The sequence below is a fragment of the Morganella psychrotolerans genome (assembly GCF_001676055.1).
GTDB classification, from domain to species: Bacteria; Pseudomonadota; Gammaproteobacteria; order Enterobacterales; family Enterobacteriaceae; genus Morganella; species Morganella psychrotolerans_B.
Genome location: NZ_LZEX01000001.1, coordinates 403,699 through 458,756 on the forward strand (window position 1 = coordinate 403,699; position 55,058 = coordinate 458,756).

General features: G+C 48.0%; 72 protein-coding genes and 1 pseudogene (2 of these 73 only partly in view). 20 read left to right on the forward strand and 53 right to left on the reverse strand.

The window, feature by feature from the left end:
- The 27 genes from AYY17_RS01805 to cspE form a co-directional block, all read right to left on the reverse strand.
- Positions 1–906 carry the beginning of a TipJ family phage tail tip protein gene (locus tag AYY17_RS01805; RefSeq protein WP_067421296.1) on the reverse strand. 2,265 nt of this gene lie to the left of the window's left edge, so only the first 906 of its 3,171 coding nucleotides appear in the window; the start codon lies at positions 904–906; the stop codon falls past the left edge of the window.
- 33 nt (positions 907–939) lie between these two features.
- The gene (locus tag AYY17_RS01810) at positions 940–1,530 is read right to left on the reverse strand and encodes a tail assembly protein (RefSeq protein ID WP_067420791.1); all 591 of its coding nucleotides are present in this window, start codon (positions 1,528–1,530) and stop codon (positions 940–942) included.
- 56 nt (positions 1,531–1,586) lie between these two features.
- Positions 1,587–2,009, reverse strand: a complete 423-nt coding sequence (locus tag AYY17_RS01815) for a hypothetical protein (protein ID WP_067420793.1) — start codon at positions 2,007–2,009, stop codon at positions 1,587–1,589.
- A 45-nt stretch (positions 2,010–2,054) separates the two neighbouring features.
- Complete coding sequence (locus AYY17_RS01820) at positions 2,055–2,738, reverse strand: C40 family peptidase (protein WP_067420795.1); 684 nt, start codon at positions 2,736–2,738, stop codon at positions 2,055–2,057.
- 116 nt (positions 2,739–2,854) lie between these two features.
- Positions 2,855–3,073: a hypothetical protein gene (locus AYY17_RS01825; RefSeq protein ID WP_067420797.1), complete on the reverse strand. Its 219-nt coding sequence runs from the start codon at positions 3,071–3,073 to the stop codon at positions 2,855–2,857.
- Positions 3,074–3,120: 47 nt separating this feature from the next.
- Complete coding sequence (locus tag AYY17_RS01830) at positions 3,121–3,879, reverse strand: phage minor tail protein L (RefSeq protein WP_067420798.1); 759 nt, start codon at positions 3,877–3,879, stop codon at positions 3,121–3,123.
- Positions 3,876–4,211 (reverse strand): phage tail protein, encoded by a 336-nt coding sequence (locus AYY17_RS01835; protein ID WP_067420800.1) that lies wholly within the window; start codon positions 4,209–4,211, stop codon positions 3,876–3,878. Before AYY17_RS01835 ends, AYY17_RS01830 begins: the two co-directional genes overlap by 4 nt.
- On the reverse strand, positions 4,208–7,489 hold the full coding sequence (locus AYY17_RS01840; protein WP_067420802.1) for a phage tail tape measure protein: 3,282 nt from the start codon (positions 7,487–7,489) through the stop codon (positions 4,208–4,210). Before AYY17_RS01840 ends, AYY17_RS01835 begins: the two co-directional genes overlap by 4 nt.
- Before the next feature lies 1 nt (position 7,490).
- The gene (locus AYY17_RS22035; protein ID WP_235845247.1) at positions 7,491–8,090 is read right to left on the reverse strand and encodes a hypothetical protein; all 600 of its coding nucleotides are present in this window, start codon (positions 8,088–8,090) and stop codon (positions 7,491–7,493) included.
- Positions 8,091–8,573, reverse strand: a complete 483-nt coding sequence (locus AYY17_RS01850; protein WP_067420804.1) for a phage tail protein — start codon at positions 8,571–8,573, stop codon at positions 8,091–8,093.
- Between the two features lie 12 nt (positions 8,574–8,585).
- A complete protein-coding gene (locus AYY17_RS01855; RefSeq protein WP_202906370.1) occupies positions 8,586–8,984 on the reverse strand; it encodes an HK97-gp10 family putative phage morphogenesis protein in 399 nt (132 codons plus the stop codon).
- Positions 8,984–9,373 (reverse strand): hypothetical protein, encoded by a 390-nt coding sequence (locus AYY17_RS01860; RefSeq protein WP_067420806.1) that lies wholly within the window; start codon positions 9,371–9,373, stop codon positions 8,984–8,986. Before AYY17_RS01860 ends, AYY17_RS01855 begins: the two co-directional genes overlap by 1 nt.
- Positions 9,360–9,686, reverse strand: coding sequence for a phage head closure protein (locus AYY17_RS20945; RefSeq protein ID WP_082981221.1), 327 nt, complete (start codon positions 9,684–9,686; stop codon positions 9,360–9,362). Before AYY17_RS20945 ends, AYY17_RS01860 begins: the two co-directional genes overlap by 14 nt.
- Before the next feature lie 7 nt (positions 9,687–9,693).
- On the reverse strand, positions 9,694–9,996 hold the full coding sequence (locus tag AYY17_RS01870) for a head-tail connector protein (RefSeq protein WP_067420810.1): 303 nt from the start codon (positions 9,994–9,996) through the stop codon (positions 9,694–9,696).
- 81 nt (positions 9,997–10,077) lie between these two features.
- Positions 10,078–11,298, reverse strand: a complete 1,221-nt coding sequence (locus AYY17_RS01875) for a phage major capsid protein (RefSeq protein ID WP_067420812.1) — start codon at positions 11,296–11,298, stop codon at positions 10,078–10,080.
- Between the two features lie 9 nt (positions 11,299–11,307).
- Positions 11,308–11,916, reverse strand: coding sequence for an HK97 family phage prohead protease (locus AYY17_RS01880; RefSeq protein ID WP_067420814.1), 609 nt, complete (start codon positions 11,914–11,916; stop codon positions 11,308–11,310).
- The gene (locus AYY17_RS01885) at positions 11,909–13,129 is read right to left on the reverse strand and encodes a phage portal protein (RefSeq protein WP_067420816.1); all 1,221 of its coding nucleotides are present in this window, start codon (positions 13,127–13,129) and stop codon (positions 11,909–11,911) included. The genes AYY17_RS01880 and AYY17_RS01885 overlap by 8 nt, the downstream gene beginning before the upstream one ends.
- Entirely contained in the window at positions 13,119–13,280 is a 162-nt protein-coding gene (locus AYY17_RS21795) for a hypothetical protein (protein WP_202906366.1), read from the reverse strand. Before AYY17_RS21795 ends, AYY17_RS01885 begins: the two co-directional genes overlap by 11 nt.
- On the reverse strand, positions 13,277–15,007 hold the full coding sequence (locus AYY17_RS01890) for a terminase large subunit (protein WP_067420818.1): 1,731 nt from the start codon (positions 15,005–15,007) through the stop codon (positions 13,277–13,279). Before AYY17_RS01890 ends, AYY17_RS21795 begins: the two co-directional genes overlap by 4 nt.
- The gene (locus tag AYY17_RS01895; RefSeq protein WP_067420821.1) at positions 15,004–15,498 is read right to left on the reverse strand and encodes a phage terminase small subunit P27 family; all 495 of its coding nucleotides are present in this window, start codon (positions 15,496–15,498) and stop codon (positions 15,004–15,006) included. Before AYY17_RS01895 ends, AYY17_RS01890 begins: the two co-directional genes overlap by 4 nt.
- A 121-nt stretch (positions 15,499–15,619) precedes the next feature.
- The gene (locus tag AYY17_RS01900; protein ID WP_067420823.1) at positions 15,620–15,847 is read right to left on the reverse strand and encodes a hypothetical protein; all 228 of its coding nucleotides are present in this window, start codon (positions 15,845–15,847) and stop codon (positions 15,620–15,622) included.
- Complete coding sequence (locus AYY17_RS20950) at positions 15,844–16,191, reverse strand: HNH endonuclease (protein WP_082981222.1); 348 nt, start codon at positions 16,189–16,191, stop codon at positions 15,844–15,846. Before AYY17_RS20950 ends, AYY17_RS01900 begins: the two co-directional genes overlap by 4 nt.
- A gap of 313 nt (positions 16,192–16,504) precedes the next feature.
- On the reverse strand, positions 16,505–17,047 hold the full coding sequence (locus AYY17_RS01905; protein ID WP_067420825.1) for a hypothetical protein: 543 nt from the start codon (positions 17,045–17,047) through the stop codon (positions 16,505–16,507).
- Positions 17,044–17,460, reverse strand: coding sequence for a structural protein (locus AYY17_RS01910; RefSeq protein WP_067420827.1), 417 nt, complete (start codon positions 17,458–17,460; stop codon positions 17,044–17,046). The genes AYY17_RS01905 and AYY17_RS01910 overlap by 4 nt, the downstream gene beginning before the upstream one ends.
- On the reverse strand, positions 17,453–17,764 hold the full coding sequence (locus tag AYY17_RS01915; protein ID WP_328585511.1) for a phage holin family protein: 312 nt from the start codon (positions 17,762–17,764) through the stop codon (positions 17,453–17,455). Before AYY17_RS01915 ends, AYY17_RS01910 begins: the two co-directional genes overlap by 8 nt.
- 1,169 nt (positions 17,765–18,933) lie before the next feature.
- Complete coding sequence (gene ymcF / locus AYY17_RS22040) at positions 18,934–19,098, reverse strand: cold shock small protein YmcF (RefSeq protein WP_412778997.1); 165 nt, start codon at positions 19,096–19,098, stop codon at positions 18,934–18,936.
- Positions 19,082–19,294 (reverse strand): transcription antiterminator/RNA stability regulator CspE, encoded by a 213-nt coding sequence (cspE, locus tag AYY17_RS01920; protein ID WP_067398213.1) that lies wholly within the window; start codon positions 19,292–19,294, stop codon positions 19,082–19,084. The genes ymcF and cspE overlap by 17 nt, the downstream gene beginning before the upstream one ends.
- A 474-nt stretch (positions 19,295–19,768) precedes the next feature.
- Here cspE and AYY17_RS01925 point away from each other — a divergent pair, with 474 nt between their 5' ends.
- A complete protein-coding gene (locus tag AYY17_RS01925; protein ID WP_067420829.1) occupies positions 19,769–20,350 on the forward strand; it encodes a cytochrome b/b6 domain-containing protein in 582 nt (193 codons plus the stop codon).
- A gap of 61 nt (positions 20,351–20,411) precedes the next feature.
- On the opposite strand, the gene AYY17_RS01930 is transcribed toward AYY17_RS01925, so the two are convergent.
- The 7 genes from AYY17_RS01930 to AYY17_RS20955 all read right to left on the reverse strand — a co-directional run bounded on the left by AYY17_RS01930 (position 20,412) and on the right by AYY17_RS20955 (position 25,726).
- A complete protein-coding gene (locus AYY17_RS01930; protein WP_067420831.1) occupies positions 20,412–21,191 on the reverse strand; it encodes an antitermination protein Q in 780 nt (259 codons plus the stop codon).
- Positions 21,192–22,178, reverse strand: a complete 987-nt coding sequence (locus tag AYY17_RS01935; RefSeq protein WP_067420833.1) for a DUF7146 domain-containing protein — start codon at positions 22,176–22,178, stop codon at positions 21,192–21,194. It lies immediately after the preceding gene.
- Positions 22,175–23,752: a DEAD/DEAH box helicase gene (locus AYY17_RS01940; RefSeq protein WP_067420835.1), complete on the reverse strand. Its 1,578-nt coding sequence runs from the start codon at positions 23,750–23,752 to the stop codon at positions 22,175–22,177. Before AYY17_RS01940 ends, AYY17_RS01935 begins: the two co-directional genes overlap by 4 nt.
- Positions 23,746–24,369, reverse strand: coding sequence for an NUMOD4 domain-containing protein (locus AYY17_RS01945; RefSeq protein WP_162271085.1), 624 nt, complete (start codon positions 24,367–24,369; stop codon positions 23,746–23,748). Before AYY17_RS01945 ends, AYY17_RS01940 begins: the two co-directional genes overlap by 7 nt.
- Positions 24,362–24,910, reverse strand: coding sequence for a replication/maintenance protein RepL (locus AYY17_RS01950; RefSeq protein ID WP_067420836.1), 549 nt, complete (start codon positions 24,908–24,910; stop codon positions 24,362–24,364). The genes AYY17_RS01945 and AYY17_RS01950 overlap by 8 nt, the downstream gene beginning before the upstream one ends.
- Before the next feature lie 263 nt (positions 24,911–25,173).
- Positions 25,174–25,503 carry a hypothetical protein gene (locus AYY17_RS21690; protein ID WP_067420838.1) on the reverse strand — a complete coding sequence of 110 codons (330 nt, stop codon included), beginning with the start codon at positions 25,501–25,503 and terminating at the stop codon, positions 25,174–25,176.
- On the reverse strand, positions 25,472–25,726 hold the full coding sequence (locus AYY17_RS20955) for a transcriptional regulator (RefSeq protein WP_082981225.1): 255 nt from the start codon (positions 25,724–25,726) through the stop codon (positions 25,472–25,474). The genes AYY17_RS21690 and AYY17_RS20955 overlap by 32 nt, the downstream gene beginning before the upstream one ends.
- A gap of 110 nt (positions 25,727–25,836) precedes the next feature.
- On the opposite strand from AYY17_RS20955, the gene AYY17_RS01960 reads away from it, so the two are divergent.
- Positions 25,837–26,544, forward strand: a complete 708-nt coding sequence (locus AYY17_RS01960) for an XRE family transcriptional regulator (protein WP_067420840.1) — start codon at positions 25,837–25,839, stop codon at positions 26,542–26,544.
- 245 nt (positions 26,545–26,789) lie between these two features.
- Here AYY17_RS01960 and AYY17_RS21425 read toward each other — a convergent pair whose 3' ends face one another.
- The gene (locus AYY17_RS21425; RefSeq protein ID WP_156656608.1) at positions 26,790–26,927 is read right to left on the reverse strand and encodes a hypothetical protein; all 138 of its coding nucleotides are present in this window, start codon (positions 26,925–26,927) and stop codon (positions 26,790–26,792) included.
- A 55-nt stretch (positions 26,928–26,982) separates the two neighbouring features.
- Here AYY17_RS21425 and AYY17_RS01970 point away from each other — a divergent pair, with 55 nt between their 5' ends.
- The 12 genes from AYY17_RS01970 (at position 26,983) to AYY17_RS02030 (ending at position 31,920) form a co-directional block, all read left to right on the forward strand.
- On the forward strand, positions 26,983–27,192 hold the full coding sequence (locus AYY17_RS01970) for a host cell division inhibitor Icd-like protein (RefSeq protein WP_235845248.1): 210 nt from the start codon (positions 26,983–26,985) through the stop codon (positions 27,190–27,192).
- A gap of 1 nt (position 27,193) precedes the next feature.
- The gene (locus AYY17_RS01975) at positions 27,194–27,490 is read left to right on the forward strand and encodes a hypothetical protein (protein WP_067420846.1); all 297 of its coding nucleotides are present in this window, start codon (positions 27,194–27,196) and stop codon (positions 27,488–27,490) included.
- On the forward strand, positions 27,483–27,695 hold the full coding sequence (locus tag AYY17_RS01980; RefSeq protein WP_067420848.1) for a hypothetical protein: 213 nt from the start codon (positions 27,483–27,485) through the stop codon (positions 27,693–27,695). The genes AYY17_RS01975 and AYY17_RS01980 overlap by 8 nt, the downstream gene beginning before the upstream one ends.
- Before the next feature lie 276 nt (positions 27,696–27,971).
- Entirely contained in the window at positions 27,972–28,370 is a 399-nt protein-coding gene (locus tag AYY17_RS01990; RefSeq protein ID WP_067420852.1) for a hypothetical protein, read from the forward strand.
- 73 nt (positions 28,371–28,443) lie between these two features.
- Positions 28,444–28,836 carry a hypothetical protein gene (locus AYY17_RS01995; RefSeq protein ID WP_202906367.1) on the forward strand — a complete coding sequence of 131 codons (393 nt, stop codon included), beginning with the start codon at positions 28,444–28,446 and terminating at the stop codon, positions 28,834–28,836.
- Positions 28,826–29,311: a hypothetical protein gene (locus AYY17_RS02000; protein WP_067420854.1), complete on the forward strand. Its 486-nt coding sequence runs from the start codon at positions 28,826–28,828 to the stop codon at positions 29,309–29,311. The genes AYY17_RS01995 and AYY17_RS02000 overlap by 11 nt, the downstream gene beginning before the upstream one ends.
- A 9-nt stretch (positions 29,312–29,320) precedes the next feature.
- Entirely contained in the window at positions 29,321–30,118 is a 798-nt protein-coding gene (locus AYY17_RS02005; protein ID WP_067420856.1) for an ORF6N domain-containing protein, read from the forward strand.
- A 10-nt stretch (positions 30,119–30,128) separates the two neighbouring features.
- Positions 30,129–30,542, forward strand: coding sequence for a Lar family restriction alleviation protein (locus tag AYY17_RS22045; RefSeq protein WP_067420862.1), 414 nt, complete (start codon positions 30,129–30,131; stop codon positions 30,540–30,542).
- Complete coding sequence (locus AYY17_RS02015) at positions 30,539–31,147, forward strand: hypothetical protein (protein ID WP_067420864.1); 609 nt, start codon at positions 30,539–30,541, stop codon at positions 31,145–31,147. Before AYY17_RS22045 ends, AYY17_RS02015 begins: the two co-directional genes overlap by 4 nt.
- Entirely contained in the window at positions 31,144–31,365 is a 222-nt protein-coding gene (locus tag AYY17_RS02020) for a hypothetical protein (RefSeq protein ID WP_067420866.1), read from the forward strand. Before AYY17_RS02015 ends, AYY17_RS02020 begins: the two co-directional genes overlap by 4 nt.
- Positions 31,362–31,616, forward strand: a complete 255-nt coding sequence (locus AYY17_RS02025) for a hypothetical protein (protein ID WP_067398252.1) — start codon at positions 31,362–31,364, stop codon at positions 31,614–31,616. Before AYY17_RS02020 ends, AYY17_RS02025 begins: the two co-directional genes overlap by 4 nt.
- Complete coding sequence (locus AYY17_RS02030; protein WP_067420868.1) at positions 31,603–31,920, forward strand: hypothetical protein; 318 nt, start codon at positions 31,603–31,605, stop codon at positions 31,918–31,920. The genes AYY17_RS02025 and AYY17_RS02030 overlap by 14 nt, the downstream gene beginning before the upstream one ends.
- A 156-nt stretch (positions 31,921–32,076) precedes the next feature.
- Here AYY17_RS02030 and AYY17_RS02040 read toward each other — a convergent pair whose 3' ends face one another.
- Positions 32,077–33,345 (reverse strand): tyrosine-type recombinase/integrase, encoded by a 1,269-nt coding sequence (locus tag AYY17_RS02040; protein ID WP_412778998.1) that lies wholly within the window; start codon positions 33,343–33,345, stop codon positions 32,077–32,079.
- A gap of 154 nt (positions 33,346–33,499) precedes the next feature.
- A complete protein-coding gene (locus tag AYY17_RS22755) occupies positions 33,500–33,682 on the reverse strand; it encodes a hypothetical protein (RefSeq protein WP_067398255.1) in 183 nt (60 codons plus the stop codon).
- A gap of 74 nt (positions 33,683–33,756) precedes the next feature.
- Here AYY17_RS22755 and AYY17_RS02050 point away from each other — a divergent pair, with 74 nt between their 5' ends.
- Genes AYY17_RS02050 through AYY17_RS02065 form a run of 4 tightly spaced genes read left to right on the forward strand, consistent with a single transcriptional unit; the run spans position 33,757 to position 37,442 of the window.
- A complete protein-coding gene (locus AYY17_RS02050) occupies positions 33,757–34,836 on the forward strand; it encodes a hemin-degrading factor (RefSeq protein ID WP_067420872.1) in 1,080 nt (359 codons plus the stop codon).
- Entirely contained in the window at positions 34,833–35,660 is an 828-nt protein-coding gene (locus AYY17_RS02055; RefSeq protein WP_067420874.1) for a heme/hemin ABC transporter substrate-binding protein, read from the forward strand. The genes AYY17_RS02050 and AYY17_RS02055 overlap by 4 nt, the downstream gene beginning before the upstream one ends.
- Complete coding sequence (locus tag AYY17_RS02060; protein WP_067420876.1) at positions 35,657–36,649, forward strand: FecCD family ABC transporter permease; 993 nt, start codon at positions 35,657–35,659, stop codon at positions 36,647–36,649. Before AYY17_RS02055 ends, AYY17_RS02060 begins: the two co-directional genes overlap by 4 nt.
- A gap of 1 nt (position 36,650) precedes the next feature.
- A complete protein-coding gene (locus tag AYY17_RS02065; RefSeq protein ID WP_067420878.1) occupies positions 36,651–37,442 on the forward strand; it encodes a heme ABC transporter ATP-binding protein in 792 nt (263 codons plus the stop codon).
- A gap of 3 nt (positions 37,443–37,445) precedes the next feature.
- Here the strand turns inward: AYY17_RS02065 and AYY17_RS02070 are convergent, their stop codons facing one another.
- On the reverse strand, positions 37,446–38,012 hold the full coding sequence (locus AYY17_RS02070) for a hypothetical protein (RefSeq protein WP_067421301.1): 567 nt from the start codon (positions 38,010–38,012) through the stop codon (positions 37,446–37,448).
- 307 nt (positions 38,013–38,319) lie between these two features.
- Here AYY17_RS02070 and AYY17_RS02075 point away from each other — a divergent pair, with 307 nt between their 5' ends.
- Positions 38,320–38,688, forward strand: a complete 369-nt coding sequence (locus tag AYY17_RS02075; protein ID WP_067420880.1) for a helix-turn-helix domain-containing protein — start codon at positions 38,320–38,322, stop codon at positions 38,686–38,688.
- Positions 38,689–38,737: 49 nt separating this feature from the next.
- Here AYY17_RS02075 and AYY17_RS02080 read toward each other — a convergent pair.
- The 4 genes and pseudogenes from AYY17_RS02080 to AYY17_RS02095 all read right to left on the reverse strand — a co-directional run bounded on the left by AYY17_RS02080 (position 38,738) and on the right by AYY17_RS02095 (position 43,554).
- Positions 38,738–39,755 (reverse strand): annotated as a pseudogene (locus AYY17_RS02080) (lipoate--protein ligase A).
- A gap of 87 nt (positions 39,756–39,842) precedes the next feature.
- On the reverse strand, positions 39,843–40,328 hold the full coding sequence (locus AYY17_RS02085; protein ID WP_067420882.1) for a C40 family peptidase: 486 nt from the start codon (positions 40,326–40,328) through the stop codon (positions 39,843–39,845).
- Between the two features lie 103 nt (positions 40,329–40,431).
- Positions 40,432–42,129: a lipid IV(A) 4-amino-4-deoxy-L-arabinosyltransferase gene (gene arnT / locus AYY17_RS02090; RefSeq protein WP_082981226.1), complete on the reverse strand. Its 1,698-nt coding sequence runs from the start codon at positions 42,127–42,129 to the stop codon at positions 40,432–40,434.
- A 216-nt stretch (positions 42,130–42,345) separates the two neighbouring features.
- Positions 42,346–43,554 carry an RNA-guided endonuclease InsQ/TnpB family protein gene (locus AYY17_RS02095; protein WP_067420884.1) on the reverse strand — a complete coding sequence of 403 codons (1,209 nt, stop codon included), beginning with the start codon at positions 43,552–43,554 and terminating at the stop codon, positions 42,346–42,348.
- A gap of 23 nt (positions 43,555–43,577) precedes the next feature.
- Here AYY17_RS02095 and tnpA point away from each other — a divergent pair, with 23 nt between their 5' ends.
- A complete protein-coding gene (gene tnpA / locus AYY17_RS02100; RefSeq protein ID WP_067420886.1) occupies positions 43,578–43,994 on the forward strand; it encodes an IS200/IS605 family transposase in 417 nt (138 codons plus the stop codon).
- Between the two features lie 121 nt (positions 43,995–44,115).
- Here tnpA and arnF read toward each other — a convergent pair whose 3' ends face one another.
- From arnF to pheT, 11 genes are all read right to left on the reverse strand, one after another.
- Positions 44,116–44,520 (reverse strand): 4-amino-4-deoxy-L-arabinose-phosphoundecaprenol flippase subunit ArnF, encoded by a 405-nt coding sequence (gene arnF / locus AYY17_RS02105; RefSeq protein WP_067420888.1) that lies wholly within the window; start codon positions 44,518–44,520, stop codon positions 44,116–44,118.
- A complete protein-coding gene (arnE, locus tag AYY17_RS02110) occupies positions 44,520–44,867 on the reverse strand; it encodes a 4-amino-4-deoxy-L-arabinose-phosphoundecaprenol flippase subunit ArnE (RefSeq protein WP_067420890.1) in 348 nt (115 codons plus the stop codon). The genes arnF and arnE overlap by 1 nt, the downstream gene beginning before the upstream one ends.
- Positions 44,868–44,876: 9 nt before the next feature.
- Complete coding sequence (gene arnT / locus AYY17_RS02115) at positions 44,877–46,538, reverse strand: lipid IV(A) 4-amino-4-deoxy-L-arabinosyltransferase (protein WP_067420892.1); 1,662 nt, start codon at positions 46,536–46,538, stop codon at positions 44,877–44,879.
- A 6-nt stretch (positions 46,539–46,544) separates the two neighbouring features.
- Entirely contained in the window at positions 46,545–47,438 is an 894-nt protein-coding gene (arnD, locus tag AYY17_RS02120; protein ID WP_067420894.1) for a 4-deoxy-4-formamido-L-arabinose-phosphoundecaprenol deformylase, read from the reverse strand.
- On the reverse strand, positions 47,438–49,423 hold the full coding sequence (gene arnA, locus AYY17_RS02125; protein ID WP_067420896.1) for a bifunctional UDP-4-amino-4-deoxy-L-arabinose formyltransferase/UDP-glucuronic acid oxidase ArnA: 1,986 nt from the start codon (positions 49,421–49,423) through the stop codon (positions 47,438–47,440). The genes arnD and arnA overlap by 1 nt, the downstream gene beginning before the upstream one ends.
- The gene (gene arnC, locus AYY17_RS21800; RefSeq protein WP_067398277.1) at positions 49,423–50,412 is read right to left on the reverse strand and encodes an undecaprenyl-phosphate 4-deoxy-4-formamido-L-arabinose transferase; all 990 of its coding nucleotides are present in this window, start codon (positions 50,410–50,412) and stop codon (positions 49,423–49,425) included. The genes arnA and arnC overlap by 1 nt, the downstream gene beginning before the upstream one ends.
- Positions 50,413–51,558, reverse strand: a complete 1,146-nt coding sequence (arnB, locus tag AYY17_RS21805) for a UDP-4-amino-4-deoxy-L-arabinose aminotransferase (RefSeq protein ID WP_067420897.1) — start codon at positions 51,556–51,558, stop codon at positions 50,413–50,415.
- A 149-nt stretch (positions 51,559–51,707) separates the two neighbouring features.
- Positions 51,708–52,475, reverse strand: a complete 768-nt coding sequence (locus tag AYY17_RS02140) for a vitamin B12 ABC transporter ATP-binding protein BtuD (RefSeq protein ID WP_067420899.1) — start codon at positions 52,473–52,475, stop codon at positions 51,708–51,710.
- Positions 52,475–53,485 carry a vitamin B12 ABC transporter permease BtuC gene (gene btuC, locus AYY17_RS02145; protein WP_067420901.1) on the reverse strand — a complete coding sequence of 337 codons (1,011 nt, stop codon included), beginning with the start codon at positions 53,483–53,485 and terminating at the stop codon, positions 52,475–52,477. Before btuC ends, AYY17_RS02140 begins: the two co-directional genes overlap by 1 nt.
- A gap of 111 nt (positions 53,486–53,596) precedes the next feature.
- Complete coding sequence (gene ihfA / locus AYY17_RS02150; protein ID WP_067363146.1) at positions 53,597–53,893, reverse strand: integration host factor subunit alpha; 297 nt, start codon at positions 53,891–53,893, stop codon at positions 53,597–53,599.
- Positions 53,894–53,897: 4 nt separating this feature from the next.
- A protein-coding gene (gene pheT / locus AYY17_RS02155; RefSeq protein ID WP_067420903.1) for a phenylalanine--tRNA ligase subunit beta crosses the window boundary here: on the reverse strand, positions 53,898–55,058 show its 3' portion. Its footprint extends 1,227 nt past the window's final position; the window shows 1,161 of its 2,388 coding nt (coding positions 1,228–2,388); the start codon falls outside the window, past its right edge — the gene reads right to left on this strand; the stop codon is at positions 53,898–53,900.

Here is a 55,058-nt window from a genome sequence, read left to right on the forward strand (position 1 = left end):
ATTCTGCATTTTGATGCGGTCGCCAAGACCAAAGCGATCAGAAACGACGATGTCGTAAAATATCCAGGCGGGGTTATTGGTCCACGCCCATTTAAACGAGCCGTCCCACGTTCCGGCGTAGGTACGGTGCTCCGGATCGTAATTCGATGGCACCCGGATAACGCGCATCTTCGGTTCACAGGTGATCTGCGGAATGCTGCCGTTAAACTGTTTTGAGTCAAACTCGATGTAGAGCAATGCGGTATGAGGATAAGTCAGTTTGGCGTCAATCACTTCGGTGTAGCTTTGCAGCACTATCGCGTCACCGATTTTGGCACTGTTCGCATCCGGGGTGATTTTACGGACACGCAGCGTCCATGATGTGGCGGACTGAGGCAATTCAATACGGTGGGTGCGCTCATAGCCTGAGGTAGTTTTACCTTTGGCGCTGCCGTCCACCGCCGTTTTCCAGCTCCCGCCGTCTGTTTGCAGATCAATAGCGTATTTTACTTCGTTGCCGGTCATGTCGCCGTTATCTTCCTGACGGAACAGTGACGGCCATTTCAGACGGACGCGGATAGCGGATAACTGCGGATTGGTGAATGCGCGGATCCACGGGGTGTTACTCTGAATAACGGTACCGACATTAATTTCATTCTCAGCAGACGGCATGCCGGGGATGTAGGTTTGCGCCTGAGTGCCGGGGCGGTATTCCCATACCACGCCGCTGAAGTTCTCCGAGCCGTCATCGTTCAGCAGCGGCGTACCATCAAGAAAGATATTTTTCCCGGTCAGATCACCGGCAAATTCTCCCTCACCGAGCGCCAGAAGTAACTTTGCTTTTGCTGTGGATTGTAAGTCGTCCGGCTGTTCTACAGGCGTGCGCGGGCTGCTGTCGCCACCTTTGCGACCGGTGATTGAGTTCATCATGAGATTTCCTGATAAAAGCTGAGAGAGGGTTTACTGCTGATCTTCGACGTAGATACCGGCTGAAATAATAGCACCACCGATGCGGCGTTTGCCGTAGCCGATGGGTACAGGGTAGCCCTGTGAAACGGTGTTAGTCGGGGATCCGAATGCGTATGAGGGTTTGTTTTCGCCCTGGTCTTTCATGGCGAGTCCGCCGGGCTGCGGGGATAGCATTTGGATTACGCCACCGAGTGCCATTGCTGCACCCATTTGCATCATTGGGACACCTATTGCCCCTCCTCCGAAATAGGTAACAACGGCTCCGACCGCCACAAGAACCGCACCGAATATAGTTTGAAGTACACCAGCCTTTTTACTGCCAATAATGACAGGTACGATACGAACAACCTCATCGGTTACCGGTAGCCCAAGATCATCAACGCCAATATTTTTCTTTCCGCGAAATACCGCGTAAGTCAGCCCCCGCGCCTTACTTGTATTTAAAAATTGCTCAAATCCCGGGATTGTGCAACATAGTGCGCGGATAGATTCTGATGTTGTACTGATCAGTCTTTGATGTACTTTGCCAAACGTTTTACCAAGCACAGCACCGAGCTCTATTTTTGTCATGACTTCAGTCATACTTACTCCATTAAAAAACCCGCCGGAGCGGGTTTGGTTTTTATATTAAAATTAATTTAACGGGAAAGTGTGGTCGGCTTGATATCCATGTTTCCATTTTGATCCGTGAATATCCGATAATATTTATTATCACCTGAATTTATATTAAATTCACGCTCCTGACGCGCCGCTCCCGATGAACAAAGTCCGCGTCCTTCCAGTGAAGCGCCGAGAATATGCTCACCTTCTTTTACATTAAAAGTGGTTTTTTCTGACGGATCTAATTTTGCCGCACGCTCACCATCAATGAATACCGTGGCAAAACACCCGCCACCGACCATGCCTGAATCACGAATGACAGTTACAGAGCCTGTATTTTCACTTTTTGCATCAGAGGTAAAAACTCTGTCTTTAGGGGCGACCCTGGCTAAGTCAGGATTCACCGCTGAGGTGGCACACCCAGCCAGAGTAAACACAGTAATAAGTAGTAATTTTTTCATTCCGGGAACCCATTAAAAAATAAAGATAAGGGTAACCACGGCAAGTCAGTTTGTCATGAATATTTTATGTCTCAGTATCATAACTGTGCGGTCGCGCCAGTACCCGCCATAGGGAACACGCTGACTGAGGTGTCCGTATAAATGATGCAGGAGCATATTATCCGCGAGGAGGATGCCTGCATGATTAGCGACTGTTGCCTGTACCTGCATCACGATAACATCGCCGGGCTGTGGATCTTCAACCTGAATAAAGCCCGCTGTCTGCCAGTTATCGGCATAGCGGTTTTCGCCCTGCTCCCACCAGCAGTAATCTGCACGGTAATCCGGTAACTGAATGCTATGCTCCTGCCGGTAATAATCCATCACCAGCCCGTAGCAGTCAGTAAAACCGAGAACGAACGGTCGCCCCACCAGCGGAAGGTCTCCGCGTGGCTGAATGGTCCGGATATCACCTTCCGGCCAACTGACGATATACCACGGAACCCCGAGCGCATCACACTGTGATTTATCCAGTTCAGAGGGCTGAGTGGTGGCATCCGGATGACTGTGAACAATACCAGTCACCGTTCCCCAGTCTTCGGCGGCGGCGTAGTCTTCCGGCGATAAGATAAAGTGATTTTCCGGCTCACCGGCGATATTGCGGCACGGGAAATATTTTATAACGCGAGATTTTTGGACGATCACCCCGCAGCATTCACGGGGGTATTCCTGTTCGGCGTGGCTTAATATTTTTTTTTATTAAAACATCACGCATTATTATTTATCCTTATTTTTTATCTAACTCACCATCAATGATTGACAACTTATTTTCTAAATATTTTTTAAATTCTGAAAGATTTTTAAGATCACACTCCGCGTTTTTTCACATATCCTTCTGTGAATTTCTTTCCTTTCACTCTAAGTTCATCGACAGTTAAAACTGGTTCATTTTTGGCTTTTTTGCTGAGTTCTGTAACTTCATCCAGGCTATATACACGGCAGTCTTCATACCAGTATCTATTTTCATCTGCTACTGCGCTTGATAGAAATAAAAATGGTAATAATAACGTTATATATTGCTTCATGATCTCACCTCAATAATAGATTTAAGGTGAACATTATCAGAATGAATTTACTTGCGCAGTAACGATGTTCCCGGAAAGCCACCGAACGGGATCGGGTTGTTTTTACCAAAGCGCAGGAAGCAGCCGGTGTTCAGCATACCGCTGCACTGATCCTTTGCGGGGTCATCAACCGGGTTTCCATGTTTATCAAACCAGCCGTTCTGCCCGGCGTAATCACAACCGTCACCGGATTTATATTTTCCGCGAATGCACCAGGTACACATGGAATGTAACTGGCGGGTCGGGATCAGAACACCCTGTAAATTCATCGGGCTGGCTAATTCAAACTCAACGATTTCACCGGTTTCCGAGGGTTTACTGTCAATATAGAAAACAGATACCCGCTCCTGTGTCGGATCCGCTGTTGGGTTACCTTTCGGGAAATTGGCGGCATCGAGATAATGCACCAGCGTGTTGTGTATCGTAACTTTCGCTTTCAGCATATCGTCATAGGCAAGACACAGCGCCGTGATCGACCCGTCCAGATTGGCAACGGATAATTTCGGCTGCGCGCCGGAGCCGGTTGTTGATGCTTCCAGCCCTTCAATATGCACCGGCCACGCCCGGTATTCTTCATCCTGCCACCATACAGATTTAGCCGGCAGCTTTTCAGCATCACCACCAGCCGCCACAATTTCAGCTTCGGTGTGCGGTAAGTTATAGGCATGAAAGCGCAGAATATCCGGCGCACCGAACGCTGAGCCGTCAACCTCAAACAACCGGACAGCACTGCCCGGCTCCAGCTTTTGATAATCTGATGTGATCATGGTTTGAATGCCTGGGTAAAGGTGAGGGAAAGAGAGTAATTATTGCCGCCCAGCGGGGTCAGCTTCGGGTCTTCGCAGCGGTATAAACCGAGTTGCTCCAGTGGTGGTCGCCACTGAAACGCGCGGATCCCGCCGTGATTGTCGATAAAGTCACGGATAGGCAGGATGTAATCTTCCGTACCGGTAAAGTTCAGCGACCATTTCTGGCTTCGGGCATTGATGCCGTCACCGCTGACCTGCTCATACCCGTCACCGAATTTCGCTTTACGGGTTTTGAATAAAATATCGCCCTGCGGATTAAGGCGCGGGCTCCAGGTGAATGTTTCGATCATCGGCTTCCCTTAGCTATATTCCAGACACCACCACCGGGACGGGTTTCTTTTGCCATCAGTATGCGGAAACGCCCGTCAACAAACTCACCGACCTCTCTGCCAAATTGCTCATAGCCTGCGGATCCCTGCGTTTTCTGGTTACCGTCACCATCTATAGTGATATAAACCACCGGCGCCGATGACTGAGAACCACCGCCATATGCGCGAATGCCGAGATTACCGTCAGGTCCGCGTTTCAGTGGCATGATAGCCTCGTCACCAGCCTCGCCCATTAACCCAACATTCGGCGCACCACCTTTGGCGAACGCAAATACTGTCGGACTGCTGACGACCTGATTACTGTACTGACTCAGACCAGGTGAGTTATATGTGCCACCTTTGGCGTTTGCGGTGACAGGAACACTGCTGCCTGCTGATGCCGAAGCACCACCAAAACCACCAAATAACCCGGTAATCGCATTGGTAATCTGCCCCTGAATCATAATTTTAATCAGATCCTGAATAATCGACTCAGCGAGTGACGCCGACAGATCCCGCAACCCTTCCGAGAAAGTCTTCGTTCCCGTCAGCATGCCGGCCAGTGAACCGGCCGTTTTCTGCTCTACTGTATCAATCAGGTTGATTTGCATTTTCTGCCAGTCGCCCTGCGCGGCATACAGCTCTTTACCCGCCTGAATTTGCGCCTCTTTTGATTTTTCAGACGCCTGCTTAACAAGGGCCTCATAACGCTCTTTACTGATCACCCCATCGTTGTAATATGCCTGATAGAGTGCTTTCTGTTCTTCCAATTGGTTACGCAACTGCACGACAGGATCGACGTCGCCAGCCAGTGAGATATTGGGTAACGCAATGTCTTTTGCCTGCTGAGAAAGCCGGTCACGCTGGCTTGTTTGTGTCAGTTGCAGGCGGGCGCGCTGGTATTCTTCTTCCGTCAATAATCTGGCATCAAGAAGCGATTTCATTTCTTTGCTGGCTTCATGCTCCTGACGCAGCATTGCCGCTGTCGGTGAGTGTTTTTCTGCCAGAACCACACGCTGAAGCTGATAGTTCTCTGCACTGATAAGAGACAGGCGGTTCATTTCAGACTGAGACATACCGCCTGATTTATGCAGTTCTTTCAATTTTTCCAGTGTTTCAGATTCACTGAGTGAGATTTTTTCAAGGCTGGTCGCGTGTTCGGATTCAATTTGATGCCGGAGTTGCTTATATTGATTAAGCTCTTTTTTACCGTTCCCTTTTGTTTTAGGGAGTTCATTGGTACCGGTTGAGGCAACCGGCTCTTCTTTCGGGGCTTCTTCGCTGGGTTTTACTTCAAATTTTCCGATTGAGACCGTTTTTTGTCCGTTACGGATGTTCTCTTTCCGCTGTTCAATTGAAGCATTTGCATCTTCTAATTGACCGAGCAAAGTATTTTTTTCCCTAGTCATCTCCTTTGAGTCCCAGAACAAACTTCCGAATGTACCTTGTTCACGGGATTTGGCTATATTTATAGCTGTATCAGAGTAACGCCCCAACTGGCTTTCTATTTGTTTTTTTTCAGCTTGCAGCTTGCTTAGATCATCTTCCCAATCATCAAGCTTTAACTGAACTTTAACCTGAGATAATCGCTGTAATTCAGCGACCGTCTCTATGGTTTCATTTTTCAGATTACGCAAGCCTTTCCGCGCCTGGACGCTGCTGTTGTATAATCCGTATAGTGCAGATCCCGCCAGCAACGCAGCGCCAACTGGTCCACCCAATAAATTTAAAGCCCCTCTTGCGCCCGCACTTGCTGCGGACAGGGCTCTGGTTGAAATGGCTAATCTGTTATTCGCTGCATTGAGATTGGCTTTTGCAGCCGTCTCCGCAATATTAGCCTCACGAATTCTGCGGCTGATCGCTGCATATTCACTCTGATAGCTGACATTCATGCCATGCTGCCGATTTATAACAGACTGCTGCGCCAGTCGTCGTGATTCCTGCTGCGCCTGTAACCGGCTGGCTTTTGCTGCCTCAATTGTTGCCTGTGCCGAGTCGCGTGTTTGCCTTGCTGTTTCTCTGGCGGCTTGCCCAGTCTGGTACCACGCTTTTACCTGCCCCTGCAACCCCATCGTCATTCTGGAAGCCATCACCGGCAAAACTGCATAGGTCACGATATTAGCCAGGGTGGAAAAATTATCGGTCAGTCCGTTTACTGCGGCAGTGACACCCTGAATACCTGACCTCATGGGTCCGTCTGCGCTGTGACCGACAGCAAGCGCCACACCCTCAAATGCGGTACCGAGTAATTCCAGATCACCATTGAGATTATTCGCCCGGATACTGGCCTGATCATATGCGGTGTCAGTCCCGGTCAGTGCAACTGTAAGCTCTTTCAGTTTATCGGTATTTTCACGCAGATTTACCGCTGCGCTGACATTGGCGCGACCGAATAATTTAACGGATGCCGTGGTTGAGTAGTTCTTTTTATCCAGGTTATCCAGCGCGGCAGCAAGACCGACAACGGACGGACGCAGGGATTTATCCGCTGATCGCTCCAGTGTCAGAATAACGTTACGCATCATTCGTCCGGCCTCGGCACCTTTAATGCCTTTATCCGCCAGAACCTGAACGGCCGCATTCAGCTCTTCAAAGCTGATGCCCGCCTGCGCTGCGACAGTACCGCTCGTTTTAATCGCCTGAGCGGTTTCATTGATTTCAGATGCACCGTATTTGGCACCCGCTGCCAGCACATTAATATAGCGCTCCGCAGAGATAGCCGATGCACCATACTGATTCAGACTGAGTGACAGTGATTTTGCCGCCTCAGCAAGATCGATACCGGATGCCTGTGCCAATGTAATTGATTTTGCGGTTACTTCTTCGAGCGCCCCGGCTGTTTTAAGCAATGCCGGTTTTGCTGATGCCAGTAATTTCATTGCATCGGCAACTTTCGTCGCACCGAATTCTGTTGTCCGCCCCATTTTCATGGCGGCTTCGTCATACCGCTTCATTTGCTCTGCGGATGCGCCGGTAATGGCACTGAGGTCAGCCAGCGCCTGACCATACTGGCGTGATACCGATAAAATACTGCCGATAGATAACCCGCCCCCGGCAAGTAATGCCAGCTTACCGGCAACATTGGTGACACTTTTACTGATGCCGTTAAAGCTGTCTTCAACACCTTTTGCGTCCCGCTTTGCCTTATCAGAAAAGCGTTTTGTTTCACGTCCGGCATGATTCATCGCATTGGTGATATTTGACCGGAAAGTGGCGTCATTAAGTAACAGGCCAACGCGCAGATCTGCAAGATTCGCCATTTTATCCCCCGATAATTTTCATTATATCTGCACATTGCTGATCGACCAGCGCCGGTAATTCCGGTGCATTGCCGTGCGGTATATCCGGTTTTTCCGGCTTGCCGGCCGAATCAGCCTGACCTGATTTGATGGAAAAATAAGCCTGCCAGCCAAGCAGTGTTGATGCCGGCAGGCTGAGTACGCGGTAGGGATCAATTTCCCCGAGTTCTTCCGCGAGTTGATAGGCAAAGAAAAGTAACGGGCTGTCAGTTAGTTTTTTTTTTGCTTCTTCGAGGGTGCCGATTGAGTGACGTTTGACGATATTAATCGCGTCGATCAGGATGGCGTTATCATGGACATCAACCATTTCATCCGCTGTCGGCAGCAGGGACTTGGTGACGGGTTTGCCTGCATCGTCCACAATGCAATTGAGCAGCATATCAACGTTCAGCAGTGATGCTTCGCGCACTTTCCCTTCGATATTCAGATCGGAAACATTCTGTTCCAGCGCCATCAGTTCACTGGCTGTCATGCGGCGGATGTTCACTTTTACGCCGCAGAGAATATCAACTTCGCGGATCTCCGGCTTTGCTGTCAATAGTGATGCTTTCAGAGCGTTCATTTATTTTGTTCCCCCTTTTGCCTGGTCGCCGGTAACACCCGCGACACCCCATTCCAGATTGTTTTGTTTGCCTTTCACCGTGATCTGAATGGCTTCGTTCGCCGGTGCGCTGACATCATTCAGTTCCCACCCGGACAGCGATAACAGCATGTTTGCCGTGCGCTTATTCGGCAGTTCAAAATAAAACTGCACCGTTTCACGCTTTTCTGCCGCATTAAGGAAAGCTGCAAAATCTTCGTTTTCCGGGTCATCAATAAAGCCGAGGGATTTCTCCGGTCCTTCCGGTAAGTCAGAAATAAACTGTTTTGACATGTCGATAAGCGTGGTCACATCAACAAAGCTACCTGACTGCCCCGTGGCACCCAGAGCCTTACAGTTAATCAACGGTTTCATTACTGCAACGGCATCACCCGCCTTACCGTATTTAACAATCGTGCCCGCCGGTAATTTTGCATATTCCGGTGAGGTCTTTTTATCAGCCATATCTTGCTCCTGTTAATACATAGAAAGTGCGTGGCGGATCTGCTGTGATAATTTGTTCAGAACCGCGCGTTTGTTGTAGTCGAGTGCCGGACGGATAAAGGGTTTTGCCACCTGTTTAATGGTGCCGAATTCCTGTGCACGGGCTTTCATGTAGTGGGTTTTCTTCGGACCGACAGTGACCATAACGCCGCCGTTGGTGCCTTTGATTTCCGTGCTTCTCAGGGTGATATTTTCACGCATATGCTGACCTTTCCCTTTCGGGTCGAATCCGGCATGTCGCTCCATATCGTCTTTTACCACTTCCATTGCTTCGCGCCCGGCTTCACGCAGAATTTTTGTTTTCAGTCCAACATCAATCTGTTGCAACCGGCGCCCGAGCTCCTCCAGACCGGAGATTTCAATCCGGGTTATCACTGCGCATCCTCCGGGTAGGTAATGATAAAATCCCGCATAACAGACCAGCGGACGCTGTTTTTTGTCAGTTCTTCCCGGTTCTGCTGCATTCCGCCGCGCTGCACCGTCTGTACCGGATAATTACCGATATAACCGTGCACGACCGACTCCCACGCCTCACAGATAGCCCTGTCCAGCTGCAGGACTTTTTCATAGTTATTCAGGATATGAATGCCTATCTGAAAACGCGCCTCCACCAGACGGGTGGTTACCATGCCGGAGCCATAGCGCGGGTCGCTGATTCGCTGAAAGGTAACACCTTCCTGCACCTCTTTTGGCAGCAACAGGGGGTAAGCGGGGAGATGGGTAATACCGGAAAGAGACTCAAGAATGTCACTTTCGATCATGTCGTGTATCTGCCTCCGTGGTAATAATGAGTTCTACCGGGTCGTTGCGGTCACAGGCGCGGACAGTAAAGTACCGGCGCTGATATCCAATTACCCAGTCAATCTGAATATCCGGTCGTGGCCGCGCGGTAAATTGCATGGTTTCAATGACCTGCTCCTGGTCACCGGTGCGAATTTTACGGTTGGACATCGCCTCGGCTTTCGCCCATACCGTGGTGATTTTAATCAGTTCAGTATGGGGATCGCCGAGGTTCCCAGATTGGAGTTCAGGTTTGAAGAGGGTGATGCGTTTGTTGAGTTCGCCGGTTTTCATTGGTCACCTACAGATTGATATGCCGGTACGGGTCAAGAATGGCTTTAAAGCCGTTCGGCATCGCTGCCGGGTCGCGATTTTCATAAAAATGAGTGACCGCCAGCATCAGCGCCACTTCAATATCATCTGAAATCAGCAAGCCATCAGGATCTGTATCCGGAATATCACTGTCATACAGCGTCCGGTTGGTATAGTTTTCTGCCCGGACTCTTGCAGCACCGAGATATGTCTGAAGCAAGGTATCCTCAAGATCATTGTCTTCATCGATACGGCACTGCGCTCTCAGTTTTTCAAGTGTCGGTAACGGCATATTCCCACCATTACCTGTGGCCACACCGGACCACAGGCACAAAAAAACCGCAATTAAGCGGCGGGTTCGGTTAAGCCCAGGTTATTCCCCGGCGCCTTTAGCTACCAGCGCCTTAATTGCAGAGGTATCTTCCAGGCAGCAATCAAAGCGGTGGAACGCGAGGAATGCAGTCTGGTCAAATTCGGCGTAACGCTCCACCAGCCGTTTCAGCGTCATATAGGTAACGCGGCGGATAATAAAGCGGTCAAAGTCACCACAGAAGATGAATTTTTTACCTACTTCCGCACTGTCGATAGCCTGGTCAATGGCGTACTGCATACCGAGAATAGTAGCCGGTGCGACACCGGTAATTTCCGGCAACCATAACGGACGCTTATTACCATCCACCATTTCAGTGAGTGACTTCAGGGTGCTGTCATTAAATGCCAGGCGGAATTTAGGGCTGTTACGGTATGCCGGGTCGATGGCATGTTTCAAGGCATTAATATCCGTCCAGGAGATCGCTGCTGCTGACTCAACCGTGCCGGTAACAGATGCATCGAGCCCTTTCGGCTGAACGGGTGCACCCGCACCGGTACCTTTCACCAGATATTTAGCCTCACCGCGACCAATACGCTGAGCGATACGGGCAGCGAGATAGGATTCGATATCAATTCCGCTGTCCTGCAACAATTCATTCGATACACGGATGATTTTGGATGACAGTTTTTTTGCACCCAGAATAGCGGTACCGAATTCAACATCCTGTTCACTGGCAGCGGTGTTTTCACCCAGTAACTCCCCCTCTTCCGCCGTACCATCAGCGGTTGACCAGGTGATATCCTGCCCGTTTGAGGTTGGCAGGATCTGAGAAATACCGGCGATGCCGCCATACGCTTTCATCTGGTCAACGACCTTATTCAGCATCTGGGTTGGTACGGTGTAACCCCCTTTTTCATCCGGTGAGGTGCCCTGCGCGCGCAGCTCTTTAACCGCCTGACGCTCTTCCGCCGTCAGTTCACCAAAGCCGCAGCGGAGAAAGCGATCGAATGCTGCTGCACGGCGTTCGATGGCTTCTGCCTCAGGGTTGCCCGGTAACTGTGCACGTTGCTCTAGCTCTTTATCATCAACAAATTTCTGATCCAGAGAGCGCATTTCTTCTTCGCGCTCAATCTGTTCATTAAGACGATCAAATTCGGTTTTGGCTTCATTCCATTTACCGCGCTGCTCTTCGGTCATAACGCCGTCGCCAACTTTTTCGTGGATAGCACGCATTTCAGTAGCGATGGTATTACGTTTTTGTTTTAATTCATGAAATTTCATATTGTTACCTTATGCACTTATTAAAGTAAGAAGACGCTCGCGCGCCAGTTTTTCATTGACAGCTTTGGTTAAACCGCCGCTTTCGCGTGCTTCTTTCCACGCTTCCATTGACCGTACTGTGGAATTTGCAGCCTGATACGCCGGATAAGTCACCGGGCTGACGTCATAAAGACGGGAGATTTTGTGGATTTCACGGACAACCATACCGTCGTCGTCCTGGTACCAGTCATCACCATTCGGCGCGACACTGAAAGCAAATGAACTCTGATTAACATCACCGCGCAACATGGGGGCGATAACCAGATCACGGATAGTTTGCGTGTCCGGTGCCGTGATGTCATAAACCAGACCCTGCTCATTCACACTCAGGGACAGGGTTCCTGATGATGATCGCCCGAGAATATAGTTACGGTCGTGATTAAACAAACCACGCACATCGTCATTCAGCACATCATCAAACGCCCCGGGCTTAATAATTTCACGGAAGCCCCACATCGGTTCAGACAGGGAATTGAACACCGAGGCAAGCCCGATAATGTGGGTTGGTTTGTTTTCCTCTCCCGGAGCTGCGCGAACTTCGCCGACATAGCTCCGGGTTTCTCTTTCATTACTACTCATCGTTGTCACCACCTTTTGACTTATCACTTACAGACTGTGCCGCATTAACGCTTACCAGCATTTCATCCAGACCATTCACAGGGTTCATATCCTCGAATGCCCTGGCTTCGTTTCTGCTCATCCAGCCGTCAGTGATGGCGAAATGGTAGAATTCACCCCTTTCTTTCGGTGTACCGCGCAGTAATCCGGCAAGATTAAACCGGACATAAAAACCGGCGAGACGCTCCTGTTTTGTGAATAACCGGCGATTAAGCTCCTGCTCCCAGTTCACTACCCACGGCATGATCGTATGACGGACAAACTGAATTGCCTGCTCTGAGATATTAGAGAATGTGGCTTTTTCCAGGTCATTGATCATGTGGGCCGGTACATTAAAAATACCGGCAATCATTGAGCGGTTTAGTTTCAGCATATCAATCAGCTGAGCATCCACCGGGGAAACAGTGAGCGCTTTATAATCAAGATCAGCAGGGAGCAGCATGGTTTTATTTTCCTGACTGCGGAGTGCTGCCGATGCCTTTTGCCACATGTCTTTCAGTCTGGCCCAGCCCTCTTTTTGCAGTTCGCCCTTCACCGACACAATCCCTGCCGGTCTGGCGTTCCCGCCAAAAAATGACGTGGTATATTTCTGACCGGACATCCCCATACCGATGGTTTCAGCATGCTGGACTATCGGACTGATGCCCATCCGCTGATTATTACCGAGAGCGCGGATGTGGATCATATCGTCAGGACTTATCGCAAAATTGCCTAATTCGTTATAAACACCGTATGTATACCGCCCGCCGGTGTTCAGCAGCGTGGTTTCCCACGGCATACAGGCTTCCAGATTTATCACTTCCCCTTTACGGTTACGGACAACATGCGTGTACCCGTTACCCCATCCGAGAATGTGACGCTCTTTGGTTTCACGCCATTTGTAACTGGTTTGCCAGTCATTTGGCTCGTCGTGAACAAGATAAAACGCGGGGTGATCACGCGCAGTTTCAACCTTATTGCCGGTTTTCCGCATGACATGAAGCGGCATCTGTGCGATTGAGGATGAAAGAACGTAAATACAGGCGTATACCGCCGCCAGTTTCATTGATGTTTCAGGACTGACATAGATATCAGCTTTAAATAATCCGTCCATATCAACAGAGTCAGCCGTAATCGGTACCGCCGGATTTTCGATATTTGTTGTTTCGTCGCGGAACAATGCATCAAGAAGCACGTTTCCCCCTCATGGCTGCCGCCAGTGCGTAGATAACCATCACGGAACCGCCGATAATCAGGGCGTTGTGCAAACCGTATTTCAGGTAACAGCCCGCCATGACCGCGCTGAATCCCATCAGGGCAGTGATATCAAGAAGTATATTTTTCATAGGAATAGGATTTCTTCGTCTGAGTCCAGTGAGGAAAGGAAGTCGCCTTCGTCATTCAGCATTGCCCGGCCGATTGCCATTATCAGCGCCACCGCACCATCAATTTTATTTTCGTTCTGCTCTTTTATCGGACGGACAACATCATCGTTACCCGGCAGATATTTCCCGACCACGTTACCAATACACCAGCTCATAATCGGGTTGCCGTCATGGTGAAAGCGTCCGGAAGCAATAGCGGCTTCAAGCTCTTTCATCGGGTCAGACATATTTGTGTAGTTTTGAACGATGGTGATCGGGTTCATTCCCTCGTCAGCCAGTTCGTGTGAAATATTTGTGGCTCCGTGGGGGTCAATCGCGGTTGCATCAATGGGGTTATTCAGGTTATCAGCTTTTGCATCTTCCAGAATGACGCGGTAATCAATCTCTGCGCCATCGGTCAGTTTCAGGTGACCGGTTTCAACCCATTTCATGAATCGTTCGGCGGTACGTTTGTTTTCGACGTCTACGCTGAATACGGAGTCATAAGGGACATAAAAATCAGGGGAAATGCAGTAATAGTGTCGTTTCCCGTCAATAACCCGGTTAAACAGTTTAACCCGTGAGTTCATGTCCAGTTTTCGTGCCAGGTCAAGTGACTGAGTGCAGGATTGTCCCTCAAATGCGCTCAAAGTAAGCGATTTATCCTCGCATTCTCGCCATGACACCATGTTAAAGAATGCAGATTTAGCTGAAACCCAGATATTCAGGTGCTTGGTTTTGAATATCCCCGTCATTCTGGGGTTGTTTTTTGCTCTGTTCTGCTGGCTGATCAGGAAATCACTGTAGACAGAAACCCCCATATTCGGGTTTGCTTTGCGCAATGTCGCCGGATCTGTCCAGTCGTCACCTTCATCGACGGTATAAATAATGCCGAATAACTCCGGATTCGGTACCGTACCGTTGAGCATTTCAATCACTTCGCGCCGCTTGTCATAACACGGACCTTCAATATTATATCCGGCGGTCGTGATAGCCCACATCAGTGGCTGGCGGCGAGCCCCCATCCCGGTAATCATGGTTGTATACAGCGAATCCGTATCGTGTTCGTGATACTCATCAACAATAGCGCAGTGTGGCGATTGTCCGTCACCGGGATCACCGATCAGGGGTTCAAACCGCGCACCGTCGTCAGGGCGGTTCATATTTTTTGCGTTAACTTCAATGCCAAATGCATCAATCAGCAACGGAGTGCGCTTGCACATCAGTTTTGCCGGGCGGAAAACCTCCCACGCCTGTTTTTCTGTGGTTGCACCGGAATACACTTCAGCGCCAAACTCGTTATCACAGGTAAAACAGTAAAGAGCGACTCCGGCAGAGATGGCTGATTTACCATTTTTGCGGGGGATCTCGGTGTATACCTCACGAAACCGGCGTAATTTACTGCCTTTATGCACCCATCCAAACGCAGAGCAGACAATAAATAATTGCCACGGCTCCAGGGTGATCGGCATTCGTTTAAACGCCCACTCTCCTTTGGTGTGCGGCAGCAACTGAATGAACCGTGCTGCCTTTTCGGCTGAATCTTTATCAAACCGGTACCGGAATTTACGCCCCTTCTCTTCGCCAAGATCGTCAATATGACGCTGGCAGGCATCTTTTACATACTGGCAGGCCACAATCTTTCCGCGAACAACTTCACGGGCATACTGATTGGCCGCATTGACGTTCGGGTAAGCTTTGCGACTCATGATGTAATTATCCTCAGAAACGGGTTTTCCTGTTTTTTCTGACCCGCCATACCAATCAGCCGCTGACGGCTTCCGGGATCAAGTCCCAACATGGCACCAGTGCGATCCATTTCGCTTTCCTGCTCTTTTTTCGCAGTAAGGTCAGGGTTTTTTATCGGGCCACCTGTAGCACCAATCAGCCTGGTTCCGTCCTTAATAATGGCGATCACTAAGTTACGCCAAAGTTGATAAGCAACACACCAGCGCTCAAGAACAGCCAGGTCGGTGAGGCAGATAATTCCCTGCCCGCATAATTCTTTAACGGTCATCTCCCACATCACTATCGCGAGAGACATATCGTTTTCCACAAACCAGTCCGGCGGAGCCACACCTTTCAGCGGAGTAAAAACAGGCTCATCTTTATTCAGCGCCCGTTTGCCGGGATTGCCGGCCAGCTCTTTTCTGGCTGTTGGCTTCGGGCGGCGACCAGATTTGCCCGGAGTGCCAGCCATAAAAATCCCTCCATAACGGAAACGTAAGTAGTGCTTATATATCAGCCTGTTTTAATTTCATTTTTCGCGGGTATAAAAATATGACTAAGGCGGCGGTACTCTATAGCGAGAGTGGCAGGGATTAGACCCGCCCCTCCCCTGTGTGATTCAAGTGGATATCAGGCGCATCATCAACCACAGACGGATGCCAGACAAAATTGACAGCGATAGAGGATGATGGTGGGCCAGATGTCTCTATCTTCACATTGGTCTGATGGGATAACATCTCACCATCGACACTGAGGCAATACCCAACAAATCGCCCGCCCTTAAACAGTCTGGATAACTTAACCTGTTTCTCTTTCATCATGTTCTCTCCGTTGCTGTCTTGCGGTAGTGACAAGGCCAGCACAGGCTTTGCAGGTTGCTCTCTGCATCGGTTCCCCCATGCGCTTTCGGGGTGATGTGGTCCACTGTCTTGGCTTCAGTTGCACGACCGTTACGCAGGCACTCCTGACACAGATGTTTATCTCTGCTCAGTATCACCGCACGCAGCCTGTCCCACTTGGTACCATACCCGCGCTCATGGCGGCTCTTACCCTGCTGGTGATTCTCCCACCCTGTATTGATGTGATCATCACAGTAACCACTGCGATCAATTGTTGTCTTTGCGCAGCCACGTTTGCGGCAGGCGCGGGGTATGCGTGGTGGCATGGTTGGCTCCAATAAAAAACCCGCACTTGGCGGGTTGGTTTTGAATGCTGGCTTGCTACTCTGGTTTATGTTGTCTTATGAATGGGTACGTACCACTAAACACCTGTTCTTCATTGCATAAGATGCATTTATGCTCAAACCCTAAAGCTGATGCCTTATGCGTGTAAGCCATGCTACCCTTAAAGCACTTATCGCACATGTACTCAACCACAAAAGTATCTTCTCTAATATCCGTTACACGCTCAACCATGACAGCCTCGTTTAACTTATTTTCATTGTGGTGCTGATTGATATTATCGCATAAAAAGATCGCTTATCGTGGTTGCAGTTTTCCGTTTCGCTCCGCATCAGCTTTCCTGATATCCATCAACTGCCCGTTTGCTATATCCAGTACTTTCAATAACGGCTCAATCCACTCAACTGCCTGGCAATATGTCAGTCGGCGGGTGGTAGAGGGACCAACACCGGTTGTGTCAGTGATGCCGGGAGCGGAACGCATTGCTGATTCACGGATGGCGTAGGTGTGACTGAGCAGCCCGTCAGCAACAGACTGAGGAACATACAGATTACAGTTAGACTCTTTGCGGATGATGGTTCGGTATTCAATCTGTTTCTCCTGTGATTTAGCTTCTGCCTGAATGTTTCGGCTGGCGTTCGCGGCAGCGGCGCGATCAAAGATATCAAAGCTGGTGTAGGCGTTATCAATCACCTTTTGCTGGTCAGTGATCACGCTGTCTTTGTGCTGTCCTTCCGATTGCTCGGCTGACAGCAGGCTGAACATCCATAACCCGAAGAACACTACAGCCCACAGCCAGCCATTAAATAGCGTGGCAGTTATTTTTGCCGCGGTACTCACAGCAGTCCCCACGCCTTTTCAAACACATCCGGAGAATACGGCTGATAACCTAACTCAACGCCGACAATCGCAGTCGCCAGCGCAATGCCGGTCTTTTTGTCTTTGGTGTTCAGTCGGTCATTGATACCGATACCGATATCAGCAGCAGCACGTTTAATGTAATTGCCCGTAGGGTTCTCGTTTGGCGGTGCATATTTATTGATAATGGCTGCAACGGAATTCAGACCATATTTCGTCTGATATGTCTGAAGCAATTTATAGATTGCCCGGATGCCATACTCAGGAGACTGGAACCGACAGAAACGCGATTCCTCAACCGGGTTATGCGGCAGTTGCCCTTGCCACGGGTTACGTGGGCTGTAGTCGATATTGCCGGGATTGTTGTTGCGTTCGCCGCGCGCTGGTTTACTCATTATCAATTTTCCTTTTTATCCGTTTCTCAAGCGCCTTAATGAACTCAGCACCCGACCATCCCGCCAGACCTGCAATGCCGCCGGACAACTCCGGAACCCACGCGTAATAACTCGCAGCAAGGAAGACCAGCGCACCGGCAAAAACAGAGACAACCATCTGAAGAAAGAAAATTCCCCAACTGATAACTTCACCATTCAGGGCTTTATAGGCACAACTGGCAGCGGTGCCGAGTAAAGTCATGATGACTATCAGCAGACTACTGAACCAGCCGTAGTTGTTAGGGTCATTCGGCATCTTTTTCATGGCTCACCCCCTGACGGAGGAATTTAGTTAATAGGGTGCCGCTCACAGTATCTCTGCAATGATTACGTTTGTTTGTTCAGGATTCTGTGGCGGCATATATGGAAAAAGGCCGCACATGGCGACCTCTGGTGATACGTATTATCCTTAATTCACACAATAAATATCTGATTGATAAGTCGATAAAAGACACATTCGCATATTTAATCGTTTTTCAAACTTATCACGGATAAATACGCGTTTTCAGGTTATAATCGAGAGGTAACAAAAACCTGAATTTATATGTCGTTTATTCTTTATGCCGGTTATTCCCAACCGGCTTTTTTTTGTGTCTGAAGTGAGTGGCTGATTTAGTTCAGCCGGACTGCTCTGCGCTAACAAAGCGATTGCTACTGGTATTCAGTTGTTCGGAATAACCGACCATCTGAACTATCCGGAAATTCCGGAGAATTGAACCTGTAAGCCATCGTTACAGGTTACAGAGAATGAAAAAGACCACGCACGGCGACCTTTGGACTAAGTAGTACCGAGATTTGCAATAATAGATTGAATCGATGCCATCAATAGGCAAAAACATGTTACCTGAGAAAAATATTCGCGTAACATATCAGCCTTGCCCATAAGACACACAGCAACCTCATGGGTGATTAAAATAATACTTATCATCTCTTTGCCAGCGCTAATTACGCTGGCTTTTTTGTCAATGCCTGATATTTAAGGCAACTAAAACCCCAAAAAACTCATCAAGCATAAATCCCTCGTTATCGGAATTCCTACATCGGAACAATATTAATATGTTACATACAAAATAGCCCCACCGAAGTGAGGCTATTATTCTGAAACCAATACTACAAGAAAATCACTTAAACCAAGTCACCATTGCAAATGCCGCTGAAAGTAGCAGCGCAACAATAAAAAGGTTTTTAGTAAACATAAGAGTATGACGAAAAATAGCCGTTCTGTTTATAGGTATTTCCTTAGGAATATATTCCCCTTGGATACCACATTTATTTATTATATAAAAACTCGCGGTTGCAAGATTTACTGTTAATAGCAATGAGGTAAGATGGTCCAGGCTTTATAGTATTCTGCCGAAAAATTAGCTTAACTAATTTACCAGATAACAAAAAACCCCGGCATTGCGAGGTTTAAAATAATTGGCTGCTTAATATCTAATTTGCTTCAACTTTCATCGCAGTTTTGCAAAAAATACACTTCGCTCCACGCGGGTTACTCAATGAGATATCAAATTGCGATGTTCGGTATTGTGAGCCGCTGCAACAAGGACACTTAAAACAGAAGTTAATCATCATAGTGTATTTAGAGCGCCACCACATTACCAGCGGCAGGACCCTTCATCCCATCTTCAATGGTAAATGATACTTCCTGACCTTCGATTAAAGACTTGAAGTTATCGCTCTGAATTGCAGAGAAATGAACAAACACATCTTTGCTGCCATCTTTAGGGGTGATAAAACCAAAACCTTTATCATCGTTAAACCATTTTACTGAACCAGTCATTGTATTAGACATAGAATTTCCTTTAATTTTTTTGATTGCCATAAGGCATATGAGGTTTGTTTTTATTTTTACTTATGGGAATTAATTAGAAGAAATTCGCAATGAAGGGGTATCAGTGATAGCACTAAACGGTGAACAACTTTAAACTGACTAGCATAAATAGGCCTGTACTTCCAAACCAGTGACACCATTAAGCCACAGAATGATTTAGATAGCAATCTTTATTATTTAATATATTTTATCTGTTGTGTGTAATCACACATGTGGACCTATCCGTCTTAGTAGTAATTATTGCCAATATTCTGGCGATAAAAAACCCCGCAAATGCGAGGTTTAGAATTTTTGTAGTGCGGATATGTATAGAAATCCCACTATTGATAGATAATAAGGCACTTTCGGACAAAATGCAAGTGTGTACAACATTACCTCATTTATCTGACAGGAATGGTATATTACATATGTTTATTATTCGATTTTGGGACATGTATGAATCTGATAAGAAAAATATGGCATTTTTTCGGCCTGTATCAATCACGTAAAGTACGACTGTTACATTGTGCAGTCCTGATTTTTGTTCTGGCGCAAATCATTATCAGTAACTGGATGAAAGGCACAAAATCCTCCGCTATACCTCCGGTGGATTGGACTTATTTTTTCACATGGGCTCATGTCACTATTGGTTTTTGCTTATTTTTCATTACATTAATCTTAATTGTTGTATGCTTCCATGAAAGGGGAATGCGGTATTTTTATCCCTATCTTTGGGGGGATGTTGTCCCATTGAAAAATGATATAAAACAACTGATGAAGCTAAAGCTACCAGACAGCACTCCGAAAGGGCTTGCAGCCGTAGTTCAGGGATTGGGGCTTGGTGCGTTATCGATAGTCATTATATCCGGAATGGTTTGGTTTTTTTTGTGGTTACAACATTCACCATCAGCATTAGAGGCCAGAAGCATCCATAAATCATTAACAGTGCTAATAGAAATTTATATCTATGGACATGGTGGATTTGGGCTTATCCATTTTGTTCTGTGGTATAAAAGATCAAAAAACAGCCATCAGTAATTTGTCAACCAAACGGGCAGACTGTCAACAACACTGCCCGTAATACACAGTCAGTCCAGTATCACGAAGTTATCCGTCCAAACAACGATTCGGCCTGACTCTCCTCAACATAGCACTTAGCAGCCAAGCCATCATAGAACGGCTTCCAGTTTCTGCGCCAAGTTCTCTCATTTAAATCAGGAACCAAATATTTTATCGCCTGATAAGCAACTGACGACGGCACCCGCTTATATCCTCGCCCTGAGCATTTCGGGCAGTCTCTGAATACCGGTGCGCCTTGTAATTCGCTCCGTTCTTCATCAAACACCTTGCCCCGTCCTTTGCAGCGGCACCGGTGGGTTAGTTCACCCTTCCCGTTGCAGGTCACACACAGTTCGTCCACCAGCTCATTACGGACTATTGGCGCAACAATCACAGCACCTTCCATATTAGTGATGCCAGGATGCTTCACCACATCTTTCCGGCGATAAATCAGCCCTTTCCCGCCGCAGTCCTGACACAGGCAGACCGAACCTGCTGAGCGGGCGTAATCCTCAAATGCCATTGTGGCCAGAATAGTCATACACTGAGCAATCCGGTTTCCGGCGGCTTTAGCCACCAGCTTCGGGACTGTTTTCATTGCGTACTGCGTCAGGGCTTTAACCGTGGTAATTTTATCCTCAATGCTGACGTCATTTTTACCAAAGAACGCATGCATACCGAACGCCGCCTTTTGTGATGCCATACCCATAGCCGCTGCTGAGTCCATACCCTTCAGCCTGTCAGGTGCCGTGGAGTTTGAGCTGTCACTGAATGTCGGTGACTTCGGATGAAATTGTTTTAATGCGCTTTCAAGTTTCATTTATGCCGCCTCACGGTGTTTTTCCCGGTAAAATACCAGTTCACGAACTTCGCTTCCCTCGCGGATCAGGTCATTAAAATCGCCTTTATCCGGCCAGCGGACACTCACTTTTTCCACATCGTTATTTGCCACAAGGTTACGCCTCGCACAGGCAAATGCAGCCGCGTGTCCCGTGGCACTGCTGGTGTCGGTATCTGCAAAAACAACCAGATGGGTAACACCCAGGGGTGCCACGAATTTATCCATAAATCCGGCATTAATGGTCGCCCAGGTATTCACGCCGTAGATCTGTTTACAGGACAATGCGGTCTCTATTCCCTCCGCCACGCCTAAAGTGGATGCCACAGGAAACATCCGGATCGCCACAGAGTCCGCGTAGTCCAGATAGTTATCTTCCTGCAATTTAGTCATCCGCTTAGTGATGAGGATGTCGGCTTTACTGTTTCCGTCTAAATAGGTCCGGTGCAGATAGCACAGCTGACCTTTTGAGTCGGTGGCCAGCGCCCACATTGCCTGAAAATTAATAACCTCCATTCCCTTGCGGGTGGGCTGTTTCTCACAGAACCGGATGCACTCTGCCGGCAGCGTGAATATGCCGCGATTTTGCAGGTAGCCCGCCGCTGAGGTATTTTTCAGGTCAGGCATCTGCGCATAGCAACTGATAAATTTCTCCCGCTCTGCGCGTATGCTGCTGTTTGCCAATTTCGGTGCTTCTTTTTCACGGGCATTTCCGAGCAGCTGATCCACTTCATCAGCCAGGTCTTTAAAACTTTTACCCTGAGTGCGTTCCAGCAACTGAAACCCGGTACCGGATCCGCAGGTACAAATCCATGTACCGCGCCCGTCTTTATCGTCAATGCGGAACTTCCCTTTCCGCTCACACAACGGGCATTTGCCTTTGAAGTGTTTTCTGCCGGTGATCGACGGAAGTCCGTAATAAGCAAAAATCTTTTCCCACTGCCCCTGTGCGGCGTCTGCTGTATTCACAATAATTCTCCCTGCTGTGTGTTTTTATTCAGTTTCTGTTTTAAATCTGCGATTCGTGCAGTCATGACCTCTTTGGCTTTTTGCTGACCCTTCGCCCATTTGATGCGTTTGTGTCTGATAAAGCTGGTGACTTCCGGTGTGATTTCCAGCGGTGTGCTGTGCAGACCACCCGGCCATTCACCGAACTTATCTCTGAAGGTATTCGCGACCCATCCGTCACTGACCGGTTTGCCCTCGGTGGCGCGGATGTTCTGGTAATATTTGAGTTGAGAGAAAAAACGCTGTTTATCTTTCAGGGTGTGTACTTTTTCAGACTTACCCATCTTTTTGATATTGCGGGAGGTATCAACATCGACGTCTTCACCTGCCAGCGGTTTAAAGCCACATTTCGGGCAGACATAGACGCCCGCCGGTTTCATGTAATGGCAGGATGTGCATTCTTTCGGCTTCTTCTCCCGCTTTTCCTGTTCGCGGACAGAGGATGATTCTTCCAGACCGTCACTTTGACCCGGCAGCTCGTCATATTCGATATCATCAGGAAAGCCCAGGCGGTGTACGGATCCGGAGTGATCGAAAATAAGGCATTTATCTTTACCGGCGGCTTTACGCAGACCCCGCCCCAGGCACTGAACCCAGCGGATTTCTGATTTAGTCGGTCTGGCGTAGATGATGCACCGGACATCACTGTCGAACCCGGCAACCAGGGTGCCGACGTTCACGATAATTTTTGTGGCACCCTGTTCAAACCGGTGAATGATAAGCTGGCGCTCTTCGTGGGGTGTTTCTGCTGTAATGATCTCGGCATTCACTCCGGCGCGGTTAAACGCTATCGTGACGTAATTGGCATGACTGACCGTCACACAGAAACAAATCGTCGGCAGGTTTTCGCCATTGACCAGCCAGTTATCAACCACATCACCGACCAGGTCAGAGCCGGACATGATTGCCGCTATCTCAGCCTCTTTGTAATCACTGCCATACTCCGCACTGCTGGTGGATTTAACCGAGGACAGGTCAGGCTTCGTCGGGGCGTAAAACTCATACGGACTCAGATCCCCGCGGTCAATCAGCTCTTTCATCGTGGTGGGCTTGATCAGTGTTTCGTAGTAGGTGCCCAGAAACGGAGAGAACGGAGTCCCGGATAACCCGATCACCCTGAATTCACTGTCCCGGATAACTTCCAGTAATTTTTTACGGCGCAGATGGGCCTCGTCGATAAACAGCAAATCGATGTTGTCCGGAAACTCACGGCGGATCAGCGTGTCAGCTGAGGCAATCTGGATCAGTTTCGTAGGGTCGTAGTTCGGGTGATCCCGCCAGACAAAGCCGATATCCTCCATCGGAATGCCGTAGTCCTGAAACCGGGTCGCTGTCTGTTCGATCAGGATGGTATATGGCACAACAAACATCACCCGCATATCACGGCTGATACAGCCATGAGTGATAAAAGCCGCCAGTGCTGTTTTACCGCTGCCGGTCGGACTGCTGATCATAAACGTGCGGTGAGATTTCCACCCGCTGCGCAATAAGTTCAGCGCCCGTTCCTGTGCAAAATTTGGTGTGATAGTTAACATGCCATTACCTCCGCCGTATTGATGCGATGGAAGGTAAAACCACGGTGACTTTTGATTTTTCCGGACACGCAGGCATAAACAGCCGAATGGTCAAATCCAAACTCAATCAGGGATTTTTTTCCCTTAAACTCCATAGTGGTGCGTGTCTTTTTATCAGTAGCGCGGATAACACCTTTGAATTGAGTATTATCAGCGCCTCTGGAAACTCGCATTAGTCCGATGCTTATTGCGTGTCTGATGTTGTCTTTAGGAGTAACCCATTCGAGATTAACGACACGATTGTCAGTTTTAATACCGTTTTTGTGGTTAACGCAAGGCAGGTCAGCGGCGTTGCGGATGAATGCCATAGCAATCAAGCGATGCACCGCAAACTGTGACCCGTGGCTGTTGAAACTGAAATTCACCGTCAGATAACCGTCTCTGCGCACCCGTGGTTTTAATAATTTGCCTTTAATCTTCATTTTTTTGACGTTGCCGGTCGTATAGCGATCCACGCTACGAATCCGCCCTAAATTACTGACTTCGTAGCTTTCCCCGAAATTAGCAATAGTGACCGGTACCCATTCCTCTGGCAGCAAATTGGTGCCATAATGGTCAACGGTGGTTTGATTATTCATAATCGTCACCCTCTGAGGCCGAACCAGCATTCCCGTCGAAAGTTGTGCTGTTCGGCCTTTTGTTTTCCTCTACCGGCTCAAATGTTGCTGGCAACGTGAAAGCGCCCTTTTTATCTGATGCTCCGGCGTTTAGTCTGAATCTCACCCCCTTCGTTACCGTGCTGTTTTCAGCCATAAATAGCGCATTTTTCTTTCCGTCTGCGTAGCCGCCCCAGAATCCACCAGGGTTAATCTCATAGACCTGCTTTACCCGACAACGCAAATGGCCTGCATCTTTCAGTGCAGCGACTGCGCGATACACTGCGCTGCGTGAAAGCCCGGTATCGGCGATAATGGATTTGATATCAGTCATGGCTGCACCCGAGCTGCGATCCATGATTTTGATTAAGTGGATATAAAGCCTGATTGCACTCACATTGCCTTCCTCTGCGAGCTTCGATATCAAATCCAAACCAGAGTCGTAGGCCTGAATAAAACTCAACCCTTTGCCTTTGGGGAGTTTTAATGATTCAATACGTTTTCCAACCTCAGTTTTAGCCATTCCTTAACCGCCCCGTAACTCATTGTTTTTAATAACATTCCCAGCTATGACACTAAACGTCCCGCATGGTGGGATTTTTGGGGCACTTAACTAATTGATTTTATTGGATTTTACAAGTCGCCCTTTTATTATCTATTAGCCTATGTACTCGAAGACTCGATCTTGTGTTGCCCTTGACCTTGTTTTTTATTGTTTAACTCATTGCTGTAATTGATATTTTGCCCTGCCAAGGGACAGATCCATTTTGTGTGGTCCTCAGACACTTACCCTGAAACAGCACCTGAATTGGGATTTGTCCTTGGCATGGCCTGTGATACTGACAGTGGCTCTGCTGTATAGCCCTGCATCGACCGGTGATTCTTCCTGAAAAATAATCTCAACCACCGGTTTGCCGCATGCGCTCCTGCGTTCGCTTTCCTGAATGACACCGGTTCTTCTTTGCTGCGGATTTGAAACACTTCCGAATACTTAAACTTCGCGTATTCCCGCATCCGAAAAGGCATCTGCCCCAGAACTTCCTGTATCCACACCGCATCTCCCGGATGATAAAGCTCGGGGAGATCAGACTTCAGTGCGTTTTGGTTCGGATACATGGGAGCAGCCCGCCGGATGAGGGAAAAGATCAGGCAGGTCGGGACGAATTTGATGTGGCTTGACTTGACCCTTTGTAGCATTGACGATAGACATAACGTGGTCAGCTTTAACGCGTCGACCATTTAGCCAGCGAAACACAGCAGGCTGTGTGACGCCACATGAGCGCGCCAGTGCTGCTTGGCTACCCAAGATATCAATAGCTTTCTTGATGTGCTCATTCATAGGATGAATTCCATTAGTTATTGAATGTCACGAGAATAACATCTGGAATTACTTTGAGCAATAACTTATAGTTCATTTGTGGTAAATAACAAAAGGTATATAATCCAAGCATGAAAACTTTCTCTGACAGACTCAATTTTGCAATGCAACAGGCTGGCGTATCGCAGGCCGATTTAGCCCTTGCCGTTGGTGTGGCCCAGCCAACAATATGGAAACTGACTGCTGGAAAATCTCAAACCAGCAGGAAGTCCATGGAGATAGCTGCATTTCTTGGTGTAAATCCAGTATGGCTGACCACCGGTGTGGGTGAGCCGTTTGGGAACCAAGAGAGAGCGTCGATTAGTAATGCAGGTGATCCAATTCCTGTAACTACATGGGATTCAAGCACCCCACTTGAAGACGATGAGGTTGAGGTTCCTTTCTTGAGAGATATTGAGTTCGCCTGTGGTAACGGCTCTTACAATGAGGATGATTACAATGGGTTTAAGTTGCGCTTCTCTAAATCTACATTGCGTAAGATTGGAGCTAATACAGACGGTTCTGATGTGATTTGTTTCCCTGCTCGTGGTAATAGCATGGAGCCTGTGATTCCTGACGGATCAACAGTAGGTGTTGTTATCAGTGATAAAAGAGTAATTGATGGGAAAATGTACGCCATAAACCAAGGCGGCTGGAAGCGATTGAAAATACTGTACAGATCTGGTCCCGATACCATTACGATAAGAAGCTTCAATACTGACGAATACCCAGATGAAACCGCAGCAATGTCAGACGTGGAAATAATTGGACGAGTATTTTGGTATTCAGTAATGGCATGATAAATTCGTGTATAAAAAAACCAGCAAATATGCTGGTTTTTTTTGCTTTAAATATCAATGAACTGCAAAATAGTCTTGCTTTTATTAACTTTAGTTATTGCTATAAGTTATATTATCGATTACCTTTAAGTCACAGAGCAAACCTAAAGGTAATTAACTATGCAGCTTACTCATCTTGATATACGCAACAACATAGAGACGCTAACTGCCGAAATCCGTGAATCCGTTACCCTGCTTGAGATTATTTATTCAGAGTGTGATGACGAGAAATTGTCAGACATAGTTTCTTGCGCCATCCGGGCAACCAGATCAACATTACTTAAAGCAGACGACCTTGTCAGGAAGATCCCCACAAAGATAGCCGGCACTTCAGCATTAACCATTTCAGTCTCTTCACCTCAAAGCGGTGAGGTTTAAAAAATGCCGACTATACATTGTATGTCAAATTATGATGTGCCGAAACCTGACAACTATACAGCAGTTAATGAGATGTTCATTTTTCGGTTCTTTGCTATCAAACGTATAGACCAAAACGCAAAGCCTGAATGCAAAGAGGTACGGGCGGCAGATTTACAGTCCGCAAAATTACAGCTTGTCCGTGATTATATTTTATCACTGGCGACACAAATTCCAGTAAAGGCGGTGTGACATGTCACAGGAAGAAAAGGTATTAAATAGTATTAGCACAGAGATTGAATCGCACAGCCATATCTGTGAACAGGCATCAGACGTTATTAGAAGTACCGATACATCTGCCGCGCAAAATGATTCTCAGCGCCACCTGTTAGAGTTCGATGCATTACTAACACATATCAGATGGGATGTGATGCCACATTTAATCCCAGACAGTGAGATTTTATTTTTGGTTCAAACATGGCTTGAACAATTACATCGCCCTGCATATATAGAGCGAGCTAATGTAAATAAGGTTGTGAACAATGGCTAAATATAACCTTTTACCGGGACACCGCCAGCACCTTGACAATACAATGGAAATAAACGAGGAATTACAGGCTTTATTAATCCCATTATTGACCGCTGTAGAAAACGAAGCTGAAACCGATACCCATTTGATGCTCAGGGCAGTACAGAGGATTGTAATATCACAGTCAGATGAACTAATCCAACTCAAAACAGATCTTACCATATAACCTAGCAGGTAAAGATTATGAACTGTATTAAATATAATGAACGAGTTATCAGTAAAATAAAAAAAAATGCCAATGGCTAAATTCATTGCTGATTTCATACAGACCAGAACGCCTCGCTGGACTTGCAATCTGTATAAGCTGGTTGACGATGATTATGAATTAGTTGATTCGTTTTCAGATCACCATAAAGCATCCGGGGAAGCGAAAATAATTATGTATTTACGCCCTGAAATTGGAAATCGTATATCTGCATTTTTTAACTTAGGAAAATAAACCATGGCTAATAAATTTGAAGCAATCGAAAAGGCATCAAAGGGTGAGATCACTATCGAAATGCGCCCTGTGTATATCATTAATGGTGCACCATGCGCCCGCCTGACCGAACGGGCAGCGCTGAACAAGCTGGCTTGCATCTTAACCGAACGTGAGTTCAGAAGAACCGGTGTCCCAACTAATGAACCAGATAACCTTGTTACCTTGGAAGATGGCACTGAAGCAAAACGACGCGGCAAGCCAACCTTTCCTTTCATGAATCTAAAGGAAGACGTGCTTTCATCTCTGCTTGAAAAATTAAAAGCAGAAAAAGAAATTGCCAAGCTGGAAAAAGAATATCAATCAGCAAATGCAAAATCACAATCATTATTAAAAGAACTTATTACCGCACAAAATAAATAACAAACAATTAAATTAATTTAAATTACAGCGCCTGCGCTGGGGAATTCCACATCTGAATTTCAGGGATCACGCTATGGAAAATAACAGCCTTTTATATAACCGCCGGAAGTCTTTCGTTAACGCTTTCTTTGACCATTTAAAAAAGAAAGGAAAGTCAGCATCGTTTAAACGCTCTGTTGATGGTGTGAAATATCAGATTGATTTAGACAATGAAATCTTCACACAGGCGCTGATAACACTTTATGAAAATAAAGCATGTAAGGATGCCGGTTATACAGAGCAGCAAATAATTAACTCTTACGCTGACTATTACAATAAAAATGGAAACATCACACCGGACGGGGAGATGTTTATCAGCTTCATAACAGAATTAATTTCTGAACAAATTCACCGCAGGGGGCCGGTAATAAATAGTTTCTTGGTTAAATCAAAAATTAAAATCTCGGAGGTATGTAATGAACGATAAAGATAAAGAAATGACCATTGATGAAATAATTGAATTTCTGAAAGACAAAAATGTTCCTGAGTTTTTATTAAATAAGGAAGGGATTGAAGCCAACATGCCTCTGACACAGGAGGAAATTACAGAGTTTGCTGAATATATGGTCGGTAATAAAAGAAACATTATTGCCAACAGATATTTAACTTCGTGCATGGAACGATTCGGCCCAGGAATAAATGAAACCTTTGCATTCCGCCATAAAGATATCGTCATGGACCTAAGCGAACGGGTTATTGAACGGATTCTCATTAATGAGATCGAGCAGGTGATTTTGGATGAATCCGAAGACGGTGTTTTTGCACTATGGCGGCTCTATACCGGGAATGAATTAAAGGAAAAAGAAGAAGGCAGCACGTGGATGCGTGACTTTATCGACTCTGTGCTCATCGACGCAGCCCACCGGCTGACCGCTGCCAGAGCAAACCAGACCATTCATTAAGGGGAACCTATGAAAAATAAATTAGCCACGATCGATGCAGCCGCCCTACCCGTTATCGAATGGAAAGGTGTCCGCGTTGTAACAACCGAAACACTGGCAGCCGGGTATGGTGTCGATGATAACAACATCCGGAAAAACCTCTCAAACAATCGCGACCGGTTTATTGAGGGAGTGCATATCCACACCCTAAAGGGCGACGAACTCAAAGAATATCGGAACCTAGTGAAAGATGTTCACTTGGTTAATAAGCACACAAGCCAGCAGATTTTATGGACTGAAAAAGGCGCAGCCCGCATGTCAAAAATCGTTGATAGCGACGAAGCCTGGTCATTCTTTGAAAAAATGGAAAACGCCTACTTCCGCCCGGTTCAGATTGTACAGGCAGACCCGACCGCAATGGGATTGCCAAACTTTTTAGACCCTGTTTCCTCCGCGCTAGCGTGGGCAGAGGCAAAAAAAGAAAGTAACCATCTGTCTGTTGAGCTGAAGGAAGCTAAGCGCACCAAATCACAAATAAGCCGTAGCCGTGAAGCATCAGCACTCGGAAAATTAAGTGCCGCCACTCGCAAAAATCGGGAATTGGCAGAACGACTGGGTGAAAGCACAAGACAGGCTACCGTTGCCGCTGTTCAGAATTTGACGGGTAAGGAATACAGCCCATATCCGATGCGTAAGTGGTGCAAAGAACGCGGGATCGTTCCGGACATCGCCCATGATCCGCGCTTCGGACAGGTGAAAGCATGGCCTGCTGAGGCATGGCTTGAAGTACATGGCGTAGATCTGAAAAAACTCTTTGGTGTGAAGTGAGGTGATGAAAATGGAAATGACAAAATACGCAGTAACTTACCTGGGTGATTATCCGTGCGGACACCGTCACGCGCTGACAATAACAGTGACGGCTCAGGATGCAGGTTCGGCCATAGAGAGAGTACAGGCAGATCTGGAAGAGGAACAATTCACCTCAACCAATCACGCGCTTTATGCTGTGGTTCCGGTCGGGTTCGGTACCAGTGCAATGGCTGAAATCGATATGTGTCCACCACGCAGTGAGATTGAACTGCAACCTTGCCCCTTCTGCGGCAATAACAATCTCGAACTGACCAGCACCGGCTGGGATGGTGAGCACCTGTTTGCTGTTCGCTGTGATTGCTGCGGCTCCAGCCAGCCGGAAGACTCATTGGAAACTGTAGTGCGCGTGTGGAATCAGCGTGAAACGGGAGAAAAAGCATGAAAACCAAATTACCATTCATTGATGCCGGATTACTGCGCGCTGCGCTTACGCTGATCGCTGCAAACGACGACGCGCGACCGGTAACTAAAGCCGTTCATATTAACGGTGAATTTATCGAGTCAACCAACGGACACACCCTGGTTCGCATGAAGCACAATGCGCATTTTTACCACGATATCACTGTGCAGTTTAACGATCCCGTCCCTGATGACGCTGAATTTACTGATATCAAGGTGCTTGATGATGGTCTCTGTGTCGCTGTGCATTACCGTGAAGCGCAACCGGAAGAGTTTATACCGATTGCAAAATCCGTATTAACGCCTGTTTCGGCACAATTCCCTGACCTGAATTTTTTTCTGAAAAGTGAGTTTGTAAAAACCACTATGCCGCCGGTTAGCGCTAAATACCTGGCATTACCTTATCTCATGTTCGGTGCTGGTGTTGTGGATGCCATGTGTACTGAAGATGGGAGAACCGTCCTGTTCAATATGGGTCCACTGACTAATGAAATATTCGGTGATCCACAACTGGTTGCTATGGCGGTTATGCCGGAGTATTTCGACTTATGCCGCGCCGCCTGTGATGAAGATATGGGGGATGAATGAATATTGAATTTATCTCAAACGGCAACATAGCCAAGGTGGTGATCCATTCTTTCATCACCGAACGCCGGAAGCTGATCCGCCTGGTTGATACCGCCCTGCTCCATGCACCGGTACACGAAACATCTGCAGGTGTGTTTTTCAGGACAACGGTGATTTACGGCAAACAAAATCACGTCCGCCGCGCTTACAAAATTATCAGCCGGGAGGCGTCACTATGAGCCAGCAGGAAGAAGACTACGATGTAGGCATATACGACGACCCGCTGATTAAAGCTATCCATCATGTGGATGACGGCCGTGATTATACACAGCAGCTTATCTACAACATGCGCCAGCGGTATTACATCAGAGCGGGAATATATCTTCCCCGCCCACCAGCACCACAGGTCGTTGCACCGAAATTAACGCCGGCAATGAAGAAGAAAAAGAAAGTTCAGAAAAACAGGAAGGTGATAAATGGAGACGACTGATCTGCACCTGGTGAAAATTGTCACAACCGCCGGTCACGACCCGTCTGATATCACGGATGCTGTCTGGAATGCCGGTTACCGGAAGACGGATTTTACCACTGAGCAAATTATAGAAATGGCGGTTGCTCAGACAGGCGACACTGTACTTAATGGCTTGCCTGTTGACACACTGCCGAAAACGCTGGATGACCTCAGTCAATACCACCTGAACGGTATTATTTTTGAGGCAAAGTGGGAAGGCACACCTGATGTGGTGGCAAAAGAAGTATTGGTGAACGGGTATAGCAAGGAGACAGAGAAATGACGGAGTTACTCGAAAAAGAATCACCCTGGTTTAAAACCAGTGATTTGGCATCCAGATATGAGGTTAAACCACACACGATCCGTCTGTGGGCTGGTAATGGGAAGCAGCGGCGCGAGGGGTTCCCCCGCCCGCGCTATAAATCAAAAGAGCTCGTTTTTATGAAGCAGGACATTCTTGATTGGGAGAATGGTAAACAATTCGAGTGACCTTATCCCACCACTTCTCATACGCTTCACGCTGTGCATCAAGGTAGGTGTGCTTATCGTACACCTGCCACACTCCGGGCAGCTTGTGACCCAACATAATTTCAGCCACATGCGGCATCGTTAAATCAGACACTCCGGTGCGCATTGTTTTCCGCAGATCATGAATCGACCATGTTTGATAGTTTTCAAAATGTGATGCCATTTTTCTATTTAGAAGCGTACTGATATATATATGCCCGCCCGGCTTCATGTGCCCGCCACTAGGAGACGGTAAAATATAGTTGCTACCACCGTTAAGTGAGATCAGTCCACGGATGAATTCTTCAGCTACCTTAGTTATCGGGCGCACTATTGGCTTTTTACTTTTTTTGCCGGTTTTGTGATTTTCAGGTGGGATAACCCATACACCAGTATCAAAATCGAAATCACTGACTTTGGACTTTATCAACTCACCCACGCGACACCCGAACAGCAAACATAATTTAACCAGGTATCTATTTCTCAGACTGTAACCCGGAGCGTCAATAAGTGAGAATAATACTTTTAATTCTCCCTCTGATAGCGCCCTGTCGCCCTGATTTGCGATAACCCCTACATCAGCAGTTGTTACATCAGATAATGGGCTATTTTTTATAATGCCCCTACGTATCCCCCAACTGTGTGCCAATTTAGCATACTGCAATATCTTCCCACCGATGGCAGGGTATACTTTTACTACATTTTCAACCAATGACAGCCACAGATATAAATCAGTCTCATTGTGCGGAATACTGCCAATTTTTGGGAATACGTGTATCTCGAATGTTCTCAGGATCTGCTTTGCATTCACCTGTTTATTTTTCAGTGATTTTTCCCACCACTCACGGATAACAGCCTCTGTCGTTCTCGCAGTGACAGCCAGTTGAACTTTCATCTGCCTGACTACCTTTGGGTTACGCAACTGCTCCAGTTCGCCACGACAAATAAGCGCTGACTCTCTGGCTTCTTTCAGGCTCGTTGCCGGATAGGTTCCGATGTCCATCCGCTCGGCTTTTCCATTCCAGCGATATCTGAACTGAAATATTACTTTTCCCTTTGGGGTTACCCGCGCAGATAGCCCATCACGATCTGCTTTTGTTACCGCTTTTTCCGCAGACTTTCCAGAGGCTGAACGCAACCATGAATCGGTTAAAGCCATTACCTTTACTCCACTAAAAAACATAGAATAATGATATTTCATGTACACAATCATGTACACATTTTTAATGTTGCTGAGTGATTAGTGGTGACAACCAATGACTACCCGTGATTATGAGAGTGAAATATACTTTATTAAATTCATTAAGATACGATGATATTTTAAATAATTCGTGACGAGCAATGACTAACCATGATTACGATTTATTATTCAGCATCAGAACGAGGAATATCATCTCCGTCAGACAAAAAACGGAAAACTGATCCTGACAAAGTAATACCACCTGCAAGCCACCCACTCCTTCCGGGCAGCCAGCTGACTTTATTGTGTGACACTCATACACAGAGTTTGCATCTGCTGCTGTCGCTTTGCGCACCATGATGCTCACTCCTGAACAATATCCATATCAGTCCGGATATAAAGCCGCATTGGTATAAACAGTAAGGATCTGCCATGCACAGTGAACAGCTCACCCGCTATCTCACCCTGAAAGAACAGAAAACCGTTATCCATGCCCGTGACATTGCCGCACTCATGGGAATATCAGAAGCGGAACTGGCACATTGCCGCACCGGTTTTGACACACACCGGCTGACACCGGATATCCCGGACATCTTCCGTGCACTTGCCACCGCCGGAGAATTAAAAGGGCTGACGCGCAACAACTATGCTGTTCATGAACACCTCGGCACCTATGATAATGCCCAATTTGGTCAACACGCCTGCCTGCTGCTCAAACCTTACGGGCTGGATCTGCGCTTTTTCCTGTCGCAGTGGAAAACCGTGTTTGCTTTTGAGGAAAAAACAGCCCGTGGTCTGCGCCATAGCATTCAGTTTTTTGACAGCCACGGTGATGCGGTTCATAAAATTTATACCACTCCTGCCACGAATACAGATATCTGGCAGCAGATAACAGAACAGTTCCGCGCTACAGATAATCCGGCAATCTCTCCGGAACCACTGCCGGTTCCGGCTCACACGACACTGACCCCGGAACAACAGGCCGAATTTACCCGTGCCTGGCAGCAAATGTCCGATGTCCATCAGTTTTTTATTTTGTTAAAAAAGTTCAATATCAGCCGGTTACAGGCATTCCGGTATGTGGATAGCACTCTGGCCCAGCGCGTGGATAACAATGCATTATCCCGCATACTGGCTCTTTGTACGGCACAGCAGAATGACATAATGGTGTTTGTCGCCAACCGGGGCTGTGTGCAGATTTTTACCGGTACCGTTGCCCGCACTGAGCCTTATATCAGCCCGCAAAATGAACAACGCTGGATCAATATTTTCAATCCTGAATTTACCCTTCATCTGGTCGAATCTGCCATTGCAGAATCCTGGATAACCCGTAAACCCACAAAAGACGGTATTGTCACCAGCCTGGAACTGTTTGATGCAGAGGGGCAGCAGATTGCTCAGTTATTCGGACAGCGTACTGAAGGTGAACCTGAACAGGACGTGTGGCGGACACAGATACACTCACTGTTGACTGAGTTGTCAGACACCCCGGGTGATGAGGCCGCCGCATGAGATCGCTCCTTCTGCTTATTCTGTTATTTACCTGTTCTTCCGCGTTAAGCGAACATCCCCGCATAATAACGCTCGGCGGTGATGTGACAGAGATTGTGTTCGCACTTGGTGCCGGAGACCGGGTTATCGCCCGCGACACCACCAGCGAACACCCGCCGGAAGTGAAACAATTGCCGGATGTCGGCTATTTTCGCCTGCTGAATGCTGAAGGACTGCTTTCATTGCAGCCATCATTGATCCTCGCCAGCGAACTGGCTTACCCCTCTGCCGTTCTGAAACAGGTAAATTCTGCCGGCATACCGGTTATCACTATCAGTGCCACACCTGACCTGAATGCAATTACCACAAAAATCGGACAGATTGCCGATGCACTGACGCTGCAAACTGAAGCAGAACCACTCATTGCAGACATCCGTAATAAGCTGGACACCGTAACGCGGACACCATTACCGGTAAAAGTACTGTTTCTGCTCAGCCACAGCGGTACCGCGCCATTAGCCGCCGGTCAGAATACCGCCGCAGACAACATTATCCGCAGTGTCGGCGGGCAAAATGCAATCACCACATTTCAGCGCTACCGCCCGTTATCTGCGGAAGGTATGATCGCCGCACAACCGGATCTTATTGTGATCACCCGCAGCGGGCTGCTTTCACGGGGTAACGCAGAGGCATTGTGGCAACTTCCCGGACTGGCTCAGACCCCTGCCGGACAGAAAAAAAGAGTACTGATTGTTGATGATATGGGGTTTCTCGGTTTCGGATTACAGACGCCGGCAACATTGCATCAGCTTCGCCGTGCAATGGAGGAGACAGCCTCACGATGAACCGGCAATCCCGCCACCGGCTACACAGCGCTTTTCTGTTATTTTTGCTGCTGTCCATGACCTTTACTGCCATGAATACCGGCGGATTACCGGTTTCATTAGGTGCTTTTCTGCGGGGAGAGATAACCCCGCAGCTCTGGCAAATCTGGTTTTCTGTCCGTCTGCCGCGCGTTGTGCTGGCAATATTAACCGGTGCAGCCCTTGCAACCGCCGGAGTGCTGCTGCAAGGGCTGTTCCGTAACCCGCTGGCCGACCCGGGTTTGTTAGGCATAAGCAGCGGAGCGGCCGTAATGGTAGCGCTGGGCATTGTTTTTATTGCGCCACATCTGTCCGGTTATACCGCTATGTATCTGCCTGTTTTTATGGCTTTCACCGGCGCACTCTGCATTACCGGATTTATCTTTATGCTCAACAGGCAACGCCAGCCGTTGCTCCGCCTGTTGCTGTGCGGCATTGCCATCAACGCTATCGGTATGTCATTTGTCGGGATGCTTAACTATGTAAGTGACGACCAGCAACTGCGGCAATTTTCTCTCTGGATGACAGGAGCCACCGGGCATATCAGCTGGTCATTGCTGCTGCCCGCACTGATAATATCAATACCGGCCTTTTATATCGCTCTGCGGTTATCGCGTTCACTCGATCTTATCCAGCTTGGTGAAGAAGAAGCACATTACGCCGGTATTAATATCCGGCAAACACAACTGCGGGTATTACTGCTCAGTGCTTTTCTGGCAGGTATCGCGGTAGCCCTGTGTGGTGTAATCGGTTTTATCGGATTGGTTATACCTCACCTGATGCGGATGATATTCGGATATCATCATTATTTGCTGCTGTTCACCTCGGCAGTTGGCGGTGCTCTGCTGCTTTTGCTGTCAGACACACTTGCGCGGACACTGGCGATGCCGGCTGAAATACCTGTCGGGCTGCTAACCGGATTACTGGGCGCACCTTACTTCCTGTGGCTGATTTTTTCGGTGAAAGAATAATATGTGTAAAAATATGGGTGCCCTTCCTGCCCCGCTACTTACTGCACGTAATGTCAGCTTTACCAGCGGGAAACGAAACATCATCAGGGATGTTTCGTTAACACTGAACTGCGGAGAAATAACCGCGATTATCGGGCCGAATGGTGCCGGAAAATCGACATTGCTGCGGTTACTCAGCGGCTATCATGCCGCAGATTGCGGGCAGATTACTATTCTGAACAGACCATTACAGTCATGGTCAGCTGATGCTCTGTCACACATCCGCGCTGTCATGACACAGCATACGCGGATTTCCGTTCCCTATCCGGTAAGGGATATAATTACCCTGGGCTGTTTACCGCAGAAACCGCATGTATTACAGAACATAATCAACCTGACCGCCTGTGAGCCTTTACTGGCCCGGCGCTGGCATGCACTTTCCGGCGGAGAACAACAACGGGTTCATCTGGCGCGGGCACTGATGCAATTGGGTGATACATCACACAAACCCTGTCTGCTTTTTCTGGATGAACCCACCGCTGCACTGGATCTCTATCACCAGCAATCCCTGCTGCGGATGTTGAAACAGCAGACAACAAACAGCCCGCTGGCTGTCTGCTGTATTCTGCATGATCTGAACCTGGCATCGCTCTATGCAGACCACATTATTTTGCTGCATAACGGCACTATTGCCGCACAAGGTAAACCGAAACAGGTACTGGATACGCCGCGGCTGACCGGGGTTTATAAAGCGGCACTGATGACGGATATACATCCTGTTACCGGCAAACCGCGCATCTATCTGAATCCTTAGATATTATTCCGTACAGTCATTTTTTACCGGGACGGTCGCTGTACGGTAAAAAATGACTGCAGAAAGCAGACACAGAGTATATCCGAGCAGTTCACACCCTTCCTCTGCCAGATTTTTTGCCAGCCGGTTAAAATCATCCCCCATCATACCGCGCCATAATATCCCCATGCCAAACAACCGGGAAAAAACCAGAACGATCAGTAAACCGGTAACCATCATGCCGTAACTGCGGTGAGAAACAAATTGGTACAACCCGCCGGTTGCTGTGCGGGGATGCAGCAACGCATACAATACTGCCGCTGCGGCCAGCGGTGCCGCAAACCAGAACCATGCGCCGTGAGCAATGTAATCAAACAACTGATCCAACTCTCTGATCAGCATACAGGCAAAGAATCCTGCTACCAGAAAAAAACCGGCGCGATACTCCGGCTCACGAATACCCTTGCGGGTAAACAAGACGACAACCACCAGTAACATTATTTCAGCAACTATCTCCGTTGCTGAGTCTTCCCCTAAGTCATTCTTAAGAACAAGAATATCAATAAAGAGTAAGCTGGTACTGGCTGCCATGATCAGTGCCAATAAAAAAAAAGCGCCCCATCGCGCCAAAAAGGAAACGAAATTGCTGTGACATAACTATCCTGAATTTTATTTGTAATCGGCAGATTCTATCGATTTGAAAATTAATTTTGGTAACATATGGTGCTATATGCTGAAGATTCAGCGATTGGTTTTGCCTATTGTTCTGATAATGAGAATCAGTCATGAAAGGCACGATTTGCCTACACATTTCTTGGAAAATTCATAAAATAGGGTTAATAAGATATATCGATACTCAAAATTTATTTATTTTGTAAGCCCGCTTCGGGAGGCAAACATGTCAGAAAGTGTAGTGAACGACATCATCAAATGGCTGGAAACCCAATTACAGCGTAATGAAGGGATTAAAATCGATACTATTGCGGATAAAAGTGGTTATTCAAAATGGCATCTTCAGCGCATTTTTAAAGATATCAAGGGATGCACGTTAGGTGAGTACGTCCGTAAACGCCGCTTGCTGGAAGCCGCTAAGTCCCTGCGTGACAATAATATGTCAATTCTGGACATCGCGTTACAATATGGCTTCAGCTCACAGGCAACTTTTACCCGAATCTTTAAAAAACACTTCAATACCACCCCGGCAAAATTCCGGGATAATGGTCAGTTACCGGAAACAAAACGTTTTATGGATTGCAAAGCATTCTGAAAGCGTGAAATTATCCCCGTCCGCCACTGAGCGACAAACGGGGATATTTTTATTGCAGTTCTGTTTTCAGCCAATCTTTTAGCTGCTGCAATTCCTCTGCCCTGTCCGGATAACGGTTTTCAAGATCGGACAAAATGTTACTTACGGCGTCTGAACTGTACCGTTCCCCGGTCAATAATGTCGCGAATTCCTCTAACGGTGCGGGGTCAAGACTGTCCGTAAAAAGCTGTGCGCGGGTAATGATGCCGCGCTCCACATCAAAGTGCAGCTCAATGCCGCCCCACTTAAAGCGGGAATCCAGTAAATGACTGAATGCCGGCGCATTACCGAAATTCCATTCCCAACTGCTTTGTTTTGCAAATGTTTCCGCGAAACCGGGTAAGTCCGGCAGAGATTGCGGAGAAATGAGCTCAGCCTCAGCATTTTCACCGTAATAATCAAAAAATGCCGCTTTAATTGCATCGCATACCTGGTCATGGTCAATACCCGGCAGTATTTCAGCCAGATTAGTCACCCGCGAACGAACGGATGTAATACCTTTTGCCTGTAATTTTTTCGGATCCGGATTCAGATAATCAGCCAGTCGGTTCAGATCGGCATTAATTAATACCGTGCCATGATGAAAACCGCGATCTTTTGTCTCGCGATACGCTGAACCGGAAATTTTCCGTTCCCCGTCAGCGGTTTCAACCACTAAATCGTTACGCCCGGATGCAGAAACGGAAATACCCAGCCGGGACAACCCGTCCAGAATAATATTGGTGGAAACCGTTTTATCATATTCCGGTTTTCCTGCCATAAAGGTAAAATTGGTATTACCGAGATCATGAAATACAGCACCACCGCCACTGCTGCGCCGGGCTAATTTAATATTATCAGCATCCATTTTGCGGGTGTTACACTCTTTCCACGGGTTTTGTGCCCGCCCGATAACCACCGTGTCGTTATTGCGCCATAAAAAAAAGAACGCGCTGATCCGCAGGCATTTGCCGGAAAATACACTCTTCAACAGCAAGGTTAAACCACGGATCATAAGAATCAGAAATAAAAAGACGGAGCGATGTCATGTTGTCTCCCGGAAAAATAAGCTGCCATTACGATAGCATATTTACCCCGGTGATTTTGGCATTACGTGGAGTATACCGTGAGATAAATTACAACCTGCGCGCCTGCCAGAATACTTTTTGCCAGTAAATATTATCAAGGCTCGAACGCATAACACCTTTACCGGTGGATGCATGAATAAATGCACGGTCTGAATCGTAAATACCCACATGCAGTCCATTTTCCCCGCTGCCGGTCTTAAAAAAAACCAGGTCGCCGGGCTGAAGATCATCAACATCAATACGGGTGCCGTATGTTGTCTGTGCTTTCGTTGTCCGGGGTAATGAAATAGCGAAGCGATCAAAGAAAGTCCGGTAAACGAAACCAGAGCAATCGATGCCGTTTAAATCCATTCCGCCATAATGATAAGGAGTGCCATGCCACTGTGATAATTGCTCACGTAATTGGGCAATCACCATTATCGGGTCGGATAATTCAGTTTTAACCGGCGGTGCGTGATATTTACGCGGGGATGATGAGCAGCCGACGACTACTAATATACAAACAAAAAGCAGACAACGGCACAGCATTTTCATATTCTCATTCCCGTATGTAAACTGACTTTCAACCCGCATACTGTATTGATATCTGCGGGTGAAAGTCAATATTCAGAGCATATATCCGTCATACGACAGGAAGTTAAGGCATTTTACGGTAATAAAGTAACATCAGATTGTCGTCTGTAATAACTTTATCCGCGGGCACAACATCGTTTTCATCAATGCCGTGGCGATCGCGTAATATCAGCGAGACGTCGCCTGTTTTACGGGCATTTTCCAGCCAGGATTCGAAATCATTATGAGAAATAAATTTTGATTTTGCATCCGGATAACGCTCACTCAACCCGTATTTCAGTTCACCGGTCCGATCAAACTGATAAATATCGCTGCGTTTTAATTCCCAGGCCACAGCCGTTCCGACACCGACGCTGTTAACCAGGATATAACGGGATGATTTCAGTATATCCATATTATTCTGAATAAATATCTGCGGCAGATTCGCCCGCTCTGTCCGGTTTGGTAATATTGAACCCGCGCATAAACTGATGGCAAGGGTACAAAATGCTGCCAGCATCCAGTAACGACATCCTTTTATCAGTGTCAGAACAGAAACGGCTATCCAGAAAATAAAAACACCAATCGCGATAATAAATTTCCCGCGCTCTTCTGCTGAGTAAACCAGGGTATTTTCCAGGTTATTAATCACCAACAAACTGATTATGGCGCAGCAGCCAAAAATAATATTTACCCACGCATTAATTTTAAATATAGCTACCGACTGTTTTTTTATCAGTGTATGAATATAGGCCGCCATCAGCAATGTCAGCGGAGCTATCACCGGCAAAATATAGGTTAGTAATTTGCCTTTCGCGATACTGAAAAATAAAAACGGCAATACTGTCCAGCAAAGCAGAAAAAACAAGGGTTTATTTTCATGGCGTTGTTGCCAGCCCTGCTTTAATGCCCCGAATAAAAATCCGCTCCAGGGTAAAACGCCGGCAAATAAAATCGGCACAAAAAACCAGAATGGTGACAGATTTTGTGCATTCTCACTCATAAAGCGCTGAATATGCTCAACAACGACAAAATAGCGCCAGAAATCCGGCTCAGCCCGGTACACAGCCAACGCCCACGGCAATACAATAAGGCCGGCAGCAACAATACCCATCCAGCAATAGCAGAGCATTGTTTTGAAGCGCCGGTAAAAAATATGGATAGGTACCAGGGCTATCACCGGCAGCACCAGCGCCAGAAAACCCTTGGTCATCAGTGCCATACCACATGCCAGCCCGAACGCTATCCAGTAGCCTGACAGCGCCCTGCGTGATTGTGCAACAATCAGACCGTAACTCAGGTAAATAACCAGTGTTACCCACATCGTCAGGATAGGATCCAGCGTACTGTATGTTCCCAGCGAAAATACCAGCAGCATACTGACATAAAGCAGTGCACCGGTACGGGCGATAGCCTTATCACCCCACATTTTTACCGCCAGCCGGTAAACCAGCAGTGTGCTGACCATAGTTGAGAACAGGACACCGAAACGCACCGCAAACTGAGTATGACCAAACAGCATCTGGCTGAGGTTATTAACCCAATAACCGGCAACCGGTTTTTCGAAATAGCGGACATCCAGCAAATGCGGCACAACCCAGTTACCGCTGCTCAGCATCTCCCGGCTGACTTCCGCATAACGGGTTTCATCCGGCTGCCACAGAAACCGGAATTCCAAAGGCAGAAAATAGGTAATAACAACAAAGAGTAAGAATAGCCCGGTCCACATTACGGCTGAAGGATAACCGACTGACGGCACTGACTTAGGGTAATTCACATCCACAACAACCTCCGGCAGACAAACTAATTAATGGCGTTACACATGCATAACGTTCCGGCAACGCACAAATAAGACCGACACCGGGAATAATAATTCACAGTGCCGTAAAGTATTTTTGTTATAACGGAAAAAGGTTGGAGGAAAATTAATACGGACTTAACGGTAACGATATCTTATTGACATCCTCCCCGCCCTAAAGGGCGAGGATTCCTACAGTGTTCAGACCGAAGTCTGACTCACTTCGGCGGGTTCCTGCTTCACCGAGCGGCCTAAAGCTGCCATCTCTCCACAGGCTAACGCAGCATGCCCTGCCGCTAAAATATTACGAGCGCCGTTTATATCGGCGTTCTCCCTGTATCCACATTCCAGACACTCAAATTTACTTTGTGACTGGCGGTTTTCTTTCGCTGTATGACCACAGCAGGCGCATTTCTGACTGGTGTAGGCTGGATTAATTTCCAGCACCTGACCACCTCGCCAGAGCTGCTTGTACTCAAGCTGGCGGCGCAGTTCGTACCAACCCTGATCTAATATCGAACGGTTTAAGCCTGATTTTGCACGGACGTTGCGCCCATGCTGGCTTACCGTACCCGCAGCCGACTTTGACATGTTGGCTACCTTCAAGTCTTCAATGACGATCATTGCGTGGTTTTTGCTGATTGTCGTGCTGACTTTGTGAAGGTAGTCGCGCCGGATGTTTGCGATATGAGAGTGCAGGTTTTGTACTTTGCGTTTGGCCTTCTTCCAGTTGTTGCTGAACTTCACCTTACGGCTCATTTCACGCTGGAGTCTGGCGAGTTTCTTCTGATTGGCTTTAAAGCTGTTTACAGGCGGGTAGATAGTGCCGTCGGACAGCGTGGCGAGCTTTGTTATCCCCGCATCCAGTCCCACCATCGACGTGGAGGCGTGAACCGGTTCAGTGACTTCATATTCTGTCTGGACGCTGATATACCACTTGCCGCATGACTGGCTGACAGTGACATTCTTCACCTCACCCACAACCTGACGGCTGTTGCGGTAGCTAATCCAGCCCAGTTTTGGCAAGGAAATTCGGCTATTGTCCTGATCGAGTTTTACGCCCTGCGGATAGCGGAACGCATCATTCTGACCGCGTTTTTTAAAGCGTGGGAATGAGGCTCGTTTCTGGAAAAAGTTTTTATAGGCGCGTTCAAGATCTTTTAGCACTTGCTGCAAAGGCTGAGATGGCGCTTCTTTCAACCATTGGGATTCAGGTGTTTTTTTCCACTCAACCAACCATGCAGCCATTTTTACATAGGGAAGGTATTTTTTACCCGCCTCATGGTTTTCGTTCTGCAAGGCCAGTGATTTGTTGAATACAAAACGACAAGCCCCGGCGAAGCGCCGCATATCACGCTCTTGCTGACCATTGGGTCTTAACTGGAATTTGAAGGCTTGTAGTCGTTTCATATGGAAGATTATATTTTTGGCCTATGACAAAAGAAACCGATATTCGTCGAGGAAGACACTGTACTTTCCTGATGCATGCTCACTTGGTGTTTGTTGCCAAGTATCGACGCAAAATATTTGATCAGGATGCTATTGAGAAGCTACGGAGCTACTTCAACAGCGTATGCGCCGATTTTGATGTTGAACTGGTCGAGATGGACGGTGAAGGTGACCATGTTCATTTGCTAGTCAACTACCCACCAAAATTAGCGGTATCCAGTTTGGTTAACAGCCTCAAAGGAGTGTCTAGTCGATTGCTTCGTCGTGATCGCCCAGACATTGCGGCACGTTATTACTACAAAGGCGTCCTGTGGACTCCAGGTTACTTTGCCAGTAGTTGCGGCGGAGCGCCAATATCCATCATCCGGCAATACATTGAGCAACAGCAAACACCCAGTTAGGTAGAAAACCGTGCCTTATATCCCCGGCCTGAAGGCCGAGGTTTTACGGCACACCTGATAAAGCCGCGGAACTGGCCGTTAACCTGACAACACAAGGAGATTACGGTTATATATCTATTTATTACATAGACTTATCTTTCACTACTTTATCTTTACTATGGATAAGCCAGACACCGGAAAGGATAAAAATAATTCCGGTACTTTTTATCAGGGAAATACCTTCATTGAACCAGGGAAGAAATGCCGCCAGAAGATAGACAAAAACATAACTCAGGCTGATGAGCGGATACGCTTTATTCAGGGGAAGATCCCGCAGGGCAAACAGCCAGCAGGCCATCGACAGCACGTACCCCGTCAACCCGGCAAATACAATGGCAAACGGCTGCCATTGTGATAACAACCAGCGGAACTCCAGCCACTGTGTGCTGAGCGCAATATCAGGCAGTTGCATCACACCCAGTTTGAGCAGCAGTTGCGCCGCCGTGACAAACAGCACACTGCCGATAACCCAGAGATAGCCCCGCATCAGTGCCCCGCACCCATAAGAATAACGCCGGTGACAATCGCTGCCACACCGCACCAGTGCTTACGGGTAACGCGCTCACCATACAAAAATTGTGCAACCAGTGTGACCACCACAAAGTTAATACTCAGCATCGGATAGGCAATATTCAGCGGCATTACCTGTAACAGTTTCAGCCACAGCAACATACCCAGCCCGAGCAGGAAAACAGCAAATATCAGCCAGTACAGGCCTTTACGCTTTGCATTTTCCTGCGCAGACTGCCAGATATCCACCGCCTGCTTCTGGCAAATCTGCCCGCCGCAGGTCAGGAAACTGACAATGATTAACAAGATGATTTGCTCGGTCACTGACACACCTTATTTCTGTTTATCATAGATATAGAGTGTCAGGCGACTGTTCTCCACCCGCTTGTCGGCAGGCGGCAGTTTGGCATCATAGGTATTGTTTTTATCCGTCACCAGCAGTGCGACCTGCCCTTTTTTGCGTGTTTCTGCAAGCCATTGCGCAAAGGTATCACTGTTCAGCAGACGGTACTGACTATCCGGATATTGCAGACCATAGGTCAGTTCACCTGAGTTATTCAGCAGGTAAATATCACCTCGCTTCAGTTCCCAGGCAAGACCGGCACCAATGCCGACACTGTTACTCACAATAAACGGACTTTGTTCCAGCTCAGTCATGTGCTGGCGGATAAAAGATTGCGGCAGTTTCGATTCAACCGAATGATTCGGAATTGCACTGCCGAACGTCAGGCTGATCACCAGAGAGCAGGATGCCGCCCACAGCCAGTGTTTTGCTTTGAGCAGATAACAGAGATAGCCGATAATGCCCCAGATGGTGAACGCCACAATGCCGAGAACCACTTTTGACCACTCTTCCGGCTGATAAAGCGGTTTTTTTACCATATAACTGGCAATAATCAGCCCGATAACAGCTACCGCGCCAAAGGCAATGTTAAGTAACCCGTTTGCCTGCAGGGCTTTCATCCGGTGTTTGCGTACGCAATCCACACCGTATTTTGCGATCATCACAGCCAGCGGCGCCATCAGCGGCAGCATGTACGTCGGCAATTTGCCTTTTGCAATACTGAACAACAGAAAAGGCGCGACAAACCAGCAGAACAGGAAAAACATCGGCGGATTATTACGCCGCTCTGTCCAGCCCTTGGATAATGCGCCGGGCAGCAAAGCCAGCCACGGCAGGCAACCGGCGAGGATCACCGGCAGATAGTACCAGACAGGCGATGCATGCTGGGCATCTTCCCCGGAGAAGCGCTGGAAATGCTCAACAATAATAAAATAGCGCCAGTAATCCGGTTCCTGCTGATGAATGGCTAACGCCCACGGCAGGCTTATCAGCACCGCCGCAATAATGGCCAGTGGTCCGAATTTCAGTAATTCAAGAAAGCGCCGCTGATATAACATCACCGGCAACATGGCAACTACAGGTATCGCCAGTGCAAGAAAGCCTTTGGTCATGAAACCCATGCCACAGGCCACCCCCACCAAAAGCCAGGAGGTTATCTGCATCCTCAGACTTTCGGCTTTCAGCGCACGGAAACTGAACGCCATCGAGGCTATTACCCACATGGCAAACATCGGGTCCAGCACACTGTAGGTGCCGACGCTGAAGACAAGGAACATGGAGATAAAGACAAGCGAAGCGACAAATGCAGTATGACGGTTGCGCCACATCCGCAGAGTCATCAGATACACCAGCAGAGTGCTGATAAGAATGCTGAATACGGAACCGGCACGGACAGCAAAATTGGTATGACCAAAAATCATCTGGCTGATGTTGTTGACCCAGTAACCCGCCACCGGTTTTTCAAAATAACGCAGATCGAGTAAATTAGGGACGACCCAGTCACCCTGAACCAGCATTTCACGGCTGATTTCCGCATAGCGGGTCTCATCCGGATGCCAGAGCAGACGATCATTGATCGGCAGAAGGTAGGTCAACACGAAAAAAAGAGCCAGTAAAAAGGCTCCGATTTTACTCGCCCGGTTATTCAGCATGTAATGCTATCCCTCTTGTTGGCAGCCCAGCCAGCCTTCGCGGCCGGGGAAATTGCCCCGCACCACTTTACCTGTCGGTAATGTTGATAAATCAGACGGCAGTAGTTCACTCAGCGGACAAAACCGGATATTTTCCGCTGTTATCCGTGTCAGCAGCGCTTCAAACTGCGCGGCTTTGGACATTCCTTCCACTTCTGTATGGATGGTATAAACCGGAACACCCTGATCCTGTCTGATAGCATTCAGAATAAAGTCATTAAAATCAGCATCTGCAACCTGTGTGCCGACGACTTCATCATAGGTGGGCAGTGTAACAGGAATTTGCACTGTTCCGGTAGTCCCGTCTGCGAGAAGCGGACGAAACGGGTGTGTTCCGCGGCAATCACTGTTATATGCAAATCCGAACGCTTGTTTGGCTTCAATAACCCGCTCATCCGCACGCCAGCCCGCCACTGCCGAGCACAGTACCGGTTGCCCGGTCGCCTGCGACAATGCATCGGTTCCGAGGCGGATTTGCTCTGTTATCTGCTCCGGTGACCAGCGGCCGATTTTCGCCTGCCAGCCCTGATGATCCCAGGCGTGCAGCCCGACTTCATGTCCGGCCTCCAGTGTTTGTTTCATCAGATAGCCGAGATCACGGGCTATTTTTTTACCCGGCCACGCAGTGCCTGCCAGTAAAATATCAAGACCGTAAAGTGAAGCGGCATTGGATCGCAGCATTTTCCACAGAAATTTGGGACGCAAAAGGCGCCACAAGTGGCGCCCCATGTTATCCGGCCCGACGCTGAAGAAAAAACTGGCTTTAATATCGTGCTGTGCAAATACTTTCAGTAACTGCGGCACGCCTTCCAGTGTGCCGCGGTAAGTATCAACATCAACCCGCAGGCCGGTGTTCTTCATTACTCGTCGTTCTCCAGTTCTTCAAATGCTCCGCGCAGGAAGAAATCAAGCGTCTCTTCCACTGTCTGGCGGGTATCGATAGTCGGTGTCCAGTTCAGTAAACGTTCTGCGTTTTTAATGCTTGGTTTACGGTGCTCAACATCCTGGTAGCCTTTACCGTAGTAAGTGCTGCTCTCGATTTTTTTGAAGCCGGCAAACGGCGGGAAGTTGCCGCGCAGCGGATGTTTTTCGAAGCAATCCAGCAGCATTTCAGCTAATTCACGGATACTCGCTTCGTTAACCGGGTTACCGATATTGATAATCTGGCCATCACACTTGCCGTCACGGTTTTCGATAATGCGGAACAGTGCTTCAATACCGTCGTGGATATCGGTAAAGCAACGTTTCTGTTCACCACCGTCAACCAGTTTGATCGGCGAACCTTCAACCAGGTTCAGGATAAGCTGGGTAATCGCACGCGAGCTGCCGATACGCGCAGAGTTCAGGCTGTCAAGACGCGGACCCATCCAGTTAAACGGGCGGAACAGAGTAAATTTCAGCCCTTCTTTTGCGCCGTATGCCCAGATAACACGGTCAAGCAACTGTTTGGAAACAGAATAAATCCAGCGCTGTTTGTTGATAGGACCGACGATCAGGCGGGAGTTATCTTCATCAAACTCTTTGTCGTCACACATGCCGTACACTTCAGATGTGGACGGGAAAATGATCCGTTTGTTGTATTTTGCACAGTAACGGACAACTTTCAGATTTTCTTCGAAATCCAGTTCGAATACACGCAGCGGGTTGCGGGTATATTCGATTGGTGTGGCAATCGCCACCAGCGGCAGGATCACGTCACATTTTTTGATGTGATACTCAATCCACTCAGTGTGGATGCTGACATCACCTTCAATAAAGTGGAAACGCGGATCGCCGATAAAACGGTCAATCGCAGAGGCGCTGATATCCATACCATAGATATCATAGTTACCGTCTTCCAGCAGACGCTCAGTCAGGTGGTTACCGATAAATCCGTTAACACCCAGGATCAGAACACGTTTACGGCGGGAAACCTGTGCAGTGGCTTTCGGGCCAACGCGGACATCGGTCACGATACCCATTTCAAGCGCCAGACGGGAGCCCTGAACATACAGACCGGACTCACCCTGTCCGCTGACAATTTCCAGCGCACCTTCGCCACAGGCGATAATCAGTGGTTCAGTTGAAATAACGGTTCCCGGACGTTTACCTTTATTATCCACCAGCACACGGCTGCGCCAGATGACCATTTTGCGCTCACCCAGGAAGGTGAATGCGCCCGGGTACGGCTCAGTGACGGCACGAACCAGGTTATGAATTTGTACAGCCGGTTTTTCCCATTCAATCAGACCATCGTCCGCGCAACGACGTCCGAAATAGCTTGCCTGAGATTCATCCTGAGCGGTTGCTTTATAAGAACCGGCTTCAATCAGCGGTAATGTTTTATTCAGCAGAACTTCTGCAGCTTCACGGACTTTGCCGTGAACAATCAGAGAAGTATCATTTTCACCGATAGTGACTTTTTCCTGCGCCACGATATCACCGGCATCGGCTTTTGTGACCATTTTATGCAGCGTCACGCCCGTTTCGGTTTCGCCGTTCAGTACCGCCCAGTTGATAGGCGCGCGACCGCGATATTTCGGTAACAGTGAACCATGCAGGTTAAATGCGCCTTTCGGTGCCAGGTTCAGAATATCTTCACTCAGCATGTCACGGTAATAGAAAGAAAAAATCACATCCGGTTTCAGTTCGCGGATACGGTCAACCCACAGCGGGTGATTAACATTTTCAGGAGCATAAACCGGCAATTCCATGTCTGCACTGACGCGGGCAACCGATGAAAAGAAATGGTTTTCACCCGGATCGTCGGTATGAGTGAAGACAGCCTGAATATCAAAGCCTGCTTTTTTCAGGGCTTTCAATCCGGCACAACCAATATCATGGTAGGCAAATACGATTGCTTTCATTAGTTTTTTTCCTGAGTTTCAGTTTCACGGGTCTCTTTCGCCGCAGCGCCGACCACTTTTTGAATAAAATACCGGGGACGTGCACGAACATCGTTATAGATCCGCCCGATGTATTCACCGAGCATTCCCATCGCGACAAACTGCGCGCCGATAAACATAAATAAGATAGCAAACAGGGTAAAGACCCCTTCTGCCGCCCACAATGAGCCGAAAGCCACCCGCAGGATAATCAGTAACAGCGCCAGCAGAAAACCGGAGGCGGCAATAATACTGCCCGCAATACTTAATAAGCGCAGCGGTGCGGTGGTCAGACAGGTCAGCAGGTCGTACATCAGATTGATCAGTTTCAGAAAACTGTATTTTGAATCACCAAATTCGCGCTCGGCGTGAGTGACATCAATTTCAATCGTTTTGCGGGCAAAGGTGTTTGCAAGAATCGGGATAAAGGTGCTGCGCTCATGGCACTGCAACATAGCATCAATAATATGGCGGCGGTACGCACGCAGCATACAGCCGTAGTCGCCCATAGAACTGCCGGTCGCAGAAATAATCATTTTATTGATCATTTTGGATGCTGTTTTGCGAAACCAGGAGTCCTGACGGTTAGCGCGGCGTGTACCGACCACGTCATAGCCCTCTTCCGCCGTTTTTACCAGGCGTGGGATCTCTTCCGGCGGGTTCTGTAAATCTGCATCCATGGTGATAACCAAATCACCATCTGCCTGATTAAACCCCGCCATAATCGCGGAGTGCTGCCCGTAGTTACGGTTCAGTAATACCGCAACCACATGATTTTCAGGAATTTCAGCCGCCTGCGTCAGCATTTCGGCTGAACGGTCACGACTACCGTCATCCACCAGCACAATTTCATACGGCTGTGTCAGTGACTGACACGCTTTGATGGTGCGCTCCAGTAACTGAGGCAGGCTTTCTTCCTCGTTATAAACCGGAATGACCACTGACACTTTTTTAATTTCGTTAAAAGACACTTATTTCTGCTCCGCAAGAATATCTCTGATTGCGTCTGTCACACGGGTAACATCACTGTCCTGCATATCCGGGAAGAACGGCAGCGAACATAATGTCGCTGTATTCCACTCCGAATGGGGCAACGATAATGACGGATACCGTTCCCGGTAATATTTCTGGGTATGAGCGGCACGAAAATGCAGCCCTGTCCCGATATTAACCACCTTTAACTGCTCCATAAAGGTATCACGGTCGATGCCGCATACCGCTTTATCCACACGGATCATCAGAAGATGATTCGCATGCAGATGCGGGTAATCCGGTACAGCCAGCAATTCAACCGGCAGGCCTTTGAGGGCTTCACGGTACAGTTTTGCTAACTGTGCACGGCGCGCGTTCAATTCATCCATCCGGCTCAGCTGTACCACCGCGATGGCCGCATGAATATCGGACAGATTATATTTGAACCCCGGCTCAACAACTTCTGCCTGCGGTTTACGCCCCTGCATCTGACGGTCAAAAGCATCCACACCTAAGCCGTGGAATTTAAGACAACGGATACGCTGTGCAAGTTCATCGTTATCTGTGGCAATTAATCCGCCTTCTGCACAAGTGACGTTTTTGATAGCGTGAAAGGAGAAAATCGCCGTGCCTTTTTCACCAATCCACTCATCTTTATAACGGGTGCCGACAGCATGTGCCGCATCTTCCAGCAGGAAGATATTGTGTTCTGAGGCTATCGCGCGCAGCGCGTCCAGGTCACACGGGGCACCGGCATAATGGACAGGAATAATCACTTTGGTTTTCGGCGTGATTGCTTCACGGACGGCATCCGGCTGAATCATCAGTGTGTCACGGTCAACATCAATCATGACCGGCACTGCACCCAGCAGCTCAATCATGTTAATAGTGGACACCCAGGTCTGTGAAGGCGTAATCACTTCATCACCCGGTCCCACACCCAGCGCCATCAGTGCAACATGCATACCCGCCGTTGCCGACGCCAGTGCAATGGCGTGTTTACACCCAAAGCGCTGACAAAAATCGGTTTCCAGCTGATGATTTTGCGGGCCGGTGGTTATCCAGCCGGAGCGCAGCACCTTTTCAACAGCAGCTATTTCTGACTCCCCGATAGCAGGCCGGGAAAACGGAAGAAATTCAAGCATAAGTGCGCCCTAATAAGAAACAGAATTGGTGATTATATCCTGAATTGATTCAATTGACGTTCAATATCAACTCTGTGTTTAAACAATCCTTAATCTTTATGGCAAATTAAGAATAGCAAATAAGGTGGATAGCATAACAAAAAATTGCGCTAATGTTGATGCCAATCCGTTATTTGCCAATGGGTTTCTTGTACAGGTCTGATACTTTTTATGTCAGATTGAAAAAGGTCGCTCAAAATATCTTCAGTCATCACCTTTTTCGTTTCACCTGCCGCCAGTAACCGCCCTGCTTTCAGTAATACCACCGCATCTGCATTGATATAACTATGGTTTAAATCATGGCCGCTGGTAATAATAGTTCCCTCAAGCTGACAAAACCGGGCAACCCATTTATCGAGTATCGCCTGCTGAGTAATATCCAGGTGATTGCGGGGTTCATCTAATAACAGATATTTACCGCTCAGATTATCACCGGTCCATAATTGCAGGAATGAGGCGGCAATTTTAACCCGCTGCCATTCACCGCCGGATAACCTGGTTAATACCCGGGACAATAATGGCGCTAACTGAAAGTCATCACAGAGCGGATAAATAATAGTGGTATTTTCCGGCTGCGCCGGCATATAAAGCTGTAAATACTGAAACACTGTCATTACCGGGATGCTGTCCGTCAGTTGAGTCAGATACCCGCGAAAACCGGCCTGCTGCCGCTTGGGGATAGTCTGCAAATTTCTGCCGTAATAACAAACCTCGCCCTGATAGCGGGCTATACCGGAAAGCGCTGCCAGTAAGGTACTTTTTCCGGAGCCGTTAGGTCCCAGCAGATGCACCTGCTGCCCGGCTGAGAAATCCAGATGATCACAAGAAAGGCGCTGCCCTATCTGCAACTGACTGACTGATAATAAAGGTGCGTCCATCAGCGTCTCCCTCCGTGATGCCGCGTAAGCAGATAAATAAAGGCGGGTGCGCCGATAGTTGCCGTCACCACACCGATGGGAATTTCTGCGTTAGCTAAAATCAGGCGCGAGCACAAATCGGCCAGCAACATACTGACCGCACCAAACAGCCCGCAGGCAGGAAGCAGTGTCCGGTGATCCGTAATGCCGGTCAGACGCAACATATGCGGAATAATCAGCCCGATAAAGCTTATCGCGCCGGCTATCGCCACACTCAGCCCGATTAATAACCCGACCGCAATAATAAACACATTGCGCCAGCGATGAGCTGACACCCCGAGTTGCTGCGCGCTGACCTCACCAAGTGCCAGATAATTAAGAACCGGCGTCTGCCACAACAGCCAGAGTGCCACAACCGCAAGCGCTGCCAGCAGCGGACTGAGCCGCCAGTCAGCCCCGGAAAAGCTGCCCATCATCCAGTACATCAACTGACGTAAATCCAGGCTGGTACTGAAATAGACCATCCAGGTCATAAATGCCCCGCAGATAACCCCGAGCGCCACCCCCACCAGCAGCAGCTGACTGTTACTCAACCGGCGGAAATGGGCGAAATACAATAAAATCAGTGTCAGCAGTGTTGCACCGATGACTGCGCCGGTACCCAGTACCCACAACGGTGGCATTCCTTTGAAAAATAATACTATAAAAACAACAAAGACGCCGGCACCATTACTGACACCCAACAGACCCGGTTCCGCCAGCGGGTTTTCAAAAATCGCCTGCATAACAGCTCCCGCCATCGCCAGGCTTGCACCCACGGCAATCACAGCCAGTACCCGGGGAAAACGCAGTTCCCAGACAAACAGCTTAGCGGTTTCTGTCAGCCACTCGTCCGGCAGGATCCACATTTCACCTGCGCATAATGAAACGGCAGTTATGATAAGTAATGCAACGGAGAGAAAAATAATACGGTGCATATCCCGCTTCTGCCCGGATTGCACCAGTTGTGTGATGGGGTTGTGAGTACTCATGAGATCCCTGTCATTATGTAAGACGGGAAACAGTATACCTGTACTGACGGAACGTTACTGTCTGACAAACCACAGAAAAGAAAACGACCTCATGAGAGGTCGTTTCAGGTCTTACTCTTTCGGTGTCGATTTTTCGACCTTGGCTTTCAATTTCTGCCCCGGACGGAAAGTGACAACCCTGCGCGCCGTGATAGGAATATCTTCACCCGTCTTAGGGTTACGGCCCGGACGCTGATTTTTGTCCCGCAGATCAAAGTTTCCGAAACCGGATAATTTTACCTGCTCGCCATTCTCGAGAGAACGACGCACTTCTTCAAAAAACAGTTCTACCAAATCTTTCGCATCGCGTTTGCTGAGATCCAGTGTTTCCGACAAATTTTCTGACATTTCAGCTTTAGTAAGCGCCATAGGTTTAGTCCCTCAAGGATGCTTTAAATCGCTGTTGCAACGCGGCAACACATTTGTTTACGGTTGCTGCAATTTCATCTTCTTCAAGTGTACGTTCAGTATCCTGTAAGGTCAGGCTTATCGCCAGGCTCTTGTAGCCTTCAGCAACGCCCTTACCGTAGTACACGTCAAATAAGTTTATGCCAACTAACTGATTTACGCCAACTTTTTTACATTCATTCAGAATGTCTTCTGCGGCGACATTTTCCGGCACAACGATGGCGATATCCCGGCGGTTTGCAGGGAAGCGTGAAATTGCTTCAGCCTCAGGAATAATACGGTCTGACAGTGCGTCCCAGCGGATTTCAAAGACAACCGTACGGCCATTGAGATCCAATTTTTTCTCCAGTTCAGGATGAACCACACCAATGTAACCGATATGCTCACCTTCCAGATAAATCTCAGCACCTTGTCCCGGATGGAGGGCCGGATTCGTCGTTGCTTTAAACGATACACGATCTAATTTGCCAGTCAATTCTAAAATGGTTTCCAGATCACCTTTTAAATCATAAAAATCAACGACCTGTTTTTCCAATGACCAGTGTTCATCATTCCGGTTACCCGCAACAACCCCGCCCAGCATGGTTTCCTGACGGATCCCGAGGTCTGCCTGCGCATCAGGAACGAAGCGCAACCCTGATTCGAAAAGGCGTACACGGCTTTGCTGGCGGTTTTGATTATAAACAACGGTGCTCAGCAGACCCGGTAATAGTGACAGACGCATCGCTGACATATCCACAGAAATCGGATTAGGCAGAATAATGGCGTCCTGACCCGGGTGCAGCAGTGCCTGAATTTTAGGATCCACGAAACTATACGTAATCGCTTCCTGAAAACCCCGGTCAACTAACAGTGTTTTTACCCGTTTCAGCGGAAGATGTGCTTCATGACGTGATGTCATGATGAGATCGGCACGTAACGGAACATCCGGAATATTGTTATAACCGTAAATACGGGCAATTTCTTCAACCAGATCTTCTTCGATTTCCATATCGAAACGCCAGCCCGGTGCAACCACCTGCCACTGATCCTGTCCGGCATTCACATCACACCCTAAGCGCGTCAGAATGTCTGTGACCTGTGCATCATCCACATGATGACCAATCAGCCGATCGAGTTTATGACG

Coding starts and splice junctions, on each gene's coding strand:
- AYY17_RS01835 (WP_067420800.1), bottom strand. CDS start 4,211: ATGATCGAAACATTCACCTGGAGCCCGCGCCTTAATCCGCAGGGCGAT.
- AYY17_RS01860 (WP_067420806.1), bottom strand. CDS start 9,373: ATGATCGAAAGTGACATTCTTGAGTCTCTTTCCGGTATTACCCATCTC.
- AYY17_RS01950 (WP_067420836.1), bottom strand. CDS start 24,910: ATGGCTAAAACTGAGGTTGGAAAACGTATTGAATCATTAAAACTCCCC.
- ihfA (WP_067363146.1), bottom strand. CDS start 53,893: ATGGCGCTTACTAAAGCTGAAATGTCAGAAAATTTGTCGGAAACACTG.
- arnT (WP_067420892.1), bottom strand. CDS start 46,538: ATGCTGAATAACCGGGCGAGTAAAATCGGAGCCTTTTTACTGGCTCTT.
- AYY17_RS01975 (WP_067420846.1), top strand. CDS start 27,194: ATGTCACAGGAAGAAAAGGTATTAAATAGTATTAGCACAGAGATTGAA.
- AYY17_RS01915 (WP_328585511.1), bottom strand. CDS start 17,764: ATGAAAAAGATGCCGAATGACCCTAACAACTACGGCTGGTTCAGTAGT.
- AYY17_RS02050 (WP_067420872.1), top strand. CDS start 33,757: ATGCACAGTGAACAGCTCACCCGCTATCTCACCCTGAAAGAACAGAAA.
- AYY17_RS01960 (WP_067420840.1), top strand. CDS start 25,837: ATGAAAACTTTCTCTGACAGACTCAATTTTGCAATGCAACAGGCTGGC.
- AYY17_RS02085 (WP_067420882.1), bottom strand. CDS start 40,328: ATGAAAATGCTGTGCCGTTGTCTGCTTTTTGTTTGTATATTAGTAGTC.
- AYY17_RS02005 (WP_067420856.1), top strand. CDS start 29,321: ATGAAAAATAAATTAGCCACGATCGATGCAGCCGCCCTACCCGTTATC.
- AYY17_RS01810 (WP_067420791.1), bottom strand. CDS start 1,530: ATGACTGAAGTCATGACAAAAATAGAGCTCGGTGCTGTGCTTGGTAAA.
- AYY17_RS01900 (WP_067420823.1), bottom strand. CDS start 15,847: ATGATGAAAGAGAAACAGGTTAAGTTATCCAGACTGTTTAAGGGCGGG.
- AYY17_RS01840 (WP_067420802.1), bottom strand. CDS start 7,489: ATGGCGAATCTTGCAGATCTGCGCGTTGGCCTGTTACTTAATGACGCC.
- AYY17_RS01830 (WP_067420798.1), bottom strand. CDS start 3,879: ATGATCACATCAGATTATCAAAAGCTGGAGCCGGGCAGTGCTGTCCGG.
- AYY17_RS22755 (WP_067398255.1), bottom strand. CDS start 33,682: ATGGTGCGCAAAGCGACAGCAGCAGATGCAAACTCTGTGTATGAGTGT.
- AYY17_RS22035 (WP_235845247.1), bottom strand. CDS start 8,090: ATGAACGCTCTGAAAGCATCACTATTGACAGCAAAGCCGGAGATCCGC.
- AYY17_RS01850 (WP_067420804.1), bottom strand. CDS start 8,573: ATGGCTGATAAAAAGACCTCACCGGAATATGCAAAATTACCGGCGGGC.
- AYY17_RS02075 (WP_067420880.1), top strand. CDS start 38,320: ATGTCAGAAAGTGTAGTGAACGACATCATCAAATGGCTGGAAACCCAA.
- tnpA (WP_067420886.1), top strand. CDS start 43,578: ATGACAAAAGAAACCGATATTCGTCGAGGAAGACACTGTACTTTCCTG.
- AYY17_RS01930 (WP_067420831.1), bottom strand. CDS start 21,191: ATGAAACTTGAAAGCGCATTAAAACAATTTCATCCGAAGTCACCGACA.
- AYY17_RS20945 (WP_082981221.1), bottom strand. CDS start 9,686: ATGAAAACCGGCGAACTCAACAAACGCATCACCCTCTTCAAACCTGAA.
- AYY17_RS01995 (WP_202906367.1), top strand. CDS start 28,444: ATGGAAAATAACAGCCTTTTATATAACCGCCGGAAGTCTTTCGTTAAC.
- AYY17_RS20950 (WP_082981222.1), bottom strand. CDS start 16,191: ATGCCACCACGCATACCCCGCGCCTGCCGCAAACGTGGCTGCGCAAAG.
- AYY17_RS01910 (WP_067420827.1), bottom strand. CDS start 17,460: ATGAGTAAACCAGCGCGCGGCGAACGCAACAACAATCCCGGCAATATC.
- arnF (WP_067420888.1), bottom strand. CDS start 44,520: ATGCGGGGCTATCTCTGGGTTATCGGCAGTGTGCTGTTTGTCACGGCG.
- AYY17_RS02060 (WP_067420876.1), top strand. CDS start 35,657: ATGAACCGGCAATCCCGCCACCGGCTACACAGCGCTTTTCTGTTATTT.
- AYY17_RS01990 (WP_067420852.1), top strand. CDS start 27,972: ATGGCTAATAAATTTGAAGCAATCGAAAAGGCATCAAAGGGTGAGATC.
- arnD (WP_067420894.1), bottom strand. CDS start 47,438: ATGAAGAACACCGGCCTGCGGGTTGATGTTGATACTTACCGCGGCACA.
- AYY17_RS01970 (WP_235845248.1), top strand. CDS start 26,983: ATGTCAAATTATGATGTGCCGAAACCTGACAACTATACAGCAGTTAAT.
- AYY17_RS01890 (WP_067420818.1), bottom strand. CDS start 15,007: ATGAGTCGCAAAGCTTACCCGAACGTCAATGCGGCCAATCAGTATGCC.
- cspE (WP_067398213.1), bottom strand. CDS start 19,294: ATGTCTAATACAATGACTGGTTCAGTAAAATGGTTTAACGATGATAAA.
- AYY17_RS01895 (WP_067420821.1), bottom strand. CDS start 15,498: ATGGCTGGCACTCCGGGCAAATCTGGTCGCCGCCCGAAGCCAACAGCC.
- AYY17_RS01870 (WP_067420810.1), bottom strand. CDS start 9,996: ATGCCGTTACCGACACTTGAAAAACTGAGAGCGCAGTGCCGTATCGAT.
- arnB (WP_067420897.1), bottom strand. CDS start 51,558: ATGCTTGAATTTCTTCCGTTTTCCCGGCCTGCTATCGGGGAGTCAGAA.
- AYY17_RS01825 (WP_067420797.1), bottom strand. CDS start 3,073: ATGAAGCAATATATAACGTTATTATTACCATTTTTATTTCTATCAAGC.
- AYY17_RS02000 (WP_067420854.1), top strand. CDS start 28,826: ATGAACGATAAAGATAAAGAAATGACCATTGATGAAATAATTGAATTT.
- AYY17_RS01945 (WP_162271085.1), bottom strand. CDS start 24,369: ATGAATAATCAAACCACCGTTGACCATTATGGCACCAATTTGCTGCCA.
- AYY17_RS02030 (WP_067420868.1), top strand. CDS start 31,603: ATGGAGACGACTGATCTGCACCTGGTGAAAATTGTCACAACCGCCGGT.
- AYY17_RS01875 (WP_067420812.1), bottom strand. CDS start 11,298: ATGAAATTTCATGAATTAAAACAAAAACGTAATACCATCGCTACTGAA.
- AYY17_RS01925 (WP_067420829.1), top strand. CDS start 19,769: ATGAATCTGATAAGAAAAATATGGCATTTTTTCGGCCTGTATCAATCA.
- AYY17_RS02095 (WP_067420884.1), bottom strand. CDS start 43,554: ATGAAACGACTACAAGCCTTCAAATTCCAGTTAAGACCCAATGGTCAG.
- AYY17_RS20955 (WP_082981225.1), bottom strand. CDS start 25,726: ATGAATGAGCACATCAAGAAAGCTATTGATATCTTGGGTAGCCAAGCA.
- AYY17_RS01980 (WP_067420848.1), top strand. CDS start 27,483: ATGGCTAAATATAACCTTTTACCGGGACACCGCCAGCACCTTGACAAT.
- AYY17_RS21690 (WP_067420838.1), bottom strand. CDS start 25,503: ATGTATCCGAACCAAAACGCACTGAAGTCTGATCTCCCCGAGCTTTAT.
- AYY17_RS02020 (WP_067420866.1), top strand. CDS start 31,144: ATGAATATTGAATTTATCTCAAACGGCAACATAGCCAAGGTGGTGATC.
- AYY17_RS02015 (WP_067420864.1), top strand. CDS start 30,539: ATGAAAACCAAATTACCATTCATTGATGCCGGATTACTGCGCGCTGCG.
- arnA (WP_067420896.1), bottom strand. CDS start 49,423: ATGAAAGCAATCGTATTTGCCTACCATGATATTGGTTGTGCCGGATTG.
- AYY17_RS02040 (WP_412778998.1), bottom strand. CDS start 33,345: ATGAAATATCATTATTCTATGTTTTTTAGTGGAGTAAAGGTAATGGCT.
- AYY17_RS22045 (WP_067420862.1), top strand. CDS start 30,129: ATGGAAATGACAAAATACGCAGTAACTTACCTGGGTGATTATCCGTGC.
- AYY17_RS21425 (WP_156656608.1), bottom strand. CDS start 26,927: ATGGTTAATGCTGAAGTGCCGGCTATCTTTGTGGGGATCTTCCTGACA.
- AYY17_RS01815 (WP_067420793.1), bottom strand. CDS start 2,009: ATGAAAAAATTACTACTTATTACTGTGTTTACTCTGGCTGGGTGTGCC.
- AYY17_RS02065 (WP_067420878.1), top strand. CDS start 36,651: ATGTGTAAAAATATGGGTGCCCTTCCTGCCCCGCTACTTACTGCACGT.
- AYY17_RS02055 (WP_067420874.1), top strand. CDS start 34,833: ATGAGATCGCTCCTTCTGCTTATTCTGTTATTTACCTGTTCTTCCGCG.
- btuC (WP_067420901.1), bottom strand. CDS start 53,485: ATGAGTACTCACAACCCCATCACACAACTGGTGCAATCCGGGCAGAAG.
- AYY17_RS02070 (WP_067421301.1), bottom strand. CDS start 38,012: ATGGCAGCCAGTACCAGCTTACTCTTTATTGATATTCTTGTTCTTAAG.
- AYY17_RS21795 (WP_202906366.1), bottom strand. CDS start 13,280: ATGAAAAATATACTTCTTGATATCACTGCCCTGATGGGATTCAGCGCG.
- AYY17_RS02025 (WP_067398252.1), top strand. CDS start 31,362: ATGAGCCAGCAGGAAGAAGACTACGATGTAGGCATATACGACGACCCG.
- AYY17_RS01940 (WP_067420835.1), bottom strand. CDS start 23,752: ATGTTAACTATCACACCAAATTTTGCACAGGAACGGGCGCTGAACTTA.
- ymcF (WP_412778997.1), bottom strand. CDS start 19,098: ATGTGGTGGCGCTCTAAATACACTATGATGATTAACTTCTGTTTTAAG.
- AYY17_RS02140 (WP_067420899.1), bottom strand. CDS start 52,475: ATGGACGCACCTTTATTATCAGTCAGTCAGTTGCAGATAGGGCAGCGC.
- AYY17_RS01880 (WP_067420814.1), bottom strand. CDS start 11,916: ATGAGTAGTAATGAAAGAGAAACCCGGAGCTATGTCGGCGAAGTTCGC.